At 68.1% G+C, this 56445-nt stretch carries 49 protein-coding genes and 1 pseudogene (1 of these 50 cut by a window edge); 22 read left to right on the top strand and 28 right to left on the bottom strand.

What is annotated here, in order from left to right; translation table 11 throughout:
- Window positions 1-501, bottom strand: partial view of a YqaA family protein gene (locus tag IPF36_RS23380; RefSeq protein WP_133093691.1) — the 5' portion only. Its footprint begins 78 nt before the window's first position; 501 of the gene's 579 nt are visible here — the first part of the coding sequence; it begins with the start codon at window positions 499-501; its stop codon lies beyond the left edge, outside the window.
- A 333-nt stretch (window positions 502-834) separates the two neighbouring features.
- Here IPF36_RS23380 and IPF36_RS23375 point away from each other — a divergent pair, with 333 nt between their 5' ends.
- The 8 genes from IPF36_RS23375 (at window position 835) to IPF36_RS23340 (ending at window position 9100) form a co-directional block, all read left to right on the top strand.
- Complete coding sequence (locus IPF36_RS23375; RefSeq protein ID WP_195430571.1) at window positions 835-1341, top strand: (2Fe-2S)-binding protein; 507 nt, start codon at window positions 835-837, stop codon at window positions 1339-1341.
- 12 nt (window positions 1342-1353) lie between these two features.
- A complete protein-coding gene (locus IPF36_RS23370) occupies window positions 1354-3735 on the top strand; it encodes a xanthine dehydrogenase family protein molybdopterin-binding subunit (RefSeq protein ID WP_135704416.1) in 2382 nt (793 codons plus the stop codon).
- Between the two features lie 27 nt (window positions 3736-3762).
- On the top strand, window positions 3763-4563 hold the full coding sequence (locus IPF36_RS23365) for a xanthine dehydrogenase family protein subunit M (protein WP_195430569.1): 801 nt from the start codon (window positions 3763-3765) through the stop codon (window positions 4561-4563).
- A 190-nt stretch (window positions 4564-4753) separates the two neighbouring features.
- Window positions 4754-5650, top strand: a complete 897-nt coding sequence (locus IPF36_RS23360; protein WP_133093687.1) for a MoxR family ATPase — start codon at window positions 4754-4756, stop codon at window positions 5648-5650.
- A 9-nt stretch (window positions 5651-5659) separates the two neighbouring features.
- Window positions 5660-6910, top strand: coding sequence for a VWA domain-containing protein (locus tag IPF36_RS23355; protein ID WP_195430692.1), 1251 nt, complete (start codon window positions 5660-5662; stop codon window positions 6908-6910).
- Window positions 6901-7458 (top strand): CoxG family protein, encoded by a 558-nt coding sequence (locus tag IPF36_RS23350; protein WP_133093686.1) that lies wholly within the window; start codon window positions 6901-6903, stop codon window positions 7456-7458. The genes IPF36_RS23355 and IPF36_RS23350 overlap by 10 nt, the downstream gene beginning before the upstream one ends.
- Window positions 7431-8471, top strand: coding sequence for an XdhC family protein (locus tag IPF36_RS23345; RefSeq protein ID WP_195430567.1), 1041 nt, complete (start codon window positions 7431-7433; stop codon window positions 8469-8471). The genes IPF36_RS23350 and IPF36_RS23345 overlap by 28 nt, the downstream gene beginning before the upstream one ends.
- Window positions 8472-8494: 23 nt before the next feature.
- Window positions 8495-9100, top strand: coding sequence for an NTP transferase domain-containing protein (locus IPF36_RS23340; RefSeq protein ID WP_133093684.1), 606 nt, complete (start codon window positions 8495-8497; stop codon window positions 9098-9100).
- Between the two features lie 101 nt (window positions 9101-9201).
- On the opposite strand, the gene IPF36_RS23335 is transcribed toward IPF36_RS23340, so the two are convergent.
- From IPF36_RS23335 to otsB, 4 genes are all read right to left on the bottom strand, one after another.
- Window positions 9202-9537, bottom strand: a complete 336-nt coding sequence (locus IPF36_RS23335; RefSeq protein ID WP_084254411.1) for a 4a-hydroxytetrahydrobiopterin dehydratase — start codon at window positions 9535-9537, stop codon at window positions 9202-9204.
- A 33-nt stretch (window positions 9538-9570) separates the two neighbouring features.
- On the bottom strand, window positions 9571-10962 hold the full coding sequence (gene otsA / locus IPF36_RS23330) for an alpha,alpha-trehalose-phosphate synthase (UDP-forming) (protein WP_135704411.1): 1392 nt from the start codon (window positions 10960-10962) through the stop codon (window positions 9571-9573).
- A 61-nt stretch (window positions 10963-11023) separates the two neighbouring features.
- On the bottom strand, window positions 11024-12889 hold the full coding sequence (locus IPF36_RS23325; protein WP_135704409.1) for a glycoside hydrolase family 15 protein: 1866 nt from the start codon (window positions 12887-12889) through the stop codon (window positions 11024-11026).
- Window positions 12890-12902: 13 nt separating this feature from the next.
- Complete coding sequence (gene otsB / locus IPF36_RS23320; protein ID WP_195430565.1) at window positions 12903-13730, bottom strand: trehalose-phosphatase; 828 nt, start codon at window positions 13728-13730, stop codon at window positions 12903-12905.
- A gap of 300 nt (window positions 13731-14030) precedes the next feature.
- On the opposite strand from otsB, the gene ilvA reads away from it, so the two are divergent.
- Entirely contained in the window at window positions 14031-15569 is a 1539-nt protein-coding gene (gene ilvA, locus IPF36_RS23315; RefSeq protein WP_135704405.1) for a threonine ammonia-lyase, biosynthetic, read from the top strand.
- Between the two features lie 29 nt (window positions 15570-15598).
- Window positions 15599-16432, top strand: coding sequence for an NADPH-dependent 7-cyano-7-deazaguanine reductase QueF (gene queF / locus IPF36_RS23310; protein ID WP_133093679.1), 834 nt, complete (start codon window positions 15599-15601; stop codon window positions 16430-16432).
- A gap of 14 nt (window positions 16433-16446) precedes the next feature.
- Here queF and IPF36_RS23305 read toward each other — a convergent pair whose 3' ends face one another.
- Complete coding sequence (locus IPF36_RS23305; RefSeq protein WP_135706205.1) at window positions 16447-17826, bottom strand: carbohydrate porin; 1380 nt, start codon at window positions 17824-17826, stop codon at window positions 16447-16449.
- A 166-nt stretch (window positions 17827-17992) separates the two neighbouring features.
- Here IPF36_RS23305 and IPF36_RS23300 point away from each other — a divergent pair, with 166 nt between their 5' ends.
- The 5 genes from IPF36_RS23300 to IPF36_RS23280 are packed head-to-tail and all read left to right on the top strand — an operon-like array spanning window position 17993 to window position 23398.
- Window positions 17993-18760: a TetR/AcrR family transcriptional regulator gene (locus IPF36_RS23300; RefSeq protein WP_195430550.1), complete on the top strand. Its 768-nt coding sequence runs from the start codon at window positions 17993-17995 to the stop codon at window positions 18758-18760.
- Window positions 18757-19743 carry an HlyD family secretion protein gene (locus IPF36_RS23295; RefSeq protein ID WP_135704401.1) on the top strand — a complete coding sequence of 329 codons (987 nt, stop codon included), beginning with the start codon at window positions 18757-18759 and terminating at the stop codon, window positions 19741-19743. The genes IPF36_RS23300 and IPF36_RS23295 overlap by 4 nt, the downstream gene beginning before the upstream one ends.
- A complete protein-coding gene (locus IPF36_RS23290; RefSeq protein ID WP_195430547.1) occupies window positions 19740-20720 on the top strand; it encodes an ABC transporter ATP-binding protein in 981 nt (326 codons plus the stop codon). Before IPF36_RS23295 ends, IPF36_RS23290 begins: the two co-directional genes overlap by 4 nt.
- Entirely contained in the window at window positions 20717-21895 is a 1179-nt protein-coding gene (locus tag IPF36_RS23285; RefSeq protein WP_195430544.1) for an ABC transporter permease, read from the top strand. Before IPF36_RS23290 ends, IPF36_RS23285 begins: the two co-directional genes overlap by 4 nt.
- Before the next feature lie 12 nt (window positions 21896-21907).
- On the top strand, window positions 21908-23398 hold the full coding sequence (locus IPF36_RS23280) for an efflux transporter outer membrane subunit (RefSeq protein ID WP_135704397.1): 1491 nt from the start codon (window positions 21908-21910) through the stop codon (window positions 23396-23398).
- A gap of 21 nt (window positions 23399-23419) precedes the next feature.
- On the opposite strand, the gene IPF36_RS23275 is transcribed toward IPF36_RS23280, so the two are convergent.
- From IPF36_RS23275 to IPF36_RS23250, 6 genes are read right to left on the bottom strand one after another with little or no spacing between them, the layout of a single operon-like run.
- Entirely contained in the window at window positions 23420-26659 is a 3240-nt protein-coding gene (locus IPF36_RS23275) for a pilus assembly protein (RefSeq protein ID WP_195430541.1), read from the bottom strand.
- Window positions 26660-26707: 48 nt separating this feature from the next.
- On the bottom strand, window positions 26708-27259 hold the full coding sequence (locus tag IPF36_RS23270) for a PilX N-terminal domain-containing pilus assembly protein (RefSeq protein WP_195430539.1): 552 nt from the start codon (window positions 27257-27259) through the stop codon (window positions 26708-26710).
- Window positions 27260-27282: 23 nt separating this feature from the next.
- Window positions 27283-28326 (bottom strand): PilW family protein, encoded by a 1044-nt coding sequence (locus tag IPF36_RS23265; RefSeq protein WP_195430537.1) that lies wholly within the window; start codon window positions 28324-28326, stop codon window positions 27283-27285.
- Entirely contained in the window at window positions 28323-28964 is a 642-nt protein-coding gene (locus IPF36_RS23260; protein ID WP_135704390.1) for a type IV pilus modification protein PilV, read from the bottom strand. The genes IPF36_RS23265 and IPF36_RS23260 overlap by 4 nt, the downstream gene beginning before the upstream one ends.
- A complete protein-coding gene (locus tag IPF36_RS23255) occupies window positions 28961-29458 on the bottom strand; it encodes a GspH/FimT family pseudopilin (protein WP_135704388.1) in 498 nt (165 codons plus the stop codon). The genes IPF36_RS23260 and IPF36_RS23255 overlap by 4 nt, the downstream gene beginning before the upstream one ends.
- Before the next feature lie 2 nt (window positions 29459-29460).
- Window positions 29461-29979: a type IV pilin protein gene (locus IPF36_RS23250; protein ID WP_135704387.1), complete on the bottom strand. Its 519-nt coding sequence runs from the start codon at window positions 29977-29979 to the stop codon at window positions 29461-29463.
- A 311-nt stretch (window positions 29980-30290) separates the two neighbouring features.
- On the opposite strand from IPF36_RS23250, the gene IPF36_RS23245 reads away from it, so the two are divergent.
- Window positions 30291-31223 (top strand): MurR/RpiR family transcriptional regulator, encoded by a 933-nt coding sequence (locus tag IPF36_RS23245; protein ID WP_195430535.1) that lies wholly within the window; start codon window positions 30291-30293, stop codon window positions 31221-31223.
- Window positions 31224-31229: 6 nt separating this feature from the next.
- Here IPF36_RS23245 and IPF36_RS23240 read toward each other — a convergent pair whose 3' ends face one another.
- The 3 genes from IPF36_RS23240 to IPF36_RS23230 all read right to left on the bottom strand — a co-directional run bounded on the left by IPF36_RS23240 (window position 31230) and on the right by IPF36_RS23230 (window position 33517).
- The gene (locus IPF36_RS23240) at window positions 31230-32210 is read right to left on the bottom strand and encodes a transporter substrate-binding domain-containing protein (RefSeq protein WP_243736815.1); all 981 of its coding nucleotides are present in this window, start codon (window positions 32208-32210) and stop codon (window positions 31230-31232) included.
- Between the two features lie 331 nt (window positions 32211-32541).
- Entirely contained in the window at window positions 32542-32895 is a 354-nt protein-coding gene (locus IPF36_RS23235) for a hypothetical protein (protein ID WP_135704385.1), read from the bottom strand.
- A 127-nt stretch (window positions 32896-33022) separates the two neighbouring features.
- Window positions 33023-33517: a two pore domain potassium channel family protein gene (locus tag IPF36_RS23230; protein WP_133093664.1), complete on the bottom strand. Its 495-nt coding sequence runs from the start codon at window positions 33515-33517 to the stop codon at window positions 33023-33025.
- A 204-nt stretch (window positions 33518-33721) separates the two neighbouring features.
- Between IPF36_RS23230 and IPF36_RS23225 the strand changes: the two genes are divergently transcribed.
- A complete protein-coding gene (locus tag IPF36_RS23225) occupies window positions 33722-33970 on the top strand; it encodes a hypothetical protein (RefSeq protein ID WP_195430533.1) in 249 nt (82 codons plus the stop codon).
- Between the two features lie 101 nt (window positions 33971-34071).
- Here IPF36_RS23225 and IPF36_RS23220 read toward each other — a convergent pair whose 3' ends face one another.
- Window positions 34072-34419: an RcnB family protein gene (locus tag IPF36_RS23220; protein WP_133093663.1), complete on the bottom strand. Its 348-nt coding sequence runs from the start codon at window positions 34417-34419 to the stop codon at window positions 34072-34074.
- A 358-nt stretch (window positions 34420-34777) separates the two neighbouring features.
- On the opposite strand from IPF36_RS23220, the gene IPF36_RS23215 reads away from it, so the two are divergent.
- Window positions 34778-35959: a diguanylate cyclase gene (locus tag IPF36_RS23215; protein WP_135704384.1), complete on the top strand. Its 1182-nt coding sequence runs from the start codon at window positions 34778-34780 to the stop codon at window positions 35957-35959.
- 94 nt (window positions 35960-36053) lie between these two features.
- Here IPF36_RS23215 and IPF36_RS23210 read toward each other — a convergent pair whose 3' ends face one another.
- The 4 genes from IPF36_RS23210 to IPF36_RS23195 form a co-directional block, all read right to left on the bottom strand.
- A complete protein-coding gene (locus tag IPF36_RS23210) occupies window positions 36054-37535 on the bottom strand; it encodes an ATP-binding protein (protein ID WP_195430532.1) in 1482 nt (493 codons plus the stop codon).
- 193 nt (window positions 37536-37728) lie between these two features.
- Window positions 37729-38373 (bottom strand): 3-isopropylmalate dehydratase small subunit, encoded by a 645-nt coding sequence (gene leuD / locus IPF36_RS23205; RefSeq protein WP_135704380.1) that lies wholly within the window; start codon window positions 38371-38373, stop codon window positions 37729-37731.
- Entirely contained in the window at window positions 38366-39784 is a 1419-nt protein-coding gene (gene leuC, locus IPF36_RS23200; protein ID WP_195430530.1) for a 3-isopropylmalate dehydratase large subunit, read from the bottom strand. The genes leuD and leuC overlap by 8 nt, the downstream gene beginning before the upstream one ends.
- 50 nt (window positions 39785-39834) lie before the next feature.
- Window positions 39835-40809 (bottom strand): tripartite tricarboxylate transporter substrate binding protein, encoded by a 975-nt coding sequence (locus IPF36_RS23195; RefSeq protein WP_195430528.1) that lies wholly within the window; start codon window positions 40807-40809, stop codon window positions 39835-39837.
- A 102-nt stretch (window positions 40810-40911) separates the two neighbouring features.
- Between IPF36_RS23195 and IPF36_RS23190 the strand changes: the two genes are divergently transcribed.
- Window positions 40912-41838: a LysR family transcriptional regulator gene (locus tag IPF36_RS23190; protein ID WP_133093657.1), complete on the top strand. Its 927-nt coding sequence runs from the start codon at window positions 40912-40914 to the stop codon at window positions 41836-41838.
- Window positions 41839-41882: 44 nt separating this feature from the next.
- Here the strand turns inward: IPF36_RS23190 and kdpE are convergent, their stop codons facing one another.
- Together kdpE and IPF36_RS23180 are read right to left on the bottom strand one after the other, a co-directional pair.
- A complete protein-coding gene (kdpE, locus tag IPF36_RS23185) occupies window positions 41883-42578 on the bottom strand; it encodes a two-component system response regulator KdpE (protein ID WP_133093656.1) in 696 nt (231 codons plus the stop codon).
- Window positions 42579-45488: a sensor histidine kinase KdpD gene (locus IPF36_RS23180; protein WP_195430525.1), complete on the bottom strand. Its 2910-nt coding sequence runs from the start codon at window positions 45486-45488 to the stop codon at window positions 42579-42581.
- Window positions 45489-45708: 220 nt separating this feature from the next.
- Here IPF36_RS23180 and arsB point away from each other — a divergent pair.
- Window positions 45709-46569 (top strand): annotated as a pseudogene (gene arsB / locus IPF36_RS23175) (ACR3 family arsenite efflux transporter); the annotation flags it as partial.
- A gap of 91 nt (window positions 46570-46660) precedes the next feature.
- Here arsB and IPF36_RS23170 read toward each other — a convergent pair.
- Both IPF36_RS23170 and IPF36_RS23165 read right to left on the bottom strand, forming a co-directional pair.
- Window positions 46661-47224 carry a single-stranded DNA-binding protein gene (locus IPF36_RS23170; protein WP_195430523.1) on the bottom strand — a complete coding sequence of 188 codons (564 nt, stop codon included), beginning with the start codon at window positions 47222-47224 and terminating at the stop codon, window positions 46661-46663.
- Window positions 47225-47516: 292 nt separating this feature from the next.
- Window positions 47517-48767 carry an MFS transporter gene (locus tag IPF36_RS23165; RefSeq protein ID WP_135704372.1) on the bottom strand — a complete coding sequence of 417 codons (1251 nt, stop codon included), beginning with the start codon at window positions 48765-48767 and terminating at the stop codon, window positions 47517-47519.
- Window positions 48768-49176: 409 nt separating this feature from the next.
- On the opposite strand from IPF36_RS23165, the gene uvrA reads away from it, so the two are divergent.
- Window positions 49177-52041: an excinuclease ABC subunit UvrA gene (gene uvrA / locus IPF36_RS23160; protein ID WP_133093652.1), complete on the top strand. Its 2865-nt coding sequence runs from the start codon at window positions 49177-49179 to the stop codon at window positions 52039-52041.
- A 27-nt stretch (window positions 52042-52068) separates the two neighbouring features.
- Here uvrA and IPF36_RS23155 read toward each other — a convergent pair whose 3' ends face one another.
- Window positions 52069-52671 carry a histidine phosphatase family protein gene (locus IPF36_RS23155; RefSeq protein WP_133093651.1) on the bottom strand — a complete coding sequence of 201 codons (603 nt, stop codon included), beginning with the start codon at window positions 52669-52671 and terminating at the stop codon, window positions 52069-52071.
- 114 nt (window positions 52672-52785) lie between these two features.
- Between IPF36_RS23155 and IPF36_RS23150 the strand changes: the two genes are divergently transcribed.
- Entirely contained in the window at window positions 52786-53271 is a 486-nt protein-coding gene (locus IPF36_RS23150) for an adenosine-specific kinase (protein WP_133093650.1), read from the top strand.
- 9 nt (window positions 53272-53280) lie between these two features.
- Here IPF36_RS23150 and IPF36_RS23145 read toward each other — a convergent pair whose 3' ends face one another.
- The 3 genes from IPF36_RS23145 to IPF36_RS23135 form a co-directional block, all read right to left on the bottom strand.
- Window positions 53281-54960 (bottom strand): Na/Pi cotransporter family protein, encoded by a 1680-nt coding sequence (locus IPF36_RS23145; protein WP_135704369.1) that lies wholly within the window; start codon window positions 54958-54960, stop codon window positions 53281-53283.
- A 169-nt stretch (window positions 54961-55129) separates the two neighbouring features.
- Window positions 55130-55741, bottom strand: a complete 612-nt coding sequence (locus IPF36_RS23140; RefSeq protein ID WP_133093648.1) for a LysE family translocator — start codon at window positions 55739-55741, stop codon at window positions 55130-55132.
- A gap of 47 nt (window positions 55742-55788) precedes the next feature.
- Window positions 55789-56361, bottom strand: coding sequence for an adenine phosphoribosyltransferase (locus IPF36_RS23135; RefSeq protein WP_133093647.1), 573 nt, complete (start codon window positions 56359-56361; stop codon window positions 55789-55791).
- Window positions 56362-56445: the final 84 nt, after the last annotated feature.

The following is a 56445-nucleotide window of genomic DNA, read 5'->3' as shown; positions in this document are numbered from 1 at the left end:
CAGGTAGCGCAGGAACTTGCCGACCGCCATCCAGGCCAGGCTGGGCCAGAACGACAGTCGCAGCCACCCGGCCAATGTGCACAATGGATCACCAATGCCCGGCAGCCAGGAAAACAGCAGCGTCGGCGGCCCCAGCCTGCGCATCCAGCGAAAGTACTTGGCATCGAGCTTCGGCTTGGGCGGCTTGCGCGCATGCTCCCGGTGCTCCTCGTGTTCCAGCTCGTGCTCGCGGGCGCGCCGCCGCTTGTGATAGCGCACCAGCGCCAGCTTGGCGTAGTAACCCAGCCACCAGTCGATCGCGCCGCCCACGGTATTGCCGGCGGTGGCGACAATGACCGCCGGCCAGAACATCTCGGGATTGAGCTTGACGTAGCCGAACACGGCCGGCTCCGAGCCCAGCGGCAGCAGCGTGGCCGACACCAGGCTGACCACAAAGATCGCGGGCAGGCCTACCTTGGGCAAGGCGACGGTTTGAAACAGCCAGTCGAAGAAGGCTTCCATGTCGGGGCAGGCGGGGGGGCCGGGCCATTCTAGCAGCGGCCCAGTGGGGCGCCCCCTCCCCCGGATGGGGCGCGGGCAAACCTCATGGCACCTGCCAGGGATTTGTGTTTAACTGTTAGAGCCTGTCGCGGCCAAACGTTCGCCGGCCGTGCCAATGCGCCGGCCGCAGCGTTCGCTGGCGCACCTGGAGCAGTTGCAGCGGCAGCACCAATATCACGAATTAGCCGTCCTATAGCCGTCTTAAGCGGCAGTACCGCGTCGTGGCCAGTCCCGCGCAGTTGCTTTCGGGATCTGGGAATTGGTCATGCGCGTCCACCCCACATGGAGACAAGCATGGCGATTCCGATCCGCCTGACGGTCAACGGCAAGCCCGTTGACGCGCAGGTAGAACCCAATACCCTTCTGGTCCAGTTCCTGCGCGAACAGCTGCGCCTGACCGGCACCCACGTCGGCTGCGACACCGCGCAGTGCGGCGCCTGCACGGTCCACCTGGACGGCCGGGCGGTCAAGTCGTGCAACATCCTGGCGCTGCAGGCGGACGGCGCCACCGTGACCACCATCGAAGGGCTGGCTGGCGACAGTGCCGGCAACGGCCTGCATCCGATGCAGGAAGCGTTCCGCGAATGCCACGGACTGCAATGCGGCTTCTGCACGCCGGGCATGGTGATGAGCGCGACCGCGCTGGTCCAGCAGCATCCCGACGCCGACGCCGCCACCATCCGCGCCCAACTCGAGGGCAACCTGTGCCGCTGCACGGGCTACCACAACATCGTGCGTGCGGTGCAGCAGGGCCAGGCGGCCATGCAGGGCACGGCGGCCAGCGCCGCCAGCGCCGAATAAGGGGGACCCGCCATGAACGCACCCGATAACCAGCGCCTGGTGGGCGCTTCCGTCAAGCGCAAGGAAGACTACCGCTACCTGACCGGCAACGGCCAGTACACCGACGACATCGTGCTGCCGCAGCAGAGCTACGCGTATTTCCTGCGCTCGCCGTATGCGCACGCGCGCATACGTTCGATCGACAAGACCGGGGCGCTGGCCGCGCCCGGCGTGATCGCCGTGCTGACCGGCGACGACCTCGCCGCCGACAAGGTGGGCGGCCTGCCCTGCGGCTGGCTGATCCACAGCATCGACGGCACGCCGATGAAAGAGCCGCCGCACCCGGTGATCGCACAGGGCAAGGTGCGCCACGTGGGCGACCAGGTGGCGCTCGTGATCGCCGAGACGCTGCAGCAGGCGCGCGACGCCGCCGAGAAGATCGACGTCGACTACGAAGAACTGCCCGCAGTGGTCCGCGCCGCCGATGCCGCGTCGGCGTCGACGCTGGTACACGACGACGTGCCGGCCAACACCTGCTACACGTGGGGCCACGGCGACAAGGCCGCCACCGACGCCGCCTTCGCCAAAGCCGCGCACGTGACCACGCTGGAGATCGTCAACAACCGGCTGATCCCCAACGCGATCGAGCCGCGCGCGGTCAACGCCAGCTATACGCGCCAGGACGACAGCTACACCGTCTACGTCGCCAACCAGAACCCGCACGTCGAACGCCTGCTGATGGGCGCGTTCGTGCTGGGATTGCCGGAATCGCGGCTGCGCATCATCGCGCCCGACGTGGGCGGCGGCTTCGGCTCCAAGATCTTCCTGTATCCGGAAGACGTGGCGCTGACGTGGGCCTCGAAGAAGGTCGGCCGCCCCGTCAAGTGGACCGCGGACCGTTCCGAGTCCTTCCTGACCGACGCGCACGGCCGCGACCACGTGACCAAGGCCGAGCTGGCGCTCGATGCCGACGGCAAGTTCCTGGCGATGCGCGTGCATACGGTCGCCAACATGGGCGCGTACCTGTCGACCTTTGCCAGCAGCGTGCCGACCATCCTGTATGCGACGCTGCTGGCCGGCCAGTACTCCACGCCGGCGATCTATGCGGAGGTCAAGGCGGTGTTCACCAACACCGCGCCAGTCGATGCCTACCGCGGCGCCGGGCGGCCCGAAGCGACCTTCGTGGTCGAGAGGCTGGTCGAGACCGCCGCGCACGAGCTGAAGACCGATCCGGCCGAGCTGCGCCGCAAGAACTTCATCCGGCAGTTTCCGTATGCCACCCCGGTGGGGCTGACCTACGACACCGGCGACTACGAGCCCTGCCTGGCGCGTGCGCAGGAACTGGCCGACGTCAAGGGCTTCCCGGCTCGGCGCGATGAAGCGAAGCAGCGCGGCAAGCTGCGTGGCCTGGGCTATTCCTGCTACATCGAAGCGTGCGGCCTCGCACCTTCCAACATCGCCGGCGCGCTTGGCGCGCGCGCGGGCCTGTTCGAAGTCGGCGAGATCCGCGTGCACCCGACCGGCACGGTGACGGTCTTCACCGGCTCGCACAGCCACGGCCAGGGGCACGAGACCACCTTCGCGCAAGTGGTGGCCGACCGCCTCGGGCTGCAGCTCGACCAGGTCGAGATCGTGCACGGCGATACCGGGCGCGTGCCGTTCGGCATGGGCACCTACGGCTCGCGCTCGCTGGCGGTGGGCGGCTCGGCCATCGTCAAGGCGCTCGACAAGATCGAGGCCAAGGCCAAGAAGATCGCCGCGCACCTGCTGGAGGCGTCGGACAACGACATCGAGTTCAGCAATGGCGTGTTCCGCGTGGCCGGTACAGACCGGACCAAGACCTTCGGCGAGGTCGCGCTGAGCGCCTACGTGCCGCACAACTACCCGCTCGACAAGCTGGAGCCGGGCCTGAACGAAAACGCGTTCTACGACCCGACCAACTTCACCTACCCGTCTGGCGCCTATGTGTGCGAGGTCGAAGTCGATCCCGACACGGGCGAGTCGCAGGTGGTCAAGTTCACCGCGGTGGACGACTTCGGCAACATCATTAACCCGATGATCGTCGAAGGCCAGGTGCATGGCGGCATCGGCCAGGGGCTGGGCCAGGCCATGCTGGAGCAGTGCGTCTACGACGAAGACAGCGGCCAGCTGCTGACCGGCTCGTACATGGACTACGCCATGCCGCGCGCCGGCGACCTGCCCGATTTCACCGTCGAGACCGCCAGCGGCACGCCCTGCACGCACAACCCGCTGGGCGTGAAGGGCTGCGGCGAGGCCGGCGCGATCGGCTCGCCGCCGGCGTTTATCAACGCGCTGGTCGATGCGCTGTCGCCGCTGGGCGTGAAGGATGTGCAGATGCCCGCCACGCCGCATCGCGTATGGCAGGCGATCCAGGCCGCGCGGCCTCAGCCCTGATCCATCCACACCGCAAAGGAAACCGACATGTACGCATTCAACTTTGAACGCGCCGCGGATGCCAAGGCGGCGGTGGCCAAGGTCAAGGCCGATTCCGACGCCAAGTTCCTCGGCGGCGGCCAGAGCCTGCTGGCGGCGATGAAGCTGCGGCTGGCATCGCCTTCCACGCTGGTCGACGTAACGCGCATTCCCGGCATGGCCGGGATCCGCATCGACGGCAACGAGATCGTCATCGGCGCCGCTGCGCGCCATGCCGACGTGGCCGAGAACGCCAAGGTGCGCGAGCGCATCCCGGCGCTGGCGGCGCTGGCCGGCGGCATCGGTGACCGGCAGGTGCGCGCGATGGGAACCATCGGCGGCGCGCTGGCGAACGATGATCCGGCTGCGTGCTATCCCGCGGCAGTGCTGGGGCTGGGCGCCACCGTGGTCACCGACCGGCGCAGCATCGCGGCGGATGACTTTTTCAAGGGGCTGTATGAGACCGCACTGGAGCCGGACGAACTGATCACCGCGGTGCGCTTCCCGATCCCGGATCAGGCGGCATATGTAAAGTTCCGCAATCCGGCATCGCGCTTTGCGCTGGTGGGGGTGATGGTGGCGCGCTCCGGGAATGCGGTGCGCGTGGCGGTCACCGGAGCTGCCGACAGCGTGTTCCGGTGCCAGCCGCTGGAACAGGCATTGTCGGCCAGCTTCACCGCGCAGGCGGCGCGTGGGGTGAAGGTCGATGCGGGGACGCTGAATACTGACCTGCATGCGTCGGCGGAGTACCGGGCGCATCTGATTCCGGTGCTGGCGGCAAGGGCGGTGGAGGCGGCGGTGAAGGCGTAGAGTTTCTCCATTGACCGCATGTTGTCTCCCCTCTCCCGCGCGCGGGAGAGGGGTCGGGGGAGAGAGCCGGCGCTTGAATCAGGCGTTGTCGCGGGCGAACCTCCCGCCCTCACCCCCGCCTCTCTCCCACACGTGGGAGAGAGGAGCAAACCACCGGCGTGCGAGGCACGTCGGCAATATAGATCGCCCCATGCTCCCCACCTCCATCGACGACACCCTCGCCAGACTCGAACACCAGCAATATTTCGCCGACCGCGAAACCGCCACAGTGCTTTACCTCGCCCTGCGCATGCAGCGCCCGCTGTTCCTCGAAGGCGAGCCCGGCGTCGGCAAGACCGCACTGGCGCAAGCCATGGCGGGCGTCCTCGGCACCCGTCTGCTGCGTCTGCAGTGCTATGAGGGACTCGACGCCGCCAGCGCGCTGTACGAATGGGACTACCCGCGCCAGATCATGGCGCTGCGCCTGGCCGAAGCCCGCGGCGAGCGGCCCGAGGCGCAATCGCTGTACCACGACGACTACCTGCTCAAGCGCCCGCTGCTGGAGTCTCTGCTGCCCGATCCCGCCGCACCGGGCTTGCCGCGCGTGCTGCTGATCGACGAGATCGACCGCGCCGACGAACCGTTCGAGGCCTTCCTGCTCGAGGTGCTGTCCGAATTCCAGGTTTCGATCCCCGAAATCGGCGTGATCCGCGCCGAGCGCCCGCCGCTGATCGTGATCACCTCCAACCGCACGCGCGAGGTCCACGACGCGCTCAAGCGCCGCTGCCTGTACCAATGGGTTGGCTATCCGGACCGCGACCGTGAATTGCAGATCGTCGCCGCGCGCGCGCCCGAGGCCGCCGCCGCGCTGCAGGCGCAGGCGATCGACTTCGTGCACCGGCTGCGCGGCATCGACCTGTTCAAGGCGCCTGGCATCGCCGAGGCCATCGACTGGTGCCGCGCGCTGGCGGCGCTGGGCGTGACCGAGCTCGACCCGCAGTCGGTGCGCGACACGCTGGGCGTGCTGCTCAAGTACCAGGACGACCTGGCGCGCGTCGACGGCCCCACCGTGGCAGAACTGCTGGCGGGCGCCGCGCCCGGAGGCTAAGCCGTGCCCATGCTGCACGCCGCGGCGCGCAGCGGCGGTCCGCATGCAGGACTGCCGGTGCTGGCGCGCAACGTCACCCACTTCATGCGCCTGCTGCGCGACGGCGGCTTTGCCCTGTCGCCGGCGCACGCGGTCGATGCACTGGCCGCGCTGCGCCTGCTCGACATCGGCCGGCGCGACGACGTGCGCGCCGCGCTCGCGGCACTGGTGCTATCCGGCCCCGACCAGCGGCCACTTTTTGACGCCGCCTTCGACCTGTTCTGGCGCGACCCCGACTGGGAAGGCAAGCTGCGCGCGCTGCTGCTGCCGCGTGTCGACGCGGGCGCGCCGCCGCCCAGGCGCAGCAACCGCCTTGCCGATGCGCTGGCCGCGCGCCAGCCGGAAATGCCGTCGCGCCCGGCGCAGACCGAGGCGGAACGCATCCACGTGCCGCTGACCTTCTCCGACCAGGAACGCCTGGCGCAGCGCGACTTCGAAACCCTGACCGCGCAGGAATGGCGTGCCCTGCAGCATCTGGTGCGCACCCGCCGCACCCACCTTGCGCTGCAGCGCACGCGCCGGCTGCGCGCCGCCACCTGCGGCACGCACGCCGACCTGCGCGCCAGCGCGCGCCTGGCGGTGCGCCAGCACGGCGAATGGCTGCGCTGGAAATTCCGCAAGCACGCCGAGCGCAGGCCGCCGTTGGTGCTGCTGCTAGACATCTCGGGCTCGATGAGCCAGTACTCGCGCGCGGTGCTGTACTTCTGCCATGCGCTGATTCAGTCACGCGAGCGGCTGTCGGTGTTCCTGTTCGGCACGCGGCTGACCAACATCACCCGCTCGCTGCGCGAACGCGACCCAGACGAAGCCGTCGCCATGATCACAGGCCAGGTGCGCGACTGGGCCGGCGGCACCCGCATCGGTGCCGCGCTGGCGAGCTTCAACCGCCACTGGGCGCGCCGCACGCTGTCCGGCCGCGCCACGGTGCTGCTGGTCACCGACGGGCTCGACCACGAGCATATCGACCTGCTCGGCGACGAAATGGCTCGCTTGCGCCGCTTTGCGCACCGCATCGTCTGGCTCAACCCGCTGCTGCGCTACCTTGGATTCACGCCGCAGGCGCGCGGCGTGCAGGCGATCCTGCCGCATGTCGACGCGCTGCGCCCCGCGCACAACCTGGATAGCTTGCTGGCGCTCGAATCCCTGCTGTCCGACCAGGGCGGCCCCCCGCGGGCCAGCGCCCCCAACCCACCAAGAAAGGAAGCCCCGCCATGGAAATGAACCAGAGCCAGCGCCTGCCGATTCCCCAGCAGGTGGCATGGGAAGCGCTCAACGACACGGAGCTGCTCAAGCAATGCATCCCGGGATGTGAGAGTATCGAGCCCGACGGCGACAATGCCTACCTGGTGGCCATGACGGCCGCGGTGGGCCCGGTCAAGGCGCGCTTCAAGGGCCGCATGGCGCTGGAGGAAATCCAGGCTCCGGACAGCTACACCATCCGCTTCGACGGCCAGGGCGGCGCGGCCGGCTTCGGCAAGGGAACCGCCCGCGTGAAGCTGGAACCTGATGGCGACGAGACCGTGCTGACATACGCCGTCGACGCCCATGTGGGGGGCAAGATCGCACAGATCGGCTCGCGGCTGGTGGACGCCGCGGCACGCAAGCTGGCGGATACCTTCTTTGCGCGCTTCACCGAGGCGGTTACACCGGACACCACACAGGAAACGCCAGCGGCCGAGGGCGCCCCCGCCGCAGCCGCGGGCGAAAATGGACAGACAGAGGAACCGAAGCGGAAACGATCATGGACAGCGTGGATCTCGAAGTCCTGAAGAACAGCGTGCACTGGCAGCAACAGGGCCATCGCGTGCTGCTGGTCACGGTAGTGCGCACCTGGGGCTCGTCGCCCCGCCCCGAGGGCGCGATGCTGGCGGTGCGTGATGATGGCCTGGTGGTCGGCTCGGTCTCGGGCGGCTGCATCGAAGACGACATCATCGACCGCGTGCGCCGGCAAGGCATTACGTCAGACCACCCGGAAGCCATCAAGTACGGCATCAGCGCCGAGGAAGCCCACCGCTTCGGGCTGCCGTGCGGCGGCACCATCGAACTGGTCACCGAGCCGCTCAAGCCGGCCAGCGGCATTGCCGAATTGCTCGACGCCGTGGAAAACGGCCGGCTGGTCGCGCGCACGCTCGACATGGCTACGGGTGCGGCCACGCTGGGACCGGCCAGTGCCACCGACGGGCTGGTCTTCGACGGCAGGACGCTGCTGACCATCCACGGCCCGCGCTACCGCATGCTGGTAATCGGCGCGGGGCAGCTGTCGAAATACTTGTGCCAGATCGCCGTGGGGCTGGGCTTCCAGGTCACCGTGTGCGATCCGCGCGAGGAATACACGGAGACTTGGGATATCCCCGGCGTGACCATGGTCCGCACCATGCCGGACGACACGGTGATGGACATGAAACTGGACGAGCGCTGCGCGGTGATTGCGCTGACGCACGATCCCAAGCTGGATGATCTGGCGCTGATGGAAGCGCTGCGCACCAGGGCCTTCTATGTGGGAGCCCTGGGTTCGCGCCGCAACAACCAGGCGCGGCGCGAGCGGCTCAAGGAATTCGATCTGACCGAATTGCAGCTGGCGCGGCTGCATGGGCCGGTTGGCATCTACATTGGCAGCCGTACGCCGCCGGAAATCGCCATCTCGATCCTGGCGGAAGTGGTTGCAGCCAAGAACCATGTGTCGCTGCCGGACATCCTGCAGGTGGAAGGCGCCAAGGCCGCGCGCGAGATGGCTGCCGGCACCGGCAGCAGCTGCGATGTTTCTCCTGGTCCGTCGACCTGACGCGTGATAACGGAGCGCCCGCCATGACTGCCGCCCCCAATGCTCCCTTGCTTCGCACCGACCTGCCTACCGGGATTTTGCTGGCCGCGGGTTTTGGCCGGCGCTTCGATGCTGCCGGCAAACGGAACAAGTTGCTGGAAGTATTGCCTGGTGGACGCACTGTCGCCTGGCGCAGTGCGCGTACGCTGGCCGCGGCGTTGCCGGATTCGATTGCGGTGATCCGGCCGGGTAATCCGGCGCTGGCGGAAGAGCTGAGGCGCGGCGGTTGCCGTGTGCTCGAATCGGCCGAGGCCGAGCAAGGCATGGGCGCAGCGCTGCGCGCGGCGGTGGCGGCTACGCCTGAGGCGCGGGGATGGGTGGTTGCGCTTGCCGATATGCCGTGGCTACCGATGGAACTGGTGCGGGCGGTGGCGTTGACGATTACCGCGCCGGAAATCATTGCTGCGCCGTGGCGGGATGGGAAGCGCGGGCATCCTGTCGGCTTTGGGGCTGCCTGGCGCGATGACTTGCTGAGGCTCGATGGGGATGAAGGGGCGCGGGCCTTTCTCAAGGATAAGCCGGTGACGAGGATATTGACGGAGGATGAGGGGGCGTTTCGGGATATTGATACGCCTGGGGATATGGAATGAGTTTACCCCCTGTTCCGCCCTAAAAGGGCGGAACAGGGCACATCAAATATCCACCAGATGCAGGCCGCAGCGGGCAACGTCAGGGGCTGTCAGCAAGAACCCTATCCCACCAACTCCCCACTCCTCACCGCCATAATAAAATCATTCCGATGCAACCCCTTGATCTTCTTGGTCCGCCAGGAAACCGTAGCATGCCCCCATCCAAAACTGATCTCCGGATGATGCCCCTGCTCTTCCGCCAGCTGCCCGACGCGATCAACAAACGCCAATGCCTCGGCAAAGTTGGCAAATGAAAATCGCCTCTCCAACCGAGTAGCCCCATCCACCAGATCCCATCCAGGCGCCTGCGGCAATAACGCCTCAGCCTCATCAGGCGTCAGCGGCGGGACGCCGCCACGACATGGCGTGCATGTTTGCGATGCCAGATCCTCACTCATAGCCCACTCCTAAACAGGCAGGCAGCTAAAACCTCAACCGCCCTCGGTCTCAGCCAGCGCGCGCAAGAATTCACTACTCCACCAGTGCACATCTTGCGCCCGAATCCGCTCCAGCAGCTTCTGGTGCCGCGACTGGCGCTCGGCCAGCGGCATGTGCAATGCCTGCTGGATCGCCTGCGCAGTCGCGCGGGTATCGTAGGGATTCACCAGCAGCGCCTCCTTCAATTGCTCCGCCGCGCCGGCAAATCGCGACAACACCAGCACCCCCGGATCCTCCGGATCCTGCGCGGCAATGAATTCCTTGGCCACCAGGTTCATCCCGTCCCGCAGCGGCGTCACCAACGCCACGCGACTCGCGCGGCACAGCCCAGGCAGCCGCTTGCGCGCGGTAGTGCGATGGATATACCGCACCGGCATCCAGTCCAGTTCGCCGAACTCGCCATTGATCGCGCCAGTCAACTGCTCCATCGCGCTGCGCAGGTCCACATAGGCATCGACCGACTCGCGCGACGGCGCGGCGATCTGCACCAGTGTGGCGCTCATCCGGTTTTCCGGATATTCCGCCAGCAGCCGGTAGAACGCTTTCAGCCGCTGCGGCAGTCCCTTTGAGTAATCGAGCCGGTCGATGCCGAGCAGCAGCCGCCGGCGCGCGTACTGGGCGCACATCATCTCGTAGGTTTCCTGCGCCTCCTCGCCGCGGCCGAGTGTGATGAACTCATCCACGTCGATCCCGATCGGGAACGCCTGCGCCCGCACCGTGCGATGGAAGGCCCGGTAGCGGTGCTCGCCCATCGGCTCGGCCTGCGCCTCGGCCTGCACGTAGCGCGAGAAATGCTCCACGTCGGCGTGGCTCTGGAAGCCGAGCAGGTCGTACGCGAACAGCGCGCGCATCAGCCACTCATGCTGCGGGATGGCCGCCAGGATCAGCGGCGGCGGCAGCGGCACGTGCAGGAAGAAGCCGATCTTCTGGCCGCAGCCGATCGCGCGCAACTCGGACGCCAGCGGGATCAGGTGGTAGTCGTGGATCCAGATGACGTCGTCGGGCTTGAGCAGCGGCGCCAGCTTGCGCGCGAACAGCTGGTTCACCCGGCGGTAGCCGTTGAGGAAGTTGGAATCGAAGTCGGCGAGGTCGAGCCGGTAGTGGAACACCGGCCACAGCACGCCATTGCTGTAGCCCAGGTAATACGCGTCGTGGTCTTCGCGGCTCAGGTCCACCGTGGCCAGCGTCACGTTGCCGGCCTGCTGCAGGTGCAGTTCGCCTTCACCGGGGGTGCCGCCCTGCGCTGCTTCCAGCGCCTTGCCGCTCCAGCCAAACCACATCCCGCCAGTCTGGCGCAAGGCTTCGGAAAGCGCCACGGCAAGGCCGCCGGCGGCCACGTTGCGCGGATCTGCGACACGGTTGGATACCGCTACAAGTCTTGGCATATGTTGTTTTCTGGATTCCTTTGTTCTTGCCGTGCGAGATGCCGGGAACGCGGGTGCGAGGTCAGATCACCGTGTCCCACGGCGCCGACAGCCGCATCGCGCCATTGATCAGCCCGACCATCGAGTAGGTCTGCGGGAAATTGCCCCACATCTCGCCGGTCACGGGATGGGTGTCCTCGGAGAGCAGGCCGAGCGGGTTGCGCGCGGCGAGCATCGCCTCGAAGATCTCGCGCGCCTCGTCGCGCCGGCCGATGCGCGCCAGCGCGTCGATGCGCCAGAAGGTGCAGATATTGAACGCGGTCTCGGGCTTGCCGAAATCGTCGGGGGCCTCGTAGCGGCGCATATACGGCCCGTCGCACAGCGAAGTCTCCAGCGCCTTCACCGTGGCGATAAAGCGCGGGTCGCGCGGATCGATGAAGTTGACCTCGGCCATCAGCAGCACGCTGGCGTCGAGCTCGCGCCCGCCGAAGCTTTCGGCAAAGGCCTGGCGCGATTCGCTCCACGCCTCGGCCAGGATCTGTTCCTTCATGCGGTTGGCATGGTCGTGCCAGTACGCCGCGCGTGTCGTGATCTGCAGCTTTTCCGCGACCTTGGCCAGCCGGTCGCATGCAGCCCAGCTCATCAGCGCCGACGAGGTATGCACGCGGGCACGCGTGCGCAGTTCCCACATGCCGGCGTCGGGGGTGCCAAAGACTTTCACCGCCTGCTCGCCCACCTCTTCCAGCCGGCGGAACTCGGCCGGGCCGCCGCGGTGCAGCAGCCGGTGGTCATGGAAGGCCTGCGCCGCGCCCAGCACCACGTTGCCGTAGACGTCATGCTGGAAGTGTTCCTGCGCCTGGTTGCCCACGCGCACCGGCCCCATGCCGCGGTAGCCGGGCAGGTGGTCGAGCATGCTTTCGGGCAGCTCGCGTTCCAGGCCGATGCCGTACAGCGGCTGGATATGTCCGTCCTGCGACTGCATCACCACGTTGGAGAGCCAGCGCAGGTAGTCCTCCATGGTGCCGACCTCGGACAGGCTGTTGAGCGCGCGCACCACGAAAAACGCGTCGCGCAGCCAGCAGAAGCGGTAGTCCCAGTTGCGGCCGCTGCCCGGCGCCTCGGGGATGCTGGTGGTCATTGCCGCGACAATGGCGCCGGTCTCTTCGTACAGCGACATCTTCAGCGTGATGGCGGCACGGATCACCGCGTCCTGCCATTCGCGCGGCACCGCCAGCCGGCGGCTCCACAGGCGCCAGTAGGCGGTGGTTTCCTGCTCGAAGTCGCGCGCGATCTCTTCCACGCCATGCGCCAGGGTCTCGTCGGGGCCCAGGATAAAGTTGTGCCCGCGCGTGACCAGGAACGGCGTGTGCGACAGCACGTAGGCCAGCGGCGCATCGGTAGTCATGCGCAGCGTCATCGATTCGCCGATGTAGCGCACGTGGCTGCTGCCGCGCGAGATCTCCGGCGCCTTGCGGCCCCATTCGAAGCGCGGCGCCACCACCACCCGCACGCGCGGCGCGCCGCGCACGGGACGGATGCGCCGGATCAGCGTGGTCGGCCGGAAATAGCGGCCCAGCCGGAAGAAGCGCGGCGCGAAGTCGGTGATCTCAAGGCAGTTGCCGTGCGTGTCGCTCAGCCGCGTGCGCAGCACCGCGGTGTTGGGTTCGTACCACTGGCTGGCGCTGTGGAAGTCCTCGATCTCGATCGAGAAATGGCCGGCGTTCTCGCTCGGGTCAAGCAGTGCGTTGAAGACGGGATCGCCGTCAAAGCGCGGCAGGCACGACCAGACGATGCGCCCGCGGCAATCCACCAGCGCGGAGATTGCGCAGTTGCCGATCATGCCCAGCGAGAGCGAGCCCTCGGCATGCCGGCAGTTGCCGTCCACGGTCTTGTTCACGCCTTCGCTCGGCGGCTTTCCCAGCTCGCTGGGGCTGCTCGTATTGGTCACAGCAATACCTCCCTCAGGATGCTGTCGGATAGGGGTTGTGGCGCGGTGCGCCTTCGCGGCCTGACTCGGCCTCGTGCGGCACCGCGGCGGGCTGGCCGGCGGCGCGCGCGGATTGATCCAGCGCCCGCGCCGAGCGGTGCAGCCAGCAGCGCAGCGCAGCGGGCCCTTCCACGCAGACGCCGGCCACGGTCTCGCGCCGGCCCACCAGCACGCCCAGCCCGCCGAGCTTGCGCACGGCGGCAAAGCCGGGCTCGTCGGTCATGTCGTCGCCGGCAAACAGCGGCGTGCGGTCGCAGAACGGCGCCGACTTCATGAAGGCGGCGATGGCATCGCCCTTGTCGACGCCGGCGGGCTTGATCTCGACCACCATCTTGCCGGGCAACGCTTCCAGCCCGACCGCGTGGCGCAATACGTCAGTGACCGCGGCATCGACGAGGCCGGCCAGCTCGGGTGCCTGGCGGTAGTGGATGGCAACGGCGACGGACTTGCGCTCCAGCCGCAACGCCGGGTAGGCGTGCACGAGCGCTTCAAGGTGTGGGATCAACGGCTCGAGGGCCGGCGCGGGTGTCTGGGACACCATGCCGCCGTCGGTGCGGAATTCCGCCCCGTGGATGCCGGCCGCCGGCAACTGCAATGGCTGCAGGAAATGGTCCAGCTCGCCGATGGGCCTGCCGGAGATGACGGCGAGCGCGCCGTCCAGCCGCTGGTAGAGCGTACGCAGCGTGCCGACCAGTTCAGGTTCCACCTGCACCAGTTCGGGCCGCGGCGCGAGGTCGGCCAGCGTGCCGTCGAAGTCGAGAAACAGCGCGGTATTGGGTTCGATAAGCGGTAGCTGAGGCATCGCGTTACACCGTAACACGTCGTTTTGACCGGCGTCCACCGGGCGCAGTCCTACATGGCGGGAGCGCAATCGTCAGCCGATGCAAGTCCGGGGCCAGCCCCGGCGCATCGTTCCGGGCCCCGCCGCCAGTGCCTTCCCCACCACTTCAAGGCACGGCCACATCCGTCCCGCGCTAACTTCCGCGGGCGACGGTTGGGCTGCCCCGGTGGGGTGCGCGGCGCCGCCATCCTTTATCATTGATGGTTTCCGCCAGAATTTCCGGTTTTTTTGCGCCGCCCCCGCGGCCCCTGCCCTGACACCATGACCCGCTCGTCCGCCGCCCGCCCCGACTACCTGAAGAAAATCCTGACCGCCAAGGTCTACGACGTGGCGCAGGAAACCGAACTGACCTATGCGCACCAGCTGTCGGCTCGCACCGGCAACTCGGTCTGGTTCAAGCGAGAAGACACCCAGCCGGTGTTCTCGTTCAAGCTGCGCGGCGCGTACAACAAGATGGCCTCGCTCACGGCGGAGGAACTCAAGCGCGGCGTGGTCGCGGCGTCGGCCGGCAACCACGCCCAGGGCGTGGCGCTGTCCGCGGCCCGGCTGCAGTGCAAGGCCATCATCGCCATGCCGGTGACCACGCCGCAGGTAAAGATCGACGCGGTGCGCGAGCGCGGCGGCCAGTGGGTCCAGGTCGAGCTGCACGGCGAGTCCTACAGCGATGCCTACCACCACGCCGCCGAGCTGGAGAAGAAGCACAAGCTGACCTTCATCCACCCGTTCGACGATCCCGAAGTGATCGCGGGCCAGGGCACCATCGCCATGGAAATCCTGCGCCAGCACCCGGGCCCGATCCATGCGGTGTTCGTCGCCATCGGCGGCGGCGGGCTGATCTCCGGCGTCGCCGCCTACATCAAGGCAGTGCGTCCGGAGATCAAGGTGATCGGCGTGCAAACCGTGGACTCGGATGCGATGAAGCGCTCGGTCGATGCCGGCAAGCGCATCGAGCTGAAGGAAGTGGGCCTGTTCTCGGACGGCACCGCGGTCAAGCTGGTCGGCAAGGAAACCTTCCGCATCACGCGCGAGCTGGTCGACGACATCATCCTGGTCGACACCGATGCCATCTGCGCAGGCGTGAAGGACGTGTTCCAGGACACCCGCAGCATCCTGGAGCCGGCCGGCGCGCTGGCGGTGGCGGGCCTGAAGGCGTATGCCGAGCGCGAGAAGCTCAAGGGCCAGCACCTGGTCGCGATCGCCTGCGGCGCCAACATGAACTTTGACCGCCTGCGCTTTGTCGCCGAGCGCGCCGAGGTGGGCGAGGCGCGCGAAGGCGTGTTCGCCGTGACCATCCCCGAGGAGCGCGGCAGCTTCAAGCGCTTCTGCGAGCTGGTCGGCACGCGCAGCGTGACCGAGTTCAACTACCGCATCGCCGACACCAGCATGGCGCATATCTTCGTCGGCGTGCAGATCGCCAGCCGCGCCGAGAACGACAAGATCGCCGCCAGCTTCCGCAAGCATGGCTTCGACACGCTCGACCTGTCCAACGACGAACTGGCCAAGCAGCACATCCGCTACATGGTCGGCGGCCGCTCGGCGCTGGCGCATGACGAACTGCTGTACCGCTTCGAGTTCCCGGAGCGCCCGGGCGCGCTGATGAAGTTCCTGTCGAGCATGAGCCCGAACTGGAACATCAGCCTGTTCCACTACCGCAACCAGGGGGCGGACACCTCCAACATCCTGGTCGGCATCCAGGTGCCGAAGAACGAAAAGCGCGCCTTCCGCGCCTTCCTTTCGACGCTGGGCTACGTACACTGGGACGAAACCGACAACCCGGTGTACAAGCTGTTCCTGTCCTGATTGCTGTCCCGCTTCCTTCCGAGCGCCCCATGAGCCTCCCCGAACACTCGCCGCTGGGCAAGCCCTCGGCCTACAAGACCGAATACGACGCCTCGCTGCTGTTCCCGATCCCGCGCCAGCCCAAGCGCACCGAGATCGGCCTGCCCGAAGGCAAGCCGGTGCCGTTCTTCGGCGTCGACATCTGGAACGCGTACGAACTGTCGTGGCTGAACCTGAAGGGCAAGCCGCAGGTGGCGCTGGCCACCTTCATCATCCCGTCGGACACGCCCAACATCGTCGAGTCCAAGTCGTTCAAGCTGTACCTGAACTCGTTCAACCAGACCAGGATCGCTTCGCCGGAAGCGCTGCAGCAGCTGTTGCACCACGACCTGTCCGAAGCCACCGGCGGCACGGTGCAGGTGCGGCTGGTGACGGAGGCAGATCTTGGCAAGCAACAAATGGGCGAGCTCGACGGCCTGCTGCTGGACCGGCTCGACATCGAGGTCGACCGCTACGAGCCCGCGCCCGAACTGCTGTTCGCCAACCAGGAGGAAACGCCGGTGGAAGAAACGCTGGTGTCGCACCTGCTCAAGTCCAACTGCCTGGTCACCGGGCAGCCCGACTGGGGCAGCGTGCAGATCCGCTACGTCGGCGCGCCGATCAACCAGGAAGCGCTGCTCAAGTACCTGATCTCGTTCCGCAACCACAACGAGTTCCATGAGCAATGCGTCGAGCGGATCTTCATGGACGTGCTGCGGCAATGCAAGCCGGTGAAGCTGGCGGTGTATGCGCGCTACACGCGGCGCGGGGGGCTGGATATCAATCCGTTCCGGACCAACTTCAATACGGCCTGGCCGGACAACAAGCGCAACGCGCGGCAATAAGGCTGGACGGGGAGTCAGAACTCCCCGTGAAACCTCACCCCATAGAACTTCACCGGCCCGCGGTCCCGGTTGTAGCCGGGATTGCGCACGAACTGGAAGTCCGGGCTGATGCTCAGGTATTTCACCGGCTGGAAACTGTAGTAGATCTCCAGGATCTGCTCGGGGCCATAACGCAGCGCACCGTCACCAAGAAAGGCGCCCTGCCCGCCCGCGGCAAGATAGTTGCGATGCTGGCCGCCCAGCATATTGATCGCGACCGCCACGCCCAGCGCATCGCGGGCACGTCCCCATGCATCCCCCTTCATCACGCCGCCACCTGACACCTGCCTGCCGATCTCGGTAAAGGCATAGGTCTCGGTCTTGTCATCCGACAGGCTGGCGCGCGCAAACACTCCCAGCGAATCCGACACCTCCTGCAGCAGCGTCACGCCGACGCCCGTCTTGGCGTGCTCGCGCCGCACCTCGGCCAGGTCCGGCGTGGTGTTGTTGGCGATGCCGAACTGGATCGCATCGCTGAACGCGCCCATGCGCGCCTTGTTGCGGAACAGCAGCAGCCGCGCGGCGCCGGGCCGGCCCGCGAGCTGGTAGCGCTTCTCCAGCTCGATGATGTCGCCGTAGTGCTCGAACATGCGCGTATCGAGCTCCAGCCCGTTCGATTCCAGCGGCTGCAGGAAGCGCCCGATGCGCGCCGACCAGCCGTCGCCGATGTATTCCAGCGACACGCCCCAGGTATAGCCGCGCGCATCGGCCGGATAGTCGAACGCGCCATGCGTCATGAACGACCAGTTCATGAATTGCGTGCGCGGGTCCGAGCCGAACTCGTTCTGGTCGAACACGTCGAGCACGCCGAAGTTGCCCGCGGTCAGCACCACGCGCTGGCGGTCGACGGTGCGTGCGAACTGGTTGAAGTCGGCCTCCAGCGCCTCGCTGCCGCCGCCCATGCCCCAGGTCTGCCGCACGAAGGCGCGCGCGCGGTAGAAGACGGGGCTGGTGCTGGCCGCCTTGCCCAGTTCGCCGTTGGACAGCCCGCCCAGGCCGTGCAGGCCTGAGAACGGCACGCCTTGCGTGGCTTCCGGATTGAAGTGGAATTCCGCACCGCGCCACAGCTTCAGCCCGAGGTCGAGCGTCGCGCTGAAGGAGTAGCTCTTGGCGCGTTCGGTGCCAATGCTGTTCGGGCCCGAATAGGCGGCGTTGAACGCCGGCTTGCGCTGCCAGACGTAGGTGCTCTGGCCGTGGAAGGCGAACGGGCTATCGGCATCCGCGGCGGCGTCGGCGGCAGTTGCCTGCTGCGCCGTGGCCGCCGGCAGGCATGCGCAGCAGGCCAGCGCGGCAAGCGCGCGGCGGAATCTGCGTCGGGCGCGCGGGTACGCGGCGGCAAGTGGCGAAAACAGCATGAACAAAGAAGGAGGCGAATAATGTGCCGGCGGCGCACGCAGCATAGCCAAGCGCACATGACATGTCCACCGCGGAGCCAGGTGCGGAAATGCCGACGTTGTAACTGGGCTTGAATTAATTAATTCGAAAATTAATATTGTTTTCGACACGGTTCAACACACGCCCATGCCACGCAAACCAGCTACCCCGAATCCGCCCGATCGTCGCACACCCGGTCGCACACCCGGTCGCACACCCGGCCGCCCTGCCGCGGGCCAACCCGGCCAGCGCGAGCGCATTCTCGATGCCGCCACCGAACTGTTCTCGCGGCACGGCGTCGCCGGCACGCCGGTCAAGGCCATCGCCGTGAAGGCAGGCGTCACGCCCGCGCTGGTCCACTACTACTTCAGCGACCGCGAGCTGCTGCTCGATGCCGTGATCGAGGAGAAGGTACAGCCGCTGGTCGCACAGTTCTTCGCCACCGGCCCGGAAGTTTCGGAGCCGCTGGCGATGCTGGTCGGCATCGCCACCCGGCTGGTCCGCGCCGCGGCGGATACGCCCTGGTTTCCCGGACTATGGATTCGCGAGGTCGCCAGCGACGACGGCGCGCTGCGCGAACGCGTGCTGAAACGCTTCGCGCTGGAGCGCGGCAGCGCGCTGATGGCGCCGCTGGCCGCGGCGATCGCCAATGGGCAGCTCAACCGCGGGCTGGAGCCCGCGCTGGTGATGCCCTCGCTGGTGGGCCTGACGCTGCTGCCGCTGGCCACCACCCATATCTGGCGCCGGCTGCCGGGTGCCGAAGCGGTCGATACCGACGCGCTGGTGCGCCATGTCTCGGCGCTGCTCACGCACGGGCTGGCCCCCGCGCCGACTGACCGCGCCGGAACCTCGCCCCCACCCGCATCAAAAAAGAAGGGCCGTGCGCCCAGGCATTCCCCGGAGTCCGCTGCATGAACACCGTTGTTTCCCCCCTTCCCCTTCTGGCGCGCGCGCTCCCCATCGCCGCGCTGCTCGGCGCCGCGCTGCTTGCCGCCGGCTGCGGCAAGTCCGGCACCGACACCTGGCAAGGCTATATCGAAGGCGAGTTCGTCAGCGTCGCCTCGCCCTTCGCCGGCCGCCTCGACACGCTTTCCGTGCAGCGCGGCCAGCAGGTGGCGCAGGGCGCGGCGCTGTTCGCGCTCGAATCCGACGACGAACGCGCCGCGCGCCAGCAGGCCGAAGACCAGCTGCGCGCCGCCGAAGCGCAGCTGCAGGACATGAAGACCGGCAAGCGCCCGGTCGAAGTCGACGTGAGCCGCGCCCAGCTGGCGCAGGCGCAGGCCCAGGCGCAACGCAGCGCCGCCGCGCTGCGGCGCGACGAGCGCCAGTTTGAGATCGGCGGCATTGCGCAGGCGCAGCTCGACGAATCGCGCGCCCAGGCGCGCAGCGATGCGGCGCGCGTGCGCGAGCTGCAGCGCGATATCGACGTGGCACGCTTGCCCGGACGCGACGCGCAACAGGCCGCACAAGCCGCGCAAGTGGCCGCGGCGCGCGCCGCGCTGGCGCAGGCGGACTGGAAGCTGTCGCGCAAGACCGTGGCCGCCACGCAGGCTGGTCTGGTCTACGACACCCCCTACCGCCTCGGCGAATGGGTGCCCGCCGGCAGCCCGGTGGTGCGCATGCTGCCGCCCGGCAACGTCAAGGTGCGTTTCTACGTACCCGAGGCCGTGGTCGGCGCGCTGCGCAACGGGCAGGCCGTGCAGGTGCGCTGCGATGGCTGCGCCGCGCCGGTGGCGGCCAGCATCACCTATGTCGCCAACGAAGCCGAATTCACGCCGCCGGTGATCTACAGCAACGAGACCCGCAACAAGCTGGTGTTCCTGGTGGAAGCACGCCCGTCGGCCGCCGATGCCATCAAGCTGCGGCCCGGCCAGCCCGTCGAGGTGGTGCGGCAATGAACACGGAAACCAGCCACGCTGACAACGGCCGCGCGCAGGAACTTGCCATCGACGTGCGCGGGCTGAACAAGCACTTCGGCGACAAGCACGTGGTCAACGACCTCAGCATGCAGGTCGCGCGCGGCGAGATCTTCGGCTTCCTCGGCCCCAACGGCAGCGGCAAGACTACCTCGATCCGCATGATGTGCGGCCTGCTGACGCCGGATTCGGGCGAAGGCACCTGCCTGGGTTTCGGCATCCTGACCGAATCCGACGAAATCAAGCGCCGAGTCGGCTACATGACGCAGAAGTTCTCGTACTGGGACGACCTGTCGATCCGCGAGAACCTGGACTTCGTCGCGCGCATGTATGGCATGCCGGACCGGCGTGATGCCGTCGACCGCGCGCTCGAAGACCTGGGCCTGGCGACGCGCTCGGCACAGCTGGCGGGATCCTTGTCGGGCGGCTGGAAGCAGCGGCTGGCGCTGGCGGCCTGTCTGCTGCACGAGCCGGAACTGCTGCTGCTCGACGAACCTACCGCCGGTGTCGACCCCAAGGCGCGGCGGGATTTCTGGGAGCATCTGCACCTGCTTGCCGCGCGCGGCATCTCGGTGCTGGTCAGCACGCACTACATGGACGAGGCCGAGCGCTGCCACAAGCTCGCCTATATCGCCTACGGCAAGCTGCTGGCGCAAGGCACCGCCGACGAAGTCGTGGCCAGCCAGCAACTGTCGACGTGGAGCGTGGAAGGCGACGACCTCGCCACGCTGTCGGAGCAATTGCAGGGCGCGCCGGGCGTGGAACAGACCGTGGCATTCGGCACCGCGCTGCACGTCACCGGGCGCGATGCGCAGGCGTTGGCGGGCACGCTGCAGCGCCTGGCCGGACCGGGACGGCGCGTGATACAGGCCCAGACCAGCCTGGAAGACGTGTTCATCCACATGATGAGCCGGGCCGATGACAACATGGACACGCGCAAGGCGAAGGAGCCGACATGAACGCCGCCGCAATCCGGAACCCGCGCCAGCCTCGCGCCAACGGCACGCGCTTCTCGGTCCAGCGCTGGTGGAGCATCGTGCTGAAGGAATTCCTGCAGCTGCGCCGCGACCGCGTCACCTTCGGCATGATCGTCGGCCTGCCGATCATGCAGCTGCTGCTGTTCGGCTTTGCCATCAACACCGACCCGCGCCACCTGCCGACCGCGGTGATCGCTGCCGACCAGAGCGAATTCACCCGCACCTTCATTGCCAGCATGCAGAACTCCACCTATTTCAAGGTGGTGGCCACGCTGCCCGACGAAGCCGCCGGCAGAGAGGCGCTGATGAAGGGTGACGTGCAGTTCGTGCTCAGCGTCCCGCCCGATTTCACGCGCAAGCTGCTGCGCGGCGAACGCCCCGCGCTGCTGGTGGAGGCCGACGCCACCGATCCCTCGGCCACCGGCCAGGCGATCGCCGCGCTGCCGCAGCTGCCATTCAGGGTCGGCACCCACGACCTGAAAGGCTCGCTGGCGCCGCTGGCGGGCGGCAAGGCGCCGTTCGACGTGCAGGTGCAGCGCCTGTACAACCCCGAGGGCCTGACCCAGTACAACATCATCCCCGGCCTGATGGGCGTGATCCTGTCGATGACCATGGTGATGATGACCGGGCTGGCGATGACGCGCGAACGCGAGCGCGGCACCATGGAAAACCTGCTGGCCATGCCGGTGCAGCCGCTCGAGGTGATGACCGGCAAGATCGTGCCGTACATTTTCATCGGGCTGATCCAGGTGACCATCGTGCTGCTGGCCGCGCGCTGGGTATTCAGCGTGCCTTTCGTCGGCTCGGTGACGGCGGTCTACCTCGCGGCGCTGCTGTTTATCGCGGCCAACCTGACGGTGGGCATCACCCTGTCGTCGCTGGCGCAGAACCAGCTGCAGGCGATGCAGCTGACCTTCTTCTACTTCCTGCCCAACATCCTGCTATCGGGCTTCATGTTCCCGTTTGCGGGCATGCCCGGCTGGGCGCAGGCGATCGGCAACATCCTGCCGATGACGTATTTCAACCGCATGGTGCGCGGCATCCTGCTCAAGGGCAGCGGCTGGGCCGAGCTATGGCCGCAGGTCTGGCCGATGGCGCTGTTCATCGTGGTGGTGATGACGATCGCGGTGCGCTTCTACCGCCGCACGCTGGACTGAAGGATTGCTGCCATGACCCGATTTCTTCCTTTGATGGCCGCTGCCGCGCTGCTGGCCGGCTGTGCCGTCGGCCCCGATTTCCGCCGCCCCGCGCCGACCGATGATGCCGGCTACGTGCCGGGCCCGCAACCGGTTGCCACCGTCGCGGCCGACAGCGGCGATCGCCATCCGCAATCGCACGCGCAGACACTGGCCGCAGGCGCCGACGTGCCGGCGCAATGGTGGACGCTGTTCCATAGCGCCGAGCTGGACGCCACCATCCGCATGGCGCTCGACGCCAGCCCCACGCTGGCCCAGGCGCGCGCGCGGCTGCGCGAGGCGCAGGAAAACCTTGCCGCGCGCACTGGCGCCACGCGCTGGCCCGCGGTTGACGCGCAGCTCAATACCACGCGGCAGCAGGTCAATTTCCAGTCGATGGGCATTTCGACGATCCCCAGCCCGGGACCATTTACGCTGTATGGCGCTACGGTGCAGGTGTCCTATGTACTCGACCTGTTCGGCGGGCAGCGGCGCGAGCTCGAAGGGCTGCAGGCGGCGGTCGACTACCAGCGCTACGAGCTGGAAGCGGCGCGGCTGGCGCTGGCCGCCAACGTCGCCACCGCGGCGATCCGCGAGGCCGGACTGCGCGCGCAACTGGCCGACACGGTGGCGCTGGCCGAAGCCCAGCGGCGCCAGCTCGGCATCGCCGAGGAACGCCTGCGCGCCGGCGGCGTCGCGCGCGTCGACGTGCAGCGCCAGCGCGCACAACTGGCGCAGACGCAGGCGCTGGTGCCGGGCCTGCAGCGCCAGCTGGAAGCGACACGGCACCAGCTCGCGGTCTACACCGGCCAGACTCCGGCAGCCGCCTCCTTGCCCGCATTCACGCTGGACGCGCTGCATCTGCCCGACACGCTGCCGGTCAGCCTGCCGGCCACGCTGGCGCGGCGCCGCCCCGACATCCGCGCGGCCGAAGCGCTGCTGCACCAGGCCAGCGCCGATATCGGCGTGGCCACCGCCAACCTCTATCCGCAGGTCACGCTGAGCGCCAGCGGCGGCAGCCAGGTCACCGCCGCGCGCGACCTGTTCAGCAGCCTCAATGTGTGGAGCCTCGCAGCCGGGCTGGTGCAGCCGGTGTTCCGCGGCGGCGAACTGCAGGCGCGCAAGCGCGCCGCCGAAGCGGCGTACGAGCAGGCACTGGCCGCCTACCGGCAGGCCGTGCTGCAGGGCTTGCAGGACGTGGCTGATTCGCTGCGCGCGCTCGAGGCCGACGCCGCGACGCTGCGCGAGCGCGCCGACAATGCGCGCCAGGCGCGCGACACGCTGACGGTGGTGTCGGAACAGTACCGGCTCGGCGGCGTCAGCCAGCTGGCCGTGCTCGATGCCGAGCGCGAGGCGAGGCAGGCTTCGCTGGACCTGGCGCAGTCGCGCGCCGACCGGCTGGCGGATTCGGCGGCGCTGCTGCAGGCGTTGGGGGGTGGGTGGTGGCAGGAGGAAGAAACGCCGATGGCGGCGGCGCCCCGGTAAGCGCGCCGCCGCCGCACCCGGTCACTTGCGGTCGGTCTGCGAGTACCAGTAAGTGCGCTTGCGCTTGCCGATCCCCGGCGGCGAGATCTTCTGCGCGCCCAGCGACGAGGTATTGTCGCCGCCGCCGGGACCGGTCTGGTTGCCGCCGCCGATCAGCACCGGCACGTTGCTGGTGTTGCCTGCCGCATCCGTGACGGCAACCACCCCGAACACCGGCGACGGCGGCAAGCCACCGTTGTTGAACACGACATGGCGGTCGTCGTTCAGGCCTTTGCCGGTAAGGAACGAAATTGCATAGCCGCGCGCCTTGCCCAGGTCCGGGTAGCACACGCCCGACTTCGGCACGCTTGGCTGATTGGTGCCGAAGTAGGTGTAGCCGGCCACGGTCAGCGGCGCGTTGACCACCTTCTCGCCGGTGCCCAGCACGAGGTAGAAGCCCTTGCCGGCGCTTGTGTCGGCGTATGCGGTCGAAGTCGCGTTGAACAGGTCGGCCTCGGTCAGCGGCGTCCATGTCGACGGCAGCCCGCCGGTGAGCGTCGTGTCCTTCAGCATGTAGAAGCGGTTGCTGACGTTGTAGGCCAGGCCCGGCGTAGTGCTGGTGGTGTACAGCGGATGCTCGCGGTCGCCGCTGCCGATCATCACCGCATCGTAGTTGCCGGTGGTGATGACATCCGGCGGATACATGAACTTGCGCGCATCGTTGGTGCCCTGCGCGCCACCCAGGGATGCGAATTTATGCAGCGTCCAGGCATCTGACCCGGTGCCGGCCGCCGTCTCGAAGTCCAGCCGCCAGACATTGCCGCCGACGTCGCCGACATAGCCCTTGTCTACCAGCCCGTCACCGTTGCGGTCCACCACGGCCACGTCGGACGGGATCGCGCGGTTCATGCCGGCAGGCGTCGTGCACATCGTGGCGGAAAGACCGGTGCAGTCGGCCAGCCATGCGCGCACCACATCGCCCGTGAAGGCATCGAACACGATCACGCCACGCCCTTGTCCCGAACTGCCGCCACCCTGGGACGGCTCGGCATCCTCGGCGGGATCGTAGCCGGCGCCCATCACCACGAGCGGGTTTGCATACCCCTTGACGCGGATCACGCGCGGCTGCGACCAGGTCTGTCCCAGTTCCGCGATGCTGGTGCTGTCGGCCTTCCACAGGAATTCCGGCGCCATCGGGTCGGTGACGTCCAGCGCGTAGGTCAGGCGCCCGCCGCGGCGCGCGGTCAGGTAGATCACCACACGAGGCTTGGCCGGGTCGCGCAGGTCCTGGAACACCGTCGTGGTGCCATCGAAGAAATAGTCGCGCGGCTTCGCGCCCGCACCGGTGGGCGATCCGCTCAGCTGCACCTCGGGCGTATTGGTGTAGAGACGGCCGAGCTTGCCATAGAACTCCGGTGCAATGAAGCCCCACAGCTCCCCGCCCGGACGTATGCCGCCGATGCCGGTGGTCTGGTTGCCATTGACCGCATGGAAGACGCCGTCGTTGGCGCCATAGAACACCACCACGCCGGTCGTGCCGCCATAGTTGATCACCACCGGGCGCGAATGCAGTACATCGCCATGCACCGAGCCGCGCATGGTAACGCTGCCCCCCGGGCCTTTCTGCAACTCCGCGCCGGCCACCGAACTTTCGCCCAGTGCCCGCACGTCGCGGCCGCGCACCCAATTGATCAGGTTGTTGACGTCGGCGGCCGTGGTATTGAGCGCGGCCTGCCCGCTGGTGCCGGTCAGCCAGCTGTTGGACGTATCGAACGAAGCCAAATTCTTGCCGCTGCATGCCCCCGACGCGCAGGTGTAGAGCTTGCGCCCGCTCTGGTCGGTGGTGAACTGGGCGCGCAGCATTTCGCCGGCGCCACCTTTCTCGACGATTTCGCCATCGCCGCCGACCACACCCGCCACGCCGTCGGCAGAGTCCAGCGCACCGGCAGCGCCGGACGGACTGTTGACCCAGAACCCCTTGGCAGGCCAGCCGCTTACCTGGCTGCCGGTATAGCTGGAACCACTGAACCCCAGCGGCGGCTCGGCGGTCCAGAAACTCTTGGCGCTGGGCGAGATGAAACCCGTGCCGGCATTGCTGATCGCACTCTGCTGGTTGGGGCCGCTGGGGTTGGCGTCCAGCACCACGATCTGGTTCTTGTTGTCGTAGCCAAGCTTGTACTGCTTCAGGTTGCCCATCCAGCGCGGCGCTGCGGTGGCGTCGGGCCGGAACATGCCGATGTAGATCTGGTTCAGGTACGAACCCTGCCCGTTCACGCTGACCGGCAGGCTCACCGAGGAGAACACGTTGTTGACGGCCTGCATCTCGTTGAAGATCTGCAGCAGCGCCTTCACCAGCGCGTCCACGTCGCCCAGGTCAACCACATAGCGCTTGCCGCCGGCATTGTCGGCCATGCTGCGGGTCGACTCGACATAGTCGGGGTTCCTGCCGTCCGTGATGGCGATCGTATAGGTGATGATGTTCTGGTTATTGTCGAGATTGCCGTTCACGTCGGTTTCGTACATGAACCGCGCCCACTCGTCTCCCCAGTTGCTTTCGTACTTGTTGGCCGCCGTGTCGAGCTTGAGCTGGGTCATCTGCTTGGCGCTGGCCCCCGCCGCGGCAAGCGCGTCCTTGGGCTCGGTGCCGGTGTCCTGCGGCTTGCCGTTGTTGACCGCGTTGGCGATGTAGATAACGAAGTTCTTCTGGCACGGGTTGGTGATCGGCGACGTGTACTGCGTACCTGACAAGCCCTTCCTGCCGCCGAAGAATGCCCAGGCTTCCTGCATGCCCCCACCCACCTGGGAATTGTTTGAGTTGTCGGTCTGGCGGTCGATGCTCTTGATGTACTCAAGGAATTGCGCGCCATTGGTGGCGTCCATCAGCGGCAATGTGTATGGCGCCGCCGACGGATAGCGGAATTTGCCGCCGGGGTTGGTGCCCGTGCCGAACATCATCAAGCCCATGTTGATGTTGCCGGCCAGCTGCGGGTTGGTCGCGAGCGTGTTCACCGCGCGGTACAGTGCGCACTGGATCGCGCCGACGTCGGTGCCGGCGTTGTTGGCGCTGACGACATCGACATCGCAGCCACGGATGGTCGTGGCCGCATTCCACGTGGACGCATTGTCCAGCAGCAACAGCACATTGGGCTTGGTACCGGCATTGCTCTGCAGGCCGGTGAACAGGTCGATGTCTTCGGCATGCGCGCCCTGCCATCCGGCCAGGGCAAGCAGGGCTGCGGCGAAGGCGGCAAGGCGCCGATTCCGGCGGGCTGGGCTCGTCATCCGGGTTCCTGTGCGATCAATGGTGAATAGGTGGCAACGCCGGTGCGGTCAGGGGCAGGCCGAGCCGGTCGGCATGCGCACCGCCACGCCCTGATGGACCGTTGCCACGGCGCCGGTGCCGGCGCTGTCATCGACCGTGGCGGCTACGTCCCACTGGGTGGCGTTGCACAGCGAATTGCCCGCGTTGTTGCCGGCCGTGACGATGCCGGTGTTCTGCACGCCGCTGCCGATCATGCACGACACATCGTCGGGATCCTTCAGGTCGAGCTCGACGTTCTTGATGGGATTGCTTGCCATGCATTCCGGCTTCGCCACCTGGGCCACGTAATCGGCCTTGCCATCTCCACTGACATCCACCGGCACGCTGATGGCCGCCGGCGCCTTGGTGAAGTCGTCGGAGATCACCTGCTCGATCGACTGCTGCGCGACGTCGCGCGCTTCGGCGGTGTGCTGCTGGTTGGCCGCGACCTTGACGTTGACCAGGCTCGAATTGACCAGCGCCACGGCGATCAGCAGGAACAGCACCATGAACACCAGCGTCACGACCAGCGTGACGCCCGTCTGCCTGCGGCGCAGTGGCCGGCCGGATAACTTCGTCATTGCTTGCCCTTCGCGGTATCGCATCATTGCTCGCGCAGTCCGGCCACGTTGACCAGCCGCGCCACCTGGGCGTAGACGTGGCGCTTGTAGCCGTCATTGAACGGACCGCTGGCGGCGGCGCGCCCCAGGTCGTAGGTGCGCGTGTCTACCGTGCCGCCAGAGGTGCGCAGCGTGCGCGCCAGCAGGTTTACGCGCACGGTGGTCACGTTGCTCCAGTTGGTTAGCGCATTGGTCCAGTCGTAGCCCGGCACGATTGGGCAGGCGGCGGCATTGTTGGCGCCGGGATCGTCCACGTAGCAGTCGGCGGAGCCGTTGCTGTCCAGGTCCATGCCGTAGGCCACATGCATGTCCTGGATGCCCTGCGCCAGCGAACGCGTCTGGAACGCGCCGTTGACCAGCTCGGCCATCTTCAGCGTGGGGATGCCGTCGCCGCCGTTGGTGCAGCGGTCGCACGGCGCGAGATAGAACGCGCGCACCACCGCTTCGCGCAGCACTGCCGGTACCGCCGCATCGCAAGCCTTGGTGCGCAACGGGAAAGCGGCCGCCGCGCTGGCATCGAAGACAAAGGCAGTGGTGTCGTTCGGGCAGGCCGATACCTGCAGGTAAGGCACGCCCGGCGTCGGGGCCGCGACCGGCGTGGTCGACACGCGCCGCACCACCAGCACCTCGGAAGTGGCGGCAAGGTCGGCCAGGCAGGGCGCAACCACGCCGGCCGCATAGCCTGCCAGAGGCAGTGGGACGGTGCCTCCTGCCGCGAAGCCGAGCGCTGCCGGGTCTGTCGCGCACAGCGCGGGACCGGCCACCGTGGCGCCCCGCGCAATGCTGCCTGCCCCGTAGAACCCCGCCAGTTCCACCTCGCGCCGGATCTGCTCCAGCGCATAGCGGCCGTTCTCCACCTGCTCGGCCGACTTGACGAACTCGGTGCGCGACAAGCTGTTGGCGTAATAGAGACTGGCCAGCGCAGTCAGCATCAGCAGGCCGATGGTGATGCCGATCATCAGCTCCACCAGCGACACGCCGCGCTGGCGCCGGCGGCCTTGTGCGATACGCGGAGGCAGGCGCTTCATGACACGGTCCCCAGCGAGCCAATGCGGATCTGCGTGCTGACCGCGCGACGGTAGGCTTCGTTGCCGTACTGGTTCTGGCCGCAGCCGAGCGCGGGGGCGCCGGTGGCGGCCAGGCCTTGCCAGGCGACGGTGATGCGGTAGACGTTGGCGGCCGCGTCGACGGTGTCGATGCAGCCGCGCGCGCCGATCATGGCGCCGACCGGCTGCGCCGCCACGCCGCTGGCCGCGGCCGTCATCTCGGCGCTGCCCAGCAGCGCGGTGTTCCATGCCTGCAGGTCGCCGTTGGCGGTGGCGTTCTGCGCGGCCGTTCCCAGCGTGCAGGCCGCCGGCGCGGCTGTGCCGGTGCCCAGCCGCACGCCGTTGGCGCCATTGGCATAGCACTGCGCCACCTGGCGGTTGGCATTGATGCGGGCGGCCATGTCCTGCAGCAGCGCGAGCGCCTGCACGCGCTGGTAGGACTCCATCTCGTTCTGGCCCGAGCGCGCCACCAGTCCCGCCGTGCCCAGCAGCGCGGCGAGCAGGATCACCACCGCCACCAGCACTTCGATCAGCAGCAGGCCACGCTGCGCGGTGCGTCGCGGCAGGCGCGCCGGCCGTTGCCCGTGGCGGCGGCCGGCGTGGGGAAGGATGCGGGTCATGTGCAGGCTCCCGTTTCAGAGGCAACGCGGCCGGTCTCGCTGACCTGCACGCACACGCGCAGCGCGACCGTCGTGTCATTGGCGGGAGCGATCTCGAAGCGCATTGCCGCGCCGGCAAGCCGGCCGTCGTTGCCGACCGACAACGCCCCGGCGGCGCTGGGGGTGATGGTGAGGCTGGCGTAGGGCCCGAAGGTGCGCACTGTCTCCGCGCCGGCGCTGACGGCCCAGCCCGCGGTCCAGGCCGCACCGGTGGGCGCCAGCGTCACGGTGGCGTTGCGCTTGACCGCCTCGCTGCGCGCCAGCAGCAGCGCCGAGCTCAGGTCGAGCGAGGCGCTGCGCACGCGCTGCCCCGCCATCAGCGACGCAAACGACGGCGCGGCGGCGAACGCGAGGATCGCCAGCACGGCCAGCGTGCACATCAGTTCGACCAGGGTGAAGCCGCGCAGCGCCCGCGGCTGCGGGCGGCACAGGCGAAGCCGGTAGGTGGCTGCCATGGTCAGTTCCAGCAATCGGTGCCGCCACCGGACGCCGACCTGGCGCCGGCGCTGGTCAGCGTCAGCGTGCCGCAGCCGGTATCGGCGCTCAGCTGGCTGCCCTTGGGCGTGGCCACGATGCTGTAGCCCGGCGGCAGCGCGGCATTGGGAGTCACGGTGACGTCGTAGCGCGTGCTCTGCGCGGACGGCACCGACATGCCTAGCGCGCCGAGATTGGCGGCATAGGCGCGGTTGTCGACGAGAAACCGCTCCTGCGCGCCGGAGACTTCGAGCATGAACGACTCGATCGCGGCGCGGTGCGATCGCACCACATGGCGGCTGTAGTTGGGGATGGCGACGGCGGCCAGGATGGCGATGATCGCGACGGCGATCATCAGCTCGACCAGCGTGAAGCCGCGCGCGCGCGCGCCGCGGCCCGGCATGGCGCCCGCCGCGTCTGTTCCTGCCCCGATTTGACCCTTGACCCGAAACGGCGGCGTGACCATGCCGCCGTGTCGCACTGCAGGGCTTCTATGTCCCATGCTCGCGCTCCGTACCAATTATGTTCCGGTTGACCGATTTCCGGAGGTTATGGCGCGGAGTGTAAGTCACCGCCATTCAAGTGGGTAAGGAAATTCTGATGACAGTGCGCCAGCGTTGCGGCAATCCGACAATCGGGGGGCTTGCCAAAAACCCCGGGTACAGCTTTGGCGGTGTCCGGACGTTAACCGGCTTTCGAAGTAACGATGTGACGGCGTGGCGACGTGGCAGCGCGTCGTCTGCAAGCGCCGCCGCCCGGCGCTCCGGTGCGCGGCTGTGCAACAATCGTTACAACCACGAACCCGGAGTGCCCATGCCGTCCGACAGCCCCACCCATCCGCCGCAGCCTTCCCAGGCCAGTCCCACGCCGGCGCCGCCCCACGACCTCGACGCGCTGCTGGCGTTGCTGCGCGCCAGCTTCCCGAGCCTGAGCACGCAGTTCCAGAGCGGCGCGCGCTACCTGCTCGACCACCCGCAGGACGTGCCGGTGCTGTCGATGCGCAAGATCGCCGCCAGCGCCGGCGTGCAGCCCGCCACGCTGGTGCGGCTGTCGCAGCACCTCGGCTTCGAGGGCTGGCAGGGCCTGCGCGAACTCTTTGTCGATGCGCTGCGCGGCGGTAGCCAGCCCTATGCGCGCCGCGCGCGCAAGGTGGTGCGCGAAAGCAGCGCCAGCCGCATGCTGGGCGAGATGCTCGACGCGCAGCACCATAACCTCGACCTGATCGCCGCCAACAACGACAAGACGCTGCAGCAGGCGGCGGAACTGTTGTCGCAAGCGCAGAACGTGCACGTGGCGGGCTTCCGCTCGTGCTTCCCGATCGCGTTCACCTTCCACTATGTCTACCGGCTGTTCCGCAGCTCGGTGCAGCTGATCCGCGCCGATGCCGGCACGCTGGAAATGGAGCTGCGCGGCCTGGCGCCCAAGGACGCCGTGGTGGTGGCCAGCTTCGCCCCGTATTCGCAGGAAAGCATCCGCGTGGCGGCGGCCGCGCGCGAGTGCGGCTGCAAGGTGATCGCGCTGACCGACAGCACCGTGGCGCCGATCGCGCTGGCGGCGGACTGCACGCTGCTGTTCTCGGTCGAGAGCCCGTCGTTCTTCCCCTCGATCACGGCCGGCGTGGCCATGGTCGAGGCGCTGGTCGAGCAGTTGCTGGCGCGCAAGGGCAAGGGCGCGATCCGCGCGCTCGAGCAGGCCGAGGGCGAGCTGCACCGCGCCGGGGCCTACGTGCCCGCCGGCCGCGGCTGACGACGATTATTCGAAGGCCTCGTCGCTGGGGCTGGCGTAGGCCTTCTTCAAAGGCTCGCTCATCTGCAGCTCGAAATTGACCTGCTTGGGCGGCACCGGCGCGGCAAACCACTTGCTGTAGAGCTTGTTGATCTCGCCGCTGCGGATCAGCCCGCCGATGGCGCCGTCGACCACCTGCTTGAAGCCGGGATCGTCCTTGCGCAGCATGAACGCATAGGCCTCGAACGACTGCGGCGTGCCCACCACGGTCCAGTCGGCGGGGTTGGGCGCCAGCGTGCGCGCTCCCGACAGCAGCACGTCGTCCATCATGAACGCGGCCACGCGCCCTGACTGCAGGATCAGGAACGACTCGCCATAGTCCTTGGCGCTCTGGATGGTGATGTTGGCCTGCTTCTCGTCGTTGAGCCGGCGCAGGATGCGCTCCGAGGTGGTGCCGGCATTGGTCACCACCGCCTTGCCCGAGAGGTCGCCGAAGTCGCGCACCGGGCTGCCTTTCTTCACCAGCAGCCGCGTGCCGGCGACGAAGAACGTGGTCGAGAACGCCACCTGCTGCTGGCGCGACTTCAGGTTGGTGGTGACGCCGCATTCCAGGTCGACGGTGCCGTTCTGCACCAGCGAGATCCGGTTCTGCGAAGTCACCGGCACCATGCGCACCTGCAGCGCCGGCAGGCCGGTCTCGCGCTTCACCGCATCGATCACCCGGTCGCAGATGTCCTGCGAGAAGCCGATGACCTTCTGGTTGGCGTCGTAGTACGAGAACGGAATCGACGAGGTGCGATGGCCGATGGAGATCGTGCCTGACGACTTGATCTTGCCGAGGGTCGGGCTGGCGGCGGAATTGGCGACACCGGCGGCGACACCGGCGGCATGCGCCGTGCCGGCCGGGCCGCTGCAGAGCACCAGCGCCGCCGCTGCGGCCGATGCAACCGCGGACCGGCGCGGGGTCGGTGAACCGCCGCACGGACGCGTGACTTCTGCTGCTTTCATACAGGCTCTCCTTGGATGCGTGAATAGCTTGGTTGTCGGGGTAGCGGTCAGCGACGCGCCATCGCATCGCCAATGCTAGGCAATCAGCAACAACTGTTCCATCATGGATAACCATGAAACATATGTATTTTTCACCGGCACGGTGAAACGACCGTTGGCGCCGCGGGCGGATGGGCGCAAACGTGGGGCATCGACGCCCGACGCTTGTGCAGCCGGCGCAGCATGGGAACGAGCAAGGAGGCAGGGAGTCGGGCGCGGGACCGCGCCGGGAGGTGGGTGGCGACGTGGGGCGGACGCCGCGCCTGGCGCGGCCGTCCGCCGTGGAACCGGCTTACCGGGTGCACTTCTCCTGGTACGCCTGCTGCAGCGACTTGCGCGGGCGCTCGCGTTCCAGCTCGGGCACCTGCCGCCCTTGCGCGGTCTCGATGGTCGAGTCGGTGGTGCGGTACTCGCGCTTGGGCGCGGTGGCGATCTGGGCGGCGAGCTCACGGCATTCCGCCGACTCGATGCTGGCCGGCGTCGCGGCCGGGTCGGGGCGGTAGGGCGTGGTGCCCTGCTGGACTGCCTCGTTGATGGCAGCGGCGGCGGCGCCCTGGACGTCCTGCTTCTGCGCCTGGGCGCTGCAGGCCACGACAAGGGTGGCAAGTGCGGCTAGGCGGATCAGGGGGCGCTGGCGGCTCGGCATGGTGGCTCCTCGGATGTATGGCTCGTTGATTGGCAGAAGCCGCCAGCTTAAACGTTCGCGCCCTGTCTGGCACTAGCGGCATCTGCGGCACTTCCGGCATTTGTTGCCGGCCGCGGCAGCCGTTGCGCTAGCGCCCGCGGTGCCCGCCCTCGTCGTCGAGTTGCCAGTCGCGCCGCATCACCACGTAGGTGAAAGACGCGGACCAGCCGATCAGGATCAGGCCCACCAGCGGCTCGATGGTCGCGATCAGCCGGGTCGCGCCGACCGGGTAGAGGTCGCCCAGGCTCTGCGTGGTGAAGGTCTCCAGCGCAAAGTAGGCATAGACCAGCAGTGAGGGCTCGCCGTGGCGGGTGGGCATGCCGGGCGCGGTCGATCCGGCCAGCCAGCCGAGGCCGAGCACATTGTCGGCAAACCAGAAGCCGAACGCGAACACCATCGCCTCCAGGCAGTGGACGAGGATGATGCAGACGATCAGCACGCCAATGTTGACGCGCCCGCTCCAGCGCCGCGGATGCAGCGACGACAGCACGCGCAGCGCCTCGTAGTGGATCCCCACCACGGCCACGGTCAGCACCGCGGCGCACAGCAGGGCCAGCAAAAAATTCTCGGCAGAGTTTTCCATGCGCAACCGGTCGAGTGGCTGGGGCGTCCGGCTTATGGCGGGCAAAAAAGACGCCCTCCAACATAACATCGGAAGGCTCGCGGGAAAACAGCCGCGGAACGCCGCAAGATGTCATGCAGAACCCGGCAAGCCACAGGATTCGTGGCCATGCGGGCCATGCACTATGCTGGAAATCCCACAATCCCAATGCAAGCGGAGGCCGACATGCGTAAATCCATCCCGATCCTGGCGGCGCTGGTGCTGTGCGGCGCCAGCGGCCTGGCACTCGCCCACAACTGCCCCAACGAGATGAAGGCGATCGACGCCAAGCTCTCGACCAAGCCGGCGCTGTCGCCGGAAGATACCGCCAAGGTGGCCAAGCTGCGTGCCGACGGCGCGGCCTATCACAAGGCCGGCAAGCATGACGAAGCGATGAAGTCGCTGCTCGAGGCCAAGAAGATACTTGGCATCTGAAGCGGGGCGCCGCACTAGAAAAAAAAGAGCCGCCGGGCAATCCCGCGCGGCGGCTTTCTCATTGCTGCATGGCCCAGGGCGAGGGCCCTGGCCCAGTCCGGTCAGGAGCCCGACCCGACCTGCTGGATCACGCCATTGGGCGCCACCAGGTAATACTCGGCGCCAACCCCCACCCAGCGCGTGCCCTTGCGCGGCGCCGGCAGGTTGTATTGCTTGTAGTCGTCGATCACATATTGGCGGTCCCTGAACTCGGTCGGCAGGCGGTCGCCCTTCTTCCATTGCTGCACCTGCACATACGGCGAGCTTTGCGGAGCTGGCGGCGGCGCAGACGCCGCGGGTTCCGTCATCGGCCGGGTAGAAGTCTTGCCACCACCCTGCGCCATGGCAAACGGCGCCGCCAGCACGCTTGCCGCCAGCAACAGGGCCGGCATCGCTTTCTTGGTATTCATCGTGATCTCCTTGCGTACGGAAAACCGAACTGCCGGAGGATCCGGACAGCTTCTACCAGATTAGTCACAAAAGCGGGAAACCGTGGCAACCGTGGCCCGGCAGCCACGTCCGCGGTGTTCACAATTGTTTGCCCGGCCGCGGCGGGCGCCATGCGCCGCGGGCCATGGTGGTGGCTAGAATGAGGCCTGACGGAAACACTCAGCAGGCCGCGGCAAGCGCCGCGCCTGCCCGGGCGCCCATGCCCTCCATAATGTTCCCTGGCCATGCCCTTCGGCCGCGCGATGCCGCGACGCATGCGCACCCTCGCCGGAGCTTGCAACCACCCCTGCCAGAGAACGACAAGAACGGGGGACTCTCGTGTTGCAAGACGCTGGTCGATTCCTGGCACTGGTCAATCCCGCCATCGCCATCGCATTCTCGCTGTGCCTCGTGCTGGCCTGGCGCTATGAGCGCAGCCGGCACTACCTGCTGCTGCCGGCTGCCGCGTATTGCATGTACGCGATCGCCATCACCCTGCAGATCGTCTGGCCGCCGCACCCCGGCGGCGGGCAGGCCACGGTGACCGGCCTGCTGTACCTGGGCAGCGGCGTGCTGCTGCTGCGCGGCATGCTGGCGCGCGTCGGTGCGCGGCTCGATACCTGCGCGCAGGTGGCATTGCCGCTCGCGCTGCTCGGCGCGATCGCGTGGTTCGACCTGGTGCAGCCGCGGCTGGTGGCGCGCATCTACATCCTGAACGTCGGCATCGCCATGATCCTGCTGCTGGGCATGCCGGCACTGGCGCGGCTGCGCAGCGGGCGGCTGGCGGACCGCGTGCTGTTCTGGTTCTACCTGCTGTTCGCGCTGCACTTCCTGCCGCGCACCGTGCTGACCGTGGTGCCGGCCGCATCGCACGATCCGGTGGCCTTTATCCAATCTGCCTACTGGCTGTGGCTGCAGGCCACGCTGGCGCTGCTGCTGATGGCACTGGCCCTGGCGTTGCTGGCCGCGGCGGTGCAGGACATCATCGTCGGCCTGCGGCACGAGCGCGACACCGACCCGCTGACGCTGCTGCATACCCGCCGCGGCCTGGCCGCGCTCGCCATGCAGCAGATCCCGCCGCCGCCGGGGCAGCCGCTCAGCCTGCTGGTGTGCGACCTCGACTTCTTCAAGTTCATCAACGACAACTACGGCCACAGCGCCGGCGACGCGGTGCTGGCGCAGTTCGGCCAGATCATTGCCGGCGGCATCCGCCGGCGCGATATCGCGGCGCGGCTGGGCGGCGAAGAGTTCGTCGTGCTGCTGCCCGATACCGCGCCCGACGCCGCGCTGCAACTGGCCGAGCGCCTGCGCCATACGCTCGAACACACGCCGATGACAGTGCTGCCCGGCGTGCACCGCGTGACCGCCAGCTTCGGCGTGGCGACGCTGCGGCCCGGCGAAGACCTGGATACGCTGCTGATGCGCGCCGACCACGTGCTCTACGCGGCCAAGAACCGCGGCCGCAACTGCGTCGCGTGGGAGCGGGACGAAGCCTTGCAGGCGCCCGGCGCCCTTGCGTGAGGCGGGGCTACAGGTAGATCACCGCGAGCGCACGCAGGATCCCGCGCAGGATCCCGATGACGATGACCGGGAGGTCGTCCGCGATCCGGTCCGGTCATGACGACAAGCGTGAATGGCGGTAGCCGGGCAGGCAGGCATCCAGGATCAGGCCGAGTTCGCCGATGCGGTCCTGCGTCGCCTGCACTGCCCACGCGGCGCCGGCCTCCAGTTCGCGGCACAGCTCCGCCGCGTCGCGCGCGGCATCGATCTGCGCGAGCGCACCGCGCATGCGATGCGCTCGCGCCTGTACCGCGCCCAGGTCGCCGCTGGCGGCAGCGGCAAGCAAGGCATCGAAATCGGCCTGCACGCTCCGCGCCAGCAGCGCGGCATCGGCGTCGCCGCTAATGCGCGGCGACGCCTGAGCGCGCCCCGGCATCAGCTCCTGCAGGCACGCCGCCAGCTCCTGCAGCAACACCGGCTTGACGAGGCAGCGGTCCATGCCGGCGTCGTGGCAGCGACCGGCTTCGCCAGCGCCGGCGTTGGCGGTCAGCGCGACGATGCGCACCGGGTTGCCCGCCGCGCGCAGCCGGCGGCTGAGCGCGTAGCCATCCATGACCGGCATCTGCACATCGGTCAGCACGACGTCGAAGGCCCCTGCCGTGCACGCCGCCAGCCCCTGCGCGCCGTCGCTCGCCAGTTGCACCGCGCAGCCGAGCCGCTCCAGCTGGCCACGCAGCAATAGCCGGTTGTGCGGATGATCCTCCACGACCAGCACGCGCAGCCCGAGCTGCGGCAGCGCCGGCATCGCTGGCGCCGCATCGGCACCGGCGGCGGCGGGCGCCGGCCGTGAGGCGGTGACGGGCAGCTGCAGCGCAACGGTAAAGCGGCTGCCCTGGCCCGGCGAGCTGTCGGCGGTGATGTCGCCGCCCATCAGCCGGGCCAGTTTCCTGCAGACGGTCAGCCCGAGCCCGGCGCCGCCGGGTTCGGCCGCGCGCGTGGCATCGCCCTGCGTGAAGGGCTCGAACAGGTGCGGCAGCAGCGCGCCATCGATGCCGGGGCCGGTGTCGGCCACTTCCAGCATCAGCGTGACCTGGTCCGCGGAGGGCTGCGGTTCCTGCCACATGCGCAGCGTGACGCGCCCTTGCGCGGTGAACTTGATTGCATTGCGCAACAGGTTGGCCAGTACCTGCCGCACGCGCAGCGGATCGCCCAGCAGCCACGGCAGGCCCGGCTGCAGGTCGCAGTCCAGGGCCACGCCCTTGTGCATGGCCAGCGGCTCCTGCGCGCGCGCCACGGTTTCGGCCAGCGCCACCGGATCGAACGGCACCGCGTCCAGCCTGATCTGGCCGGCTTCGATGCGCGAGAAGTCGAGCAGGTCGTCGAGCATCTGCAGCAACACCCGCGACGACTCGGTAATGGTCGCCACCTGCTGGCGCTGCCCTGCGTCCAGCTCGCTCATCGACAGCAGTTCCAGCGTGCCGAGCATGCCGTACAGCGGCGTGCGGATCTCGTGGCTCATCGCGGCCAGCAGGCGCGCGCCGGCGGTCCGGGCCGCCTCGGCCGGCGCCGGGCCAGCGCTGTCGTCGTTCGTCGTCATGGCATTTGTCCGGGGCTGCATGCCTGCCCGAAGGTGGCGGAGATATGCCAAGCATAGCCACGCGCGGCCGCGGATGCATGGAATTCGCATCGAGCGCTGTCGATGTCGATGTCGAACTCCTCCAGCCTTTGCGGCTGGGCATCGACGGCTAAATGCAACTGCGCGCCAGCAAGGCGGCGCGGCAGCGGAAGGCTCAGGTCGTGCCCAGCCGGTCGCGGGTGCGCCGGGCCACATCCTTCATCCACGGGAACGCATCCCAGTAGCGGCGCGCAAACTGTTCGATCTCGTCGCGCTGCTTCAGCGACAGGCCGATCATGTCGAGCCCCTCCAGGAACATGCGGCGATGCCGCGCCGACAGCTCGAACGGGAAGTCGCCGACCGGCGTGCGCACCTGCATCGCTTCGACGTCGATGCGGATCTCATTGGCGCTGTCGGCATCGACCGCGTCCATCAGCCGCTCGATCACCTCGCGCGGCAGCATCACCAGCAGCAGCCGGTTGTTCATCGCGTTCGAGTAGAAGATCTCGCCGAAGCTGGGTGCGATCACCGCGCGGATGCCGAACTGCTGCAGGCCCCATACGGCATGCTCGCGGCTGGAGCCGCAGCCGAAGTTGGCGCCGCCGGCCAGGATGCTGGTGCCGGCGTACTCGGGCCGGTTCAGCACGAATTCCGGGCGCCGCGCGCCGGTGGCGTCGAACCGGTGGTCATAGAGAATGCCATCGGCCAGGCCCGACTTGTCGATGCCGCGCAGGAACTGCTTGGGAATGATCTGGTCGGTGTCGAGGTTCTCGAAACGGATCGCGGCGGCTTTGCCGGCGAGGCAGGAAAGTTCAGGCATGGGACAGCTCCAGCTTGCGGACGTCGGTGATCGCGCCGGTAATGGCGGCCGCGGCCGCCATTACCGGGCTCATCAGGTGGGTGATGGCACCCCGCCCCTGCCGGCCTTCGAAATTGCGGTTGGTGGTGGAGGCGCAGCGCACGCCGTCGGCGAGCACATCGTCGTTCATGGCCAGGCACATCGAGCAGCCGGGCTGGCGCCATTCGAATCCCGCCGCGATGAGGATGTCGGCCAGCCCTTCGCGCTCGGCCTGTGCCTTCACCGCGCCCGATCCCGGCACGACCATCGCACGCACGCCCGCGGCGACGGTCTTGCCGCGCACCACGCTGGCGACCGCGCGCAGGTCTTCGATGCGGCCGTTGGTGCATGAGCCGATGAAGACGTGCTGGATCGGCGTGCCAGCCAGCGTCGCGCCCGGCTGCAGGTGCGTATAGGCCAGCGCGCGCTGGACCGAGCGCTGCTCCGCTTCGTCGATCTGGTCTTCCGGGAACGGGACCTGGCCCGACACCGGCAGCACCTGGTCGGGGCTGGTGCCCCAGGTCACGTGCGGCTCGACCTGGCTGGCGTCGAACATGTATTCCATGTCGAACCGCGCGCCGGCATCGCTGTGAAGCGTCTGCCAGTGCTCCAGCGCGGCCTCGCGCCGGGCGCCGTCGATGTCAGGGGCGCGGCGCAGCACGTAGTCGATGGCGGCCTCGTCCGGCGCGATCAGCGCGCCGCGCGCGGCGGCCTCGACCGTCATGTTGCACAGCGTGAAGCGGGCTTCGATGCTCAGCTCGCGGATGGCCGAGCCGCAGTATTCCACCACGTGGCCGCGCGCACCCTGTGCGCCGATCGCCCCGATGATGCGCAGGATCAGGTCTTTGGCGGTGGTCCCGACCGGCAGCTTGCCGTCCACGCGGATGCGCATGGTTTTTGCCATCCGGTAGACCAGCGTCTGCGTGGCCAGCACGTGCTCGACCTCGGACGTGCCGATGCCGAAGCCCAGCGCGCCGAGCGCACCGTAGGTGGTGGTGTGGCTGTCGCCGCAGATCACCACCATGCCCGGGCGGATCATGCCGTGCTCGGGCGCCACCACGTGCTCGATGCCCTGCAGCGCGTCGTTGGTGTCGAACAGCGGGATCGCGTGCCGCTCGCAGTTGGCGTGCAGGTTGGTGGCCTGCAGCGCCGACGCCGGATCGGCGATCACGCGGATCGCGCCGGGGTGCGTGGGGATGATATGGCTGACCACCGCCACGTTCTGCCCCGGCACCAGCACGCCACGCCCCTGCTCGTGCAGGCCGGCGAAGGCCTGCGGGCTGGTGTATTCGTTCATCAGGTGCAGGTCGCAATACAACAGCACGTTGTCGTCGTCGATCCTGGCGACGGTATGGGAGTCGACCAGCTTCTGGTACAGGGTGCGGGGTGTCATGGCACAAGCCTTGGTAACGGTTTGACGGTCATTCCGCGGTCATTCCGCGGTCATTCCGCGGTGATACCGCGCTGCTTGATCAGGTCGGCCCACACGGGCATTTCTTGCTCCAGCCGCTGCCGGGCGGCCGCGGGCGTGCCCGGCGTCGGCTCGAAGCCTTCCTTGAGCATCCGGTCGCGTGTGGCCGGCGTCGCGAGCGCGGCATTCAGCGCGGTGTTCAGCTTGTCGATGACCGGCTTGGGCGTGCCAGTGGGCGCGAACACCATGAACCAGGTCTCGAAGTTGTAGCCGGGCAAGCCGGCCTCCGCCGCGGCCGGCACGTTCGGCAGCTGGCCCGAGCGCTTCGAACCGGTCACGGCCAGCGCCTTGAGCTTGCCGCCCTGCACATGCTGCTGGGCCGCGGACACCACCGGAAAGCTCATGTCGACCTGGCCGGCAATGGTGTCGACCAGCGCCGGGCCGCCGCCGCGATACGGCACGTGCACGATCGACACGTTGGCCACCGACTTGAACAGCTCCGCCGACATATGGAAGGTGCTGCCATTGCCGGCCGAGCCGTAGGTCAGCTTGCCCGGCTGGGCCTTGGCCGCGGCGATCAGCTCCGGCAGCGTCTTGGCCGGGATGTTGTTGTTGACCACCAGCACGTGCTGCGAGCTGGCGACCATGCCGATCGGCGCGAGGTCCTTCAGCGTGTCATACGGCATGCGCGGGAACAGGCCGGGGTTGATGGCCAGCGACACCGTCTGCAGGCCGACGGTGTAGCCATCGGCGGGCGCCTTGGCGACCGCGTCGACGCCGATGTTGCCGCCGGCGCCGGCACGGTTCTCCACCACGATGGTGCCGCCGAGGCTCCTGGCCCAGGCATCGGCGACCAGGCGCGCGGCGATGTCGGCGCTGCCGCCGGGCGCATACGGCACGATCAGGCGGACCGGGCGCTGGGGGTAGGACTGGGCAGCGGCAGTGCCGGCGGTGGCGGCGAAAACCGCGGCACAGGCCAGCAAGGCGGTCAGGTGGACAAGTTTCACGGGCGTCTCCTGTGGGATGAATTGTTGTGGAAACGATCGTATCATTGCCCCGGAGAAACATAATTCAGACTCCGTTACTTCTTTAGTTCCTGCAATTCAGCAATGGATAACTTCTCCGATCTCGCCTTCTTCCAGTGCATCAACAAGCACGGCAGCCTCGCCGCCGCGGCGCAGGAACTGGGCGTGACGCCGCCCGCGGTCAGCAAGCGGCTGGCCGCGCTGGAAGCGCGGCTGGGCGTGCGGCTGCTGCACCGGACCACGCGGCGCATCGGCCTGACGCCGGAGGGCGAAAGCTACCTGGTCGAAGGGGCGCGCATCCTGGCGGAAATGGAGGCGCTGGAGCGCGCCATCGCCGGCAGCAGCAGCACGCCGCACGGCCTGCTGAAGATCGGGGCGACGCTGGGTTTCGGCCGCCGCCATATCGCGCCGGCGCTGTCGGCATTCGCGCGCGCGTTTCCCAGGATCGAGGTCCAGCTGCACCTGAGCGACCGGCCGCTCAACCTGGTCGAACAGGGCCTGGACGCGCTGATCCATTTCGGCGAGCTGCCCGACGTGCGGCTCACCGCGCGGCTGCTAGCCAACAACCGGCGCCTGCTGTGCGCGGCGCCGTCCTACCTTCAGGCCGCCGGCGAGCCGGCGAATCCACGCGAGCTGGCACGGCACAACTGCATCTTTATCCGCGAGGCCGACGAGACCTTCGGCACCTGGCACCTGCGCAACGGCGCGCAGCAGGAGACGGTCAAGGTGCGCGGCACCATGAGCACCAACGACGGCGAATCGGCGCTGGCGTGGGCGCTCGACGGGCAAGGGCTGCTGGTGCGCTCCGAATGGGACGTGGCCGAGCACCTGCGCAGCGGCGCACTGCGCCGCGTGCTGCCGCAGTGGCAGCTGGCGCCGGCGGACATCTACCTGGTATTCCCGGCGCGCAACCACCGGCCCGACAAGGTGCGGGCGCTGGTGGATTTCATGCTGGAGCGGTTTGCCGGCCACCGCGCCCGCGGGCCGGGCGGCGCGGACAGCGCGTGGTAGCGTGGTAGCGCGCGGTGGCGGGATGACCGGCTGAGAGAACCGCCTTAGCCGGCAAACCGGTAGCCCAGCCCCACTTCGGTCAGCAGGTGGGCCGGCTGCGCCGGGTCCGCTTCGAGCTTGTGCCGCAGGTGCCCCATGTAGACGCGCAGGTACTGGCTGCTTTCCGATTGCGCGGGCCCCCATACCTCGCGCAGCAGCTCGCGGTGCGTCATGACCTTGCCGCGATGCGCGATCAGCACGGCCAGCAGCCGGTACTCGATCGGCGTCAGGTGCACCGCCTGCCCGGCGCGCGTGACCAGTCGGTTGGCAAGGTCGACCTGGACGTCGCCGAACGTGACCTGGCTGGAACCCTGCGCGCTGGCGCGGGCATGCCGGCGCAGCAGCACCCGCAGCCGCGCCACCAGCTCGGCCACGCCGAAGGGCTTGGTCAGGTAGTCGTCGGCCCCCGCATCCAGCGCGCCGACCTTGTCGGCTTCGCCGCTGCGCGCGGACAGCACCAGGATCGGCACGGCGGTCCAGGTGCGCACCTCGCCGATCAGCTTGAGCCCGTCGCCGTCCGGCAGGCCAAGGTCGAGGATGACCAGGTCGGGCTGCCGCGTGCCGGCCTCGATCAGTCCGCGCTTGAGCGACTCGGCCTCGTGCACCGTGCAGCCCTCGGCCTCCAGCGTCAGGCGCACGAAGCGGCGGATATGCGGTTCGTCCTCGACGAGCAGGATCGTGGGCGAAAAATCGAACGGCATCTATGCCTCTCCTTGCCTGGTTGGCGACGGCTCGGGCAGTTCGGCCGGCTCGGGCTCGATCGCCGGCGGGTTGCCGCGCGGCAATGCGATCGTGAAGCGCGCGCCGGTGCCATCGCCAGGGCGCGACTGACCCTGCCGCTGCGCCGGCTCCACCCAGATGCGGCCGCCATGCGCCTGCATGATGGCCTCGCATACGGCCAGGCCCAGCCCGACGCCGGCGGTCGCGGACTCGCGTTCGCCGCGCGTGAATTTCTCGAAGATCTGCCGCTCCCTGCCGCGGGGCACGCCCGGACCGTCGTCCTCGACCACTACCCGGACCTCGTCGCCCGCAGCCATGGCCGACAACCGGATTTCGGTGCCTGGCGGCGTGTACTTGGCGGCATTCTCCAGCAGGTTGCACAGCACGCGGTCGACCAGCACGGCGTCGCACTCCACCAGCGGCACCTGCGACAGGCTGGCGACGACAACGCGGTGGCGCGCCAGCGCCTCGCGCATCGCGGCCAGGCTCGCGCCCACCAGTTCCTCCACCGATTGCCATTCGCGCCGGATGTGGACGTCGCGGCTTTGCAACCTGGCCATGTCGAGCAGGTTGACCACCATGGTCCGCATGCGGCGCGCCTGCTCCAGCATCGCGGCGACAGTCTCCTCCAGCGGCGGGGCCAGCGGCGGCGTGCCGCGCTGCATGGTTTCTGCCATGCCGATCAGGCTGGTCAGCGGCGTGCGCAGGTCATGCGAGACCGCGGCCAGCAGCGAACTGCGCAGGCGTTCCGACTCCATCGACAACAGCGCCTGCTGTGCCACCTCGACGTAATGCAGCCGTTCTATCGCGATCGCGATCAGCGTGCAGAACACATCAGCCTGGCGTCGTAGCGCCGGCTGCGCGAACGCATGCGGCACCGCGGGCTCCACGGCGAGCACGCCGCGGGTGCGCATCGGCGCCTTCAGCGGCAGGTACAGCACGGTGCTGCCCGGCAGCGTGCCGGTGCCGGTGCCCGCGGGCTGGCCATGGTGGAAGACCCATTCGGCGAGCACGCGGTCGATCGAGTCGCTGTGTCCCGCGCTGTGGCCGGCGCTGTTTCCCATGCCGCGCGCCGGGCCGTCATCCGACACCGGTGGCAGCAGCCGCCCGTCCGCCGAGACCAGGAAGAAGGCCGAACTGGCATCGAAGGCGGCGCGCAGGAAGCGGCTGCCGATCGCGACGATCTGCTCGGACTGCAATGCCGCCGACAGCTCGCGCGCCAGCTCGTACAGCGTGCGCGCGTCCTCTTCGCGCTGCACCGCCAGCCGCGCCTGCTCGCGCAGCCCGGCGGTAAGCTGGCCGATCACCAGCCCGACCGACAGCAGCACCAGGAAGGTCAGCAGGTACTGCACGTCGGAGACGGCGAACGACAGCCGTGGCGGCACGAAGAAGAAATCGAACGACGCCACCGCCAGCACCGACGCCAGCGCCGCCGGCCCGCGGCCGTGGCGCAGCGCCACGCCGACCACCGCCACCAGGAACAGCATGACGATGTTGACCACGTCGAACCATGGCAGCGCCAGCGCCGACAGCAGCGTCGCGCCCGCGCACCAGGCCACGGCCCAGGCGTAGTCCTTGCGCCTGGCGCCGTCAGGGCTTGCCGTGGTTTCCGTGTCGTCGGCGGCATGGCGCGGACGCAAATCCGCGCGCGTCATGTCGGCGGCCACGCGGATGATATCGATCTCGGGGCAGCCGCGCGCCAGCGCATCGGCAAAGCTGGCGCGGCGGCCGGGCAGCCAGCCCGGTCCGCTGAAGAACGGCGACAGTGCCAGCCCGAGCAGCGCACGCGCGCGCTCCACCAGCGAGCCGCCGCGGCGCCAGTCCGCCGGCGCGCGGCCGAGCACGACCTTGGTCAGGTTGTGGCGCCGCACGTAGCCCGCAATCGCCTGCACCATGTCGTTGCCGGCCAGCGTCTCGGTCCGTGCGCCAAGCTCCTCGGCAAGGCGCATCGCGGCCTGCAGGCGCAGCCTGGCGGTATCGGATAGCGGCGCAAGCCGGGGCGTCGCCACCGTGACCACGTGCCAGTCGCAATCGAGCTGCCCGGCGAGCCGGCGCGCGCTGCGCACCACCTGCTCGGCATCATCGCCGCTGCCGATGCAGGCGAGCACCGCCTCGCGCGTGCGCCAGACCGCCTGCACGGCTTCGGACTGGCGCCAGGCGCGCACATCGTCGTCGATGCGGTCCGCGGTGCGGCGCAGCGCCAGTTCGCGCAGCGCGATCAGGTTGCCCTTGCGGAAGAAGTTGCGCGCCGCGTGCCGCGCCTGCTCGGGCAGGTAGACCTTGCCCTCTTTCAGCCGGCGCAGCAGTTCGTCGGCCGGCAGGTCGACCAGCACGACCTCGTCGGCGCCGTCGAAGACCGTGTCGGGCACGGTCTCCCACACGCGGATGCCGGTGATGCCGCCGACGGCCTCGTTAAGGCTCTCCAGGTGCTGCACGTTGACCGTGGTCCACACATCGATGCCGGCCGCCTGCAGCTCCTGGATGTCCTGCCAGCGCTTCGGATGGCGGCTGCCCGGCGCATTGGAGTGCGCCAGTTCGTCGACCAGCACCAGCGCAGGATGGCGGGCCAGCGCCGCGTCCAGGTCGAATTCGCTGAGCACGCGCTCGCGGTACGGCACCGCCTTCATCGGCAGGCGCTCGATGCCGCCGACCAGCGCTTCGGTTTCCGCGCGGCCGTGGGTCTCGACCACGCCGCTGACGACGTCGACGCCCTGCGCCGCCGCCGCGCGCGCGGCGGTAAGCATGGCAAAGGTCTTGCCGACGCCCGCCGATGCGCCGAAGTAGACCCTAAGCTTGCCGCGCGCAGCCCGAGCCGTTTCGGCCTGCACCTGCCTGAGCAGGGCATCGGGATCGGGGCGTGTGCCGGCGGCGCGGAGTTCGGTATCAGGCATGGGAAAGTTCGCGCCCCATGCTAGCAGAACCGCCTGCCCGACGCGCCGCCACGGCGCATGGCTGGCGCTGCGCGGCAAAAGGGATCGATACGATCTGGAAGATCCCGGTCACGGCTGACATCCTTGAATGGGTCCGGGCAAGCCTACCGGCGTGTCCGTAAAAACCGGGTAGAAAGAAGGCGGACCGGCATAAAAATCCTATAAAAATCGCAGCGCGCACGTCCCGATGCTGATCCGGATCGACTTCGGCGCCATGGGACAGGTCGCCGGCCACTGGCGCGGCATCGGCGTCACGCTGTTCGTCAACTGGCTGGTCAAGCCGTTCTCGATGGCCTTGCTCGGATGGATCTTCGTGCGCCAGCTGTTTTCCGCATGGCTGCCGGCCGACCAGACCGACAGCTACGTGGCGGGACTTATCCTGCTGGCCGCGGCGCCGTGTACCGCGATGGTCTTCGTCTGGTCGCAGTTGTGCAAGGGCGATCCCTATTTCACGCTGTCGCAGGTGGCGGTGAACGACGCCATCATGGTGGTAGCCTTCGCGCCGATCGTCGGACTGCTGTTGGGACTGTCCTCGATCACCGTCCCGTGGGACACGCTCATCATGTCGGTGGCACTCTACATCGTCATTCCGGTGCTGTTCGCGCAGATCATCCGCAAGGCGCTGCTGGCCAGAGGTGAAGCGGCGTACCGCCGCGTGGTGGATGCGCTGGGCCCCGGCTCCATCACGGCGCTGCTTGCCACGCTTGTGCTGCTGTTCGGCTTCCAGGGCAACGCGATCGTCGAGCAACCCCTGATCATCCTGCTGCTTGCGGTACCGATCCTGATCCAGGTGCTGCTGAACTCCGGCCTGGCTTATCTGCTGAACCGCAAGCTCGGCGTTGCCCATTGCGTGGCGGGACCATCGGCGCTCATCGGGGCAAGCAATTTCTTCGAACTGGCCGAGGCCACGGCCATCAGCCTGTTCGGCTTTCAATCCGGCGCGGCACTGGCCACCGTGGTCGGCGTGCTGATCGAGGTGCCCGTCATGCTGTTCGTCGTGGGCGTGGTCAACCGTTCGCGGCGCTGGTACGAATCGCACTGAGTCTCCACTGGCGCACCATCAGTCAGCTACGGACATAAAAAAACCCCGCGCAGAGGCGGGGTTGATCTTTACAGATTTTGGTTAGACAAGGTCAGAACGGAATATCGTCGTCCATATCCTCGAAACCATTCGACGGTGCCTGCTGCGGGCGACGAGCGCCGCCACCACCTTGGCCGCCGCCCTGGCCGCCGCCCTGGCCGCCACGGCCGCCGCCGTAGCCACCGCCGCCGCCCTGCGATTCACGGCTGTAGCCGCCGCCACCACCGCCACCACCGCCGCCGCCGCCGTAGCCGCCTTCATCGCCACCGCCGCCGCCACCCTGGCGCGAGCCCAGCATCTGCATCTGGTCGGCAACGATTTCGGTCGAGTACTTGTCCTGGCCGGACTGGTCCTGCCACTTGCGGGTGCGGATGCGGCCTTCGATATAGACCGACGAGCCCTTGCGCAGGTACTGGCCAGCGATTTCGGCCAGCTTGCCGAACATCGAAACGCGGTGCCACTCGGTGGCTTCCTTCATCTCGCCGGACTGCTTGTCCTTGTAGCGATCGGTGGTCGCCAGGCGAAGGTTGGTGACCGCGTCGCCGCTGGGCATGTAGCGGGTTTCGGGGTCGGCGCCGAGATTGCCGACGAGAATGACTTTGTTGACCGAGGCCATGTGAATGTTCTCCAAAAGCCACGCGCTGTGTTGAAAAGCGTGGCAATACGATAAGGCGACAAGGGTGAAGCTGACTGCAAGTGTGATCCGATACTGCGCCGACGGCTAGCGTGGCCGGTTGCCGGGTTCGGCACTGCGCCGTCACTGCGGCGCCGCCAAGGCGCAGCGACATGCAGCAACTAAAGCAACGTAAACGAACATCGCGCCGCCCGGCCGGTGTCGGGTGGCGCGATCATGCTAGGCCATTTTCGGCCCGGAAAGCGTTACGGATTGATGCGATGCCAAGGCAACTTCATGCAGCCGGCGCAGGTGCGGCTTCCTGCCCGCGGGCCGGAGGTGCCTTCATGCTCCAGGCGATTATAAGCCAGAGCAGCAGCACGGCCGCGCAGCCGACGAACACCGCGCTGCGGCCCTCGTGCTTGAGCAGCCAGCCGCCGACGGCGCCGCCCAGGAACAGGCCCAGCGCCTGCGTGGTGTTGTACACGCCGAGCGCCGCGCCGCGCGCGGATGCGGCATAGCGCGACACCAGCGAGGGCTGCATAGCCTCCAGCACGTTGAACGCGACAAAGAACAGCAGCAGCACACCGACGATGGCCCACAGGCCGTGCACCGCTGCGAACAGCAGCTGCACCGCGGTCATCAGCGCCACCGCGCCCAGCAGCACCGGGCGCACGCGGCCGTAGCGCTCGGCCGCCATCATCGGACCCAGCATCAGCACGAACGACACCAGCACCACCGGCAGGTAGACCTTCCAGTGCTGGTCGAGCGGCATGCCGGCATCGGTCAGCATCGCCGGCACCACCATGAACATGGCCACCTGCGATGCATGGAGCGCCAGCACGCCGACGTTCAGCCGCGCCAGGTCGGCATTGAGCAGCACTTTGCGGAACGGCAGCCGCACCGGGTGCGGCGCGGGCGGCGTCGGGACCAGGAACAGCGTCACGCCGATGGCCACCAGCCCCAGCACCGACATCAGGCTGAAGATGCCCGGCATGCCGATGCTGTGCAGCAGCGGCGAGGCGATCACCAGCGACAGCGCAAAGGTCAGGCCGATGCTGCCGCCAACCATCGCCATCGCCTTGGTGCGATGGCGCTCGCGCGTGAGGTCGGCGATGCAGGCGGTGATGGCCGCCGAGATTGCGCCCATGCCCTGCAGCGCGCGCCCGGCGATGATGCCCGTCAGCGTATCGGAGAACGCCGCCACCAGGCCGCCCGCGATAAACAGCAGCAGCCCGGCCACCATCACCGGCTTGCGCCCGATGCGGTCGGACAGCCAGCCCAGCGGGATATGCAGGAAGGCCTGCATCAGGCCATAGATGCCCATGGCCAGGCCGACGCGCTGGGCGTCATGCCCGTCGGGCAGGTTGCGGGCGTATTCGGCAAATACAGGCAGGATCAGGAACAGCCCCAGCATGCGCAGCGCGAAGATGCTGGCCAGCGACACGCTGGCGCGCAGCTCGGTGCGCGTCATGCGTTCGCGGGCGGGGGCCTGGGACGCGCCGGCAGGGCTCGCGTCCGGGGAAGAAGACTGGATCGGCGGCATTGCGATCGTGAGGATCTCTGGAAAGCGGGTCGGCTGGCGGGGCCGGCCGGGTGGCCGTTTTGTGACGGCGTCGGCCGGTATGGCCTCTGGCCGGTGTCCGCCCGCCTTCCGGGTCGCCCTGGAAATGAGGCCGGCGACGGCTCCGCGCCGGGGTTCCCGGCATGCGCCCGTTCTGGACCGGCTACCCCGGAAACCGAAGTTGGGTATATTAACAGGTTTGCTCCTTCGCGCTTCCCGGGTCACCTGGCCTTGCCAGCGAGCCCCCGGGCGTGTGCCCGGATGCGCTTTCCGCCGTCGCCAGCGGCAGGAAGTGCGAGCCAGCGCACCTGGACACTGGGTTTTGCCTTTCCTTCAGACAGCCTCGGCCAGCCCGGCCCGGGCGGCCTGGCTGGCGACGACTTTTCGGCATATGGAAGAAATCAAGATCCGTGGGGCGCGTACCCACAACCTGAAGAACATCAATCTCGACCTGCCGCGCAACCGGCTGATCGTGATCACCGGCCTGTCGGGCTCGGGCAAGTCTTCGCTCGCCTTCGACACGCTCTATGCCGAGGGCCAGCGCCGCTACGTGGAGTCGCTCTCCGCCTACGCCCGCCAGTTCCTGCAGCTGATGGAAAAGCCGGACGTCGACCTGATCGAAGGCCTGTCGCCGGCGATCTCGATCGAGCAGAAGGCCACGAGCCACAACCCGCGCTCCACCGTCGGCACAGTCACCGAGATCCACGACTACCTGCGCCTGCTGTACGCGCGCGCCGGCACGCCCTACTGCCCAGACCACAACCTGCCGCTGCAGGCGCAGAGCGTGTCGCAGATGGTGGATGCGGCGCTGGCGCTGCCGGAAGACACCAAGCTGATGATCCTGGCGCCGGTGGTGGTCGACCGCAAGGGCGAGCACTCGGACCTGTTCGACAGCATGCAGGCGCAGGGCTTCGTGCGCTTCCGCATCCGCTCGGGCGGCGGCACCGCACATGAGGCCGAGGCCAGAGTCTATGAGGTCGACCAGCTGCCCAAGCTGAAGAAGACCGAGAAGCACAGCATCGACGTGGTGGTCGACCGCGTGAAGGTCCGCGCCGACATCAAGCAGCGCCTGGCCGAATCGTTCGAGACCGCGCTGCGCCTGGCCGACGGCCGCGCGCTGGCGCTGGAGATGGACAGCAACAAGGAGCACACCTTCAGCTCGCGCTTTGCCTGCCCGATCTGCTCGTACTCGCTGCAGGAGCTGGAGCCGCGGCTGTTCTCGTTCAACAACCCGATGGGCGCGTGCCCGAGCTGCGACGGGCTGGGCCAGATCACCTTCTTCGACCCCAGGCGCGTGGTGGCCTTCCCCAACCTGTCGCTGGCCTCGGGCGCGATCAAGGGCTGGGACCGGCGCAACCAGTTCTACTTCCAGATGCTGCAGAGCCTGGCGGCGTTCTACGACTTCGATACCGAGACAGCGTTCGAAGAGCTGCCGGAGAACGTGCAGCAAGTGGTGCTGCACGGCTCGGGCGAACAGGAGATCCCGTTCACCTACATCAACGAGCGCGGCCGCACCACGGTGCGCGAGCATGTGTTCGAAGGGATCATCCCCAACCTGGAGCGCCGCTACCGCGAGACCGATTCCGTCGCCGTGCGCGAGGAACTGGCCAAGTACCAGAACAACCAGCCCTGCCCCGCCTGCCACGGCACGCGGCTGCGCACCGAGGCGCGCCACGTCAAGCTGGGCGAGAACGAGCAGGCGCGCGCGATCTATGAGATCAACGGCTGGCCGCTGCGCGATGCGCTGACCTATTTCCTGACGCTGGACATGCATGGCGCCAAGCGCGAGATCGCCGACAAGATCGTCAAGGAGATCACCGCGCGGCTGAACTTCCTCAACAACGTGGGCCTGGACTACCTGTCGCTGGAGCGCAGCGCCGATACGCTGTCGGGCGGCGAGGCCCAGCGCATCCGGCTGGCGTCGCAGATCGGCTCGGGGCTGACCGGCGTGATGTACGTGCTGGACGAGCCGTCGATCGGCCTGCACCAGCGCGACAACGACCGCCTGATCGGCACGCTCAAGCACCTGCGCGACATCGGCAACTCGGTGCTGGTGGTCGAGCATGACGAGGACATGATCCGCGCCTGCGACTACGTGGTCGATATCGGCCCGGGCGCGGGCGTGCACGGCGGCATGATCGTGGCCGAGGGCACGCCAGGGCAGATTGAGGCTTCGCCGGCATCGCTGACGGGGCAGTACCTGTCCGGACAGCGCCGCATCGAAGTGCCGAAGAAGCGTGCCGCTCCGGACGAAGAGCGGCTGCTGCGCATCGTCAACGCCAGCGGCAACAATCTGCGCAACGTCACCGCCGAAGTGCCGGTGGGCCTGCTCACCTGCATCACGGGTGTGTCCGGCTCGGGCAAGTCGACGCTGATCAACGACACGCTCTACCACGCGGTGGCGCGCCACCTGTATGGCTCGACGCCGGAGCCGGCGCAGCACGACCGCATCGAAGGGCTGGAGCATTTCGACAAGGTCATCAACGTCGACCAGAGCCCGATCGGCCGCACGCCGCGTTCCAACCCGGCCACCTACACCGGCCTGTTCACGCCGATCCGCGAGCTGTTCGCCGGCGTGCCCGCGGCCAAGGAGCGCGGCTACGATCCGGGCCGCTTCTCGTTCAACGTCAAGGGCGGACGCTGCGAGTCATGCCAGGGCGACGGCGTGCTCAAGGTCGAGATGCACTTCCTGCCCGACGTGTACGTGCCCTGCGACGTCTGCCACGGCAAGCGCTACAACCGCGAGACGCTGGAGGTGCTGTACAAGGGCAGGAACATCTCCGAGGTGCTGGACCTGACCGTCGAGCAGGCGCATGAGTTCTTCAGCGCGGTGCCGGTGGTGCGGCGCAAACTGCAGACGCTGCTGGACGTGGGCCTCGGTTATATCCGGCTGGGGCAGTCGGCGACCACACTGTCGGGCGGCGAGGCGCAGCGCGTCAAGCTGTCGCTGGAGCTGTCCAAGCGCGACACCGGGCGCACGCTCTATATCCTGGACGAGCCCACCACGGGCCTGCACTTCCACGATATCGAGCTGCTGCTCAAGGTCATCCACAAGCTGCGCGACCAGGGCAATACCGTGGTCATCATCGAGCACAACCTGGACGTCATCAAGACCGCCGACTGGCTGATCGACATGGGCCCGGAAGGTGGCGCCGGCGGCGGCCAGGTGATCGCGCGCGGCACGCCGGAGGCCGTGGCGAAGAGCAAGGCCAGCTTTACCGGCAAATACCTGGCGCCGCTGCTCGAGCGCGGCTGACCTGCCGGCCACCCGATAGGCCGCGGCTCAGTCGAGCCCGGCGGCCGGCAGCACGCGCGTGCGCCGCGCCGTGCCGCCCTGCGGCAACTCGATCGCCACGCCGCCACCGCTGTCGGCGCCGTGGCCGGTCAACGCGGTGATCACCACCTGGTGCGTGACCATCAGGTAGGGCCCGCCGTGCGGGTCGAGCCCGTCGATCAGGCGCGACAGCTGCGCGACCTGCGCGTCGCGGCGCTGCGCATCCGCCCCGAAGAACGAATTGAGCAGCGGCTGCACCTGTACCGGCCCCAGGCCGATCAGCCGCGCCGTGTCCTGGCAGCGGCACCAGGCGCTGCTCCAAACCTGCGTCGGCCTGAAGCCGGCCGCCTTCCAGCTCGTTCCCAGCCGCGCCGCCTGCTCGCGTCCGCGCGCGTCGAGGTTGCGCTGGGTGGCGCAATCGGCTAGCCGGAACCCGGGCGGGTCGCCCACGCCCGGCGCGCTGGCATGGCGCAGCACCACCAGGACATTGGGGCGCTGCAGCTCGCTCACCGCGATCTCGCGCTGTGATGCCGGAGCGACCTGCGCAGCGGCAAACGCCGGGACCATGGCGATTACGGCAAGCAAGGAAATCAAGCGGCCAAGGGCAGGCATCGGCTGCTCCGGTGGAGGGTCAACCCCTCCGGTATAGCAGGCGCCGGCTTGCTTTCACCACCTCGCGCCCTACCATGAACCGGACGGCGACATGCATCGCACAGGAGCCCTGCCATGGAACTGACGGTCGTACCGGTCACCAAGCCGGAAGCCACCAACTTCATCTTCGGCCAGTCGCATTTCATCAAGACCGTGGAAGACCTGCACGAGGCGCTGGTTGGCACGGTGCCCGGCATCCGCTTCGGGATCGCGTTCTGCGAGGCCTCGGGCAAGCGGCTGGTGCGCTGGTCGGGCACCGACGAGCACCTGATCGACATGGCCTGCGAGAACGCGCGCGCCATCGGCGCGGGGCACAGCTTCCTGATCTTCCTGGGGGACGGTTTTTTCCCTGTGAACGTGCTGGGCGCGGTGCGCGCGGTGCCGGAGGTTTGCCGGATCTACTGCGCGACCGCGAACCCGACGCAGGTGATCGTCGCGCAGACCGATGCCGGCCGCGGCGTGATGGGCGTGATCGACGGCGCCTCGCCGCTGGGGATCGAGACCGAGGCCGATGTGGCGGAGCGCAAGGCCCTGCTGCGCAAGTTCGGCTACAAGATGTAGCCGTGCCGCTCAGTGCTGCGCCGCCTGTACCCGCGTGACGGGCGGCACATCGTCTTCTTTCATCCGGCTGCGGTTCAGCACGCCCGCTTGCTCCAGCACCGGATAGGCCGTCGCGCAGAACAGCGAATTCAGCCGCTTCAGCTCGCTGATCACATCCAGATGCAGCGAACTGGTCTCGACGCTTTCCGCCGTCTGCACCGCCACGCGCTGCAGATGGGTGCGCGCGTACTTGCGCTCCAGCTCGCGGAAGTTGGCCTTCTCCGCCATCAGCGCCTGCGCGCTCTTCAGGTCGCCGTTGAGGAACACCGACAAACCCAGCCGCAGGTTGGCCACCAGGCGTGCATGCATCTCGGCGATTTCCTGCATGCCGGCCTCGGAGAACATCAGGTTGTGGGCGATCTTCTTGTCCTTGGTATCGAGCAGGATGCGCTCGATGATGTCGCCGGCATGCTCCAGGTTGATGGTCAGCGAGATGATCTCGGTCCAGCGCTGGCCGTCGCGCTCGTCCAGCGCTTCGAGGCTGATGCGGGTCAGGTAGAGCTTGATCGCGGTGTAGAGGTCGTCGACCTCGTTGTCGATGCGGCAGGTGGCGGTGGCCAGCTTGGCGTCGTTGGTGCGCATCACGCGCAGCATGTTGTCGAGCATCTGCTCGACGCGGTCGCCGATGCGCAGCACCTCGCGCGCGGCATTGGACAGCGCCAGCGTGGGCGTCGACAGCGCGGCCGGGTCGAGATGGCGCGGCGTGACCTGGCTGTCGCCGGTATTGCGCCCGGGCAGCACCTTCTCGCACAGGCGTGCCAGCGGCGCCGTGGCGCCGAGCAGCAGCACCGCCAGCGTGACATTGAACAGCAGATGGAAATTGACGATCAGCCGCTGCGGATCATGGTCGATCAACGCCAGCAGTTCTTCGGCCTGGCTTAGCAGCGGCAGCGCCACCAGGCACCCCAGCAGGCGCGACAGCAGGTTTCCCAGCGTCACGCGCTTGCCCGGCTGGTTGTTGCCCGAGGTGGTCAGCAGCGCCGAGATGCCCGAGCCCAGGTTGGCGCCCAGCACCAGCGCCAGCGCCACGTGGATCGACACCACGCCGGCCGAGGCCAGCGCGCCGCAGAACAGCACCACGGCCAGGCTGGAATAGCACAGGACGGTCAGGAAGGCGCCGACCAGCATGTCGAGCCCCGAGTCGCCGGTCAGCGAGGCGAACAGCACCTTGACCCCGGCGGCCTGCACCACAGGACGCGTGGCAATGGAGATCAGCTCCAGCGCCAGCGTGATCAGCCCCAGGCCGATCAGCACCCGCCCCACGTGGCCCGCCTTGCTGCCCTTCCAGCTCAGATGGCCGATCACGCCGACGAAGATCAGCAGCGGCGACAGCCATGACAGGTCGAGTGAAAACACCTGCACCATCAGCGCGGTGCCGACGTTGGCGCCCAGCATGATCGCCAGCGCCGGCGCCACGGCGATCAGGCCCTGGCCGACGAAGGAACTGACGATGACCGCGGTGGCGTTGCTGCTCTGGACCAGCCCGGTGACGCCGAGCCCGGCAAGGAAGGCGGTGAAGCGGTTGGAGACGCTGGTCGACAGCACGTGGCGCAGGTTGGCGCCGTAGACGCGCAGGATGCCGACCTTGACGATGTTGGTGCCCCATACAAGCAGGGCAACACCCGAGAGCAGATGAAGAAGTACGCCCATTGTGCGCCTCAGCGTGACCGGTGCCGGATTACTGCCGGAGGCGGCCCTGCCCGGTCATCGTGTAGTTGTCAATGGGGCATTATGCGCCCGTCACCGGGCAGCGGCAACGGCACAAGGCGAGGGGTGCGGGCAACCGGCAACACATGCCGCGGCACGTCCGCGGCCGCGCTCAGGGCAGCGCGACCTTGATTCCCAGCCCGACGAAGATCGCCCCCGCGGCGCGGTCGAGCCAGCGCCCCGTGGCCGGACGGCGCCGCAGCCATGCCCCCAGCCAGCCCGCGCACAGGCCGAACAGGGAGAACACCACCGCGGTCTGCAGCATGAAGACCACGCCCAGCAGCAGGAACTGCAGCCCGGGATGCGCGGCATCGGCGCGCACGAACTGCGGCAGGAACACCAGGAAGAACAGCGTCACCTTGGGGTTCATCATGTTGCCGAGCACGCTCTGGCGGAACACGCGGCCCAGCGGCACCGCGTCGACGTCGCCGCCCTGCGCCAGCCCGCCCCTGGCGCGCAGTGCCTGGATGCCGATCCAGATCAGGTAGGCGGCGCCGGCATACTTGATCAGCTGGAACGCCAGCGGCGAAGAGCGCAACACCGCCGCCAGCCCGACCGCCGCGATCACGGTATGGAACAGGCAGCCGACCGAGAAGCCCAGCGCCGCCACCAGCCCCGCGCGCCGCCCCTGCGCCATGCCGCGCGCGAGCACCTGCAGGTTGTCGGGGCCGGGCGCGACGGTGACCGCGACCGAGGTCAGCAGAAACAGCAGCAGGTCTGGCATACGATCTCCGGTCTTTCCGTCAGTGAGGTCCTGTCAGTGAGCGAGTATCAGTGCCCGTCGAAGCGGCACACCGTGAACAGCGGCAGCCCGCCGCCCTGCAGCAGCTTCGAGCCGCCCAGTTCCGGCAGGTCGACAATGGCGGCACCCTCCACTACCGTGGCGCCCAGCCGCTCCAGCAGCTTGCGCCCCGCCATCATGGTGCCGCCGGTGGCGATCAGGTCGTCGACCAGCAGCACGCGGTCGCCGGCCTTGCAGGCATCGGCATGGATCTCGACGGTCGCGCTGCCGTACTCCAGCTCGTATTCCTCGGCCACCGTCTGGAACGGCAGCTTGCCCTTCTTGCGGATCGGCACGAAGCCCAGGTTCAGCTCGTAGGCGACGATCGCGCCCAGGATAAAGCCGCGCGCGTCGATGCCGGCGACGAGGTCCAGCTCGGCGTCCATGTAGCGGTGCACGAAGACATCGATCAGCACGCGCAGCGTCTTGGGGTCCTGCAACAGCGGCGTGATGTCGCGGAACATCACGCCCGGCATGGGCCAGTCCGGCACGGTCCGGATGCGGTCGCGCAGGTAGCCGGTGACGTCGCCGAGGTCGGGGGACTGGATGATGGAATCTGCCATAGGGTCTGGAAAAAAACAGGAGCACAGGAGCACGCCTGGCGCGCCGGTGAAAGATGCCCGCGCCGGCTGCGGTAACGGGCTACC

Origin of the sequence: Cupriavidus sp. IK-TO18, from assembly GCF_015549295.1 — a bacterium.
Taxonomy (GTDB): domain Bacteria; phylum Pseudomonadota; class Gammaproteobacteria; order Burkholderiales; family Burkholderiaceae; genus Cupriavidus; species Cupriavidus oxalaticus_A.
Note: the sequence above shows the minus strand (reverse complement) of the source record. Positions and strands in the feature narration are given on the sequence as shown.

What these genes read in the sequence shown, in the direction of transcription:
- IPF36_RS23360 (WP_133093687.1), top strand. Translation starts at nt 4,754, where the DNA reads ATGCTCCCCACCTCCATCGACGACACCCTCGCCAGACTCGAACACCAG.
- IPF36_RS23180 (WP_195430525.1), bottom strand. Translation starts at nt 45,488, where the DNA reads ATGCCTGATACCGAACTCCGCGCCGCCGGCACACGCCCCGATCCCGAT.
- IPF36_RS23220 (WP_133093663.1), bottom strand. Translation starts at nt 34,419, where the DNA reads ATGAATACCAAGAAAGCGATGCCGGCCCTGTTGCTGGCGGCAAGCGTG.
- IPF36_RS23225 (WP_195430533.1), top strand. Translation starts at nt 33,722, where the DNA reads ATGCGTAAATCCATCCCGATCCTGGCGGCGCTGGTGCTGTGCGGCGCC.
- leuC (WP_195430530.1), bottom strand. Translation starts at nt 39,784, where the DNA reads ATGACACCCCGCACCCTGTACCAGAAGCTGGTCGACTCCCATACCGTC.
- IPF36_RS23170 (WP_195430523.1), bottom strand. Translation starts at nt 47,224, where the DNA reads ATGGCCTCGGTCAACAAAGTCATTCTCGTCGGCAATCTCGGCGCCGAC.
- IPF36_RS23275 (WP_195430541.1), bottom strand. Translation starts at nt 26,659, where the DNA reads ATGACGAGCCCAGCCCGCCGGAATCGGCGCCTTGCCGCCTTCGCCGCA.
- IPF36_RS23285 (WP_195430544.1), top strand. Translation starts at nt 20,717, where the DNA reads ATGAACGCCGCCGCAATCCGGAACCCGCGCCAGCCTCGCGCCAACGGC.
- IPF36_RS23235 (WP_135704385.1), bottom strand. Translation starts at nt 32,895, where the DNA reads ATGCCGAGCCGCCAGCGCCCCCTGATCCGCCTAGCCGCACTTGCCACC.
- IPF36_RS23370 (WP_135704416.1), top strand. Translation starts at nt 1,354, where the DNA reads ATGAACGCACCCGATAACCAGCGCCTGGTGGGCGCTTCCGTCAAGCGC.
- IPF36_RS23365 (WP_195430569.1), top strand. Translation starts at nt 3,763, where the DNA reads ATGTACGCATTCAACTTTGAACGCGCCGCGGATGCCAAGGCGGCGGTG.
- otsB (WP_195430565.1), bottom strand. Translation starts at nt 13,730, where the DNA reads ATGCCTCAGCTACCGCTTATCGAACCCAATACCGCGCTGTTTCTCGAC.
- IPF36_RS23250 (WP_135704387.1), bottom strand. Translation starts at nt 29,979, where the DNA reads ATGGGACATAGAAGCCCTGCAGTGCGACACGGCGGCATGGTCACGCCG.
- IPF36_RS23260 (WP_135704390.1), bottom strand. Translation starts at nt 28,964, where the DNA reads ATGACCCGCATCCTTCCCCACGCCGGCCGCCGCCACGGGCAACGGCCG.
- IPF36_RS23230 (WP_133093664.1), bottom strand. Translation starts at nt 33,517, where the DNA reads ATGGAAAACTCTGCCGAGAATTTTTTGCTGGCCCTGCTGTGCGCCGCG.
- IPF36_RS23340 (WP_133093684.1), top strand. Translation starts at nt 8,495, where the DNA reads ATGACTGCCGCCCCCAATGCTCCCTTGCTTCGCACCGACCTGCCTACC.
- ilvA (WP_135704405.1), top strand. Translation starts at nt 14,031, where the DNA reads ATGACCCGCTCGTCCGCCGCCCGCCCCGACTACCTGAAGAAAATCCTG.
- IPF36_RS23245 (WP_195430535.1), top strand. Translation starts at nt 30,291, where the DNA reads ATGCCGTCCGACAGCCCCACCCATCCGCCGCAGCCTTCCCAGGCCAGT.
- otsA (WP_135704411.1), bottom strand. Translation starts at nt 10,962, where the DNA reads ATGCCAAGACTTGTAGCGGTATCCAACCGTGTCGCAGATCCGCGCAAC.
- IPF36_RS23140 (WP_133093648.1), bottom strand. Translation starts at nt 55,741, where the DNA reads ATGCCAGACCTGCTGCTGTTTCTGCTGACCTCGGTCGCGGTCACCGTC.
- IPF36_RS23300 (WP_195430550.1), top strand. Translation starts at nt 17,993, where the DNA reads ATGCCACGCAAACCAGCTACCCCGAATCCGCCCGATCGTCGCACACCC.
- IPF36_RS23135 (WP_133093647.1), bottom strand. Translation starts at nt 56,361, where the DNA reads ATGGCAGATTCCATCATCCAGTCCCCCGACCTCGGCGACGTCACCGGC.
- IPF36_RS23270 (WP_195430539.1), bottom strand. Translation starts at nt 27,259, where the DNA reads ATGACGAAGTTATCCGGCCGGCCACTGCGCCGCAGGCAGACGGGCGTC.
- IPF36_RS23155 (WP_133093651.1), bottom strand. Translation starts at nt 52,671, where the DNA reads ATGCCTGCCCTTGGCCGCTTGATTTCCTTGCTTGCCGTAATCGCCATG.
- queF (WP_133093679.1), top strand. Translation starts at nt 15,599, where the DNA reads ATGAGCCTCCCCGAACACTCGCCGCTGGGCAAGCCCTCGGCCTACAAG.
- IPF36_RS23290 (WP_195430547.1), top strand. Translation starts at nt 19,740, where the DNA reads ATGAACACGGAAACCAGCCACGCTGACAACGGCCGCGCGCAGGAACTT.
- kdpE (WP_133093656.1), bottom strand. Translation starts at nt 42,578, where the DNA reads ATGCCGTTCGATTTTTCGCCCACGATCCTGCTCGTCGAGGACGAACCG.
- leuD (WP_135704380.1), bottom strand. Translation starts at nt 38,373, where the DNA reads ATGCCTGAACTTTCCTGCCTCGCCGGCAAAGCCGCCGCGATCCGTTTC.
- IPF36_RS23145 (WP_135704369.1), bottom strand. Translation starts at nt 54,960, where the DNA reads ATGGGCGTACTTCTTCATCTGCTCTCGGGTGTTGCCCTGCTTGTATGG.
- IPF36_RS23355 (WP_195430692.1), top strand. Translation starts at nt 5,660, where the DNA reads ATGCTGCACGCCGCGGCGCGCAGCGGCGGTCCGCATGCAGGACTGCCG.
- IPF36_RS23165 (WP_135704372.1), bottom strand. Translation starts at nt 48,767, where the DNA reads ATGCCGCCGATCCAGTCTTCTTCCCCGGACGCGAGCCCTGCCGGCGCG.
- IPF36_RS23190 (WP_133093657.1), top strand. Translation starts at nt 40,912, where the DNA reads ATGGATAACTTCTCCGATCTCGCCTTCTTCCAGTGCATCAACAAGCAC.
- uvrA (WP_133093652.1), top strand. Translation starts at nt 49,177, where the DNA reads ATGGAAGAAATCAAGATCCGTGGGGCGCGTACCCACAACCTGAAGAAC.
- IPF36_RS23335 (WP_084254411.1), bottom strand. Translation starts at nt 9,537, where the DNA reads ATGAGTGAGGATCTGGCATCGCAAACATGCACGCCATGTCGTGGCGGC.
- IPF36_RS23150 (WP_133093650.1), top strand. Translation starts at nt 52,786, where the DNA reads ATGGAACTGACGGTCGTACCGGTCACCAAGCCGGAAGCCACCAACTTC.
- IPF36_RS23375 (WP_195430571.1), top strand. Translation starts at nt 835, where the DNA reads ATGGCGATTCCGATCCGCCTGACGGTCAACGGCAAGCCCGTTGACGCG.
- IPF36_RS23255 (WP_135704388.1), bottom strand. Translation starts at nt 29,458, where the DNA reads ATGGCAGCCACCTACCGGCTTCGCCTGTGCCGCCCGCAGCCGCGGGCG.
- IPF36_RS23240 (WP_243736815.1), bottom strand. Translation starts at nt 32,210, where the DNA reads ATGAAAGCAGCAGAAGTCACGCGTCCGTGCGGCGGTTCACCGACCCCG.
- IPF36_RS23280 (WP_135704397.1), top strand. Translation starts at nt 21,908, where the DNA reads ATGACCCGATTTCTTCCTTTGATGGCCGCTGCCGCGCTGCTGGCCGGC.
- IPF36_RS23265 (WP_195430537.1), bottom strand. Translation starts at nt 28,326, where the DNA reads ATGAAGCGCCTGCCTCCGCGTATCGCACAAGGCCGCCGGCGCCAGCGC.
- IPF36_RS23295 (WP_135704401.1), top strand. Translation starts at nt 18,757, where the DNA reads ATGAACACCGTTGTTTCCCCCCTTCCCCTTCTGGCGCGCGCGCTCCCC.
- IPF36_RS23345 (WP_195430567.1), top strand. Translation starts at nt 7,431, where the DNA reads ATGGACAGCGTGGATCTCGAAGTCCTGAAGAACAGCGTGCACTGGCAG.
- IPF36_RS23210 (WP_195430532.1), bottom strand. Translation starts at nt 37,535, where the DNA reads ATGACGACGAACGACGACAGCGCTGGCCCGGCGCCGGCCGAGGCGGCC.
- IPF36_RS23350 (WP_133093686.1), top strand. Translation starts at nt 6,901, where the DNA reads ATGGAAATGAACCAGAGCCAGCGCCTGCCGATTCCCCAGCAGGTGGCA.
- IPF36_RS23305 (WP_135706205.1), bottom strand. Translation starts at nt 17,826, where the DNA reads ATGCTGTTTTCGCCACTTGCCGCCGCGTACCCGCGCGCCCGACGCAGA.